Here is a 57,671-nt window from a genome sequence, read left to right on the forward strand (position 1 = left end):
CGTCCGGGTGGGCCGGATCGACGGGGACATAGGCGCCGCCGGCCTTCCACACCGCGAGCAGGGCGGTGAGCAGGTCGGGGCCCCGGTCGAGCCGGACCAGGACCCGGGACTCGACGCCGACGCCGCGCTCGCGCAGATGGTGGGCCAGCCGATTGGCCCGTGCGTCGAGCCCCGCGTACGACAGGGTCCGCCCGTCCAGGGTGACGGCCACGGCGTCCGGGGTGCGGGCGGCCTGCTCCTCGAAACGCCGGAGCACCGTCGCCGTCTCCGCCTCGTACACCGTGTCGTTCCACTCGACCAGCTGGCGCTCGCGCTCGCCCTGCGGCAGGAACGACGCCTGCGCGTCGCCCTCCGGATCCGCCGCCATCGCCTCCAGGACCTGGCGCAGCATGGCCGCGAGGCGGTCCGTGCCCGACCGGCTGAGCGCGCGCGGCGACGCCGTCAGGACGAGGTGGCCGACGCGTGCGGAGACGCCCAGCGGGAACTCCGTGGGGCTGTCGTCGATGCTCGCCAGGTAGTCGACCTGCTCGCGGTCGACCTGGTCGAAGTCGTGGTAGCTGAAACGCATGTCGATCAGCCGCTCGCCGTCGGCGAGCTCCCGCTGGATGACCGGCATCGGGAAGGCCCGGTGCGGCCACAGCTCGATCTCGCGGGCGAACACGGCGGAGACCAGGTCGCGCCAGGTGGCGGCCGTGCGGTCGTGCGCGAACGGCAGCGTGTTGAGGTGCATGCCGTAGACACGGTCGGCGCCGAGCACCTCGGGGCGCGCGTTGCACACCAGTCCGGTGAAGAAGCGCTCCTCCTCGGTGAGCATGCTGAGCGTCTTCAGGTGGGCGGCGTGCAGCACGCTCTTGAGGGAGGCGCCCGACTTCGAGGCCAGCGCCCGCAGGCGGTCCTCCAGGTCGTGGAAGGGCACCGGAACCCGGTAGGGGGCCCCCTGGTCGGCGGGGTCGCCGCGCCAGGGCGCGGGCACGGTGAGCCTGGCGTGGCCGTCGACGACCGACTGCCAGTACCCGCGCGACTCCGCGGAGTCGAGGACGTCCAGCTCGGCACGGACGAAGTCGGCGAACCGGACGGCGGGGCGCTCCGGTGCGGCAGGCTCCTTGCCGTCGACCAGGCGGCCGTAGGCGTCGAGAACCTCCATCAGGAGGGAGTGGTGGCTCCAGCCGTCCAGGATCGCGTGGCACTCGGTGTGCGTGATCCACCAGCTGCCGTCGCCCGCCACGTGCGCGTACAGGCGCAGCAGCGGCGGCGCGGCCAGGTCGAACAGCGCACCACGCTCCTTGAGGGTGAACTCCTCCAGGGAAGCCCGGAGTTCCTCCTCGGTCAGCTGCGAGAGGTCGCGGGCGCCGACCGGCATCTCGGCGGATTCGTGAACCAGTTGCAGCGGCACCGAGTAGCCGGTGAGGGCGACGGAGGTGCGCAGCGCCTCGTGCCGGGAGACGACCGCGGCCGCGGCGGCGCGCAGCGCGTCGAGGGAGAAGGGCCGCTCGTCGCGGATCCGGAAGGATGTCACGTTGTGGTAGGGGTGCTTGCCGTCGTCCGTCAGCATCTCGACGACCATGCCGAGCTGCACCTGGGAGAGCGGATAGGCGTCCACCAGCCCCTCGGGCAGCAGCGCCGCGTCCTCGGCCGTCACCAGTGCGAACGGCTCGACGGTGCGGCCGGCCTCGGCGGGAGCCGGGCGGCCGGTGACGAGTTCGGCGACCCGGGCGACGGTGCGGTGCTCGAAGACGTCGCGGACCGCGAGGTCGTAGCCGATGGCACGCAGCCGGCCCACGAGCGTCACGGCGCGCAGGGAGTGTCCGCCCAGCTCGAAGAAGCCGTCCTCGACGCCGACCCGGTCGAGCCCGAGGACCTCGGCCCACACCTGTGCGATGCGCTCCTCGGCGACGGTGCGGGGCGCGACGTGCCCCTCGGCGCCGAGCGCGTCCTGTCCCGGCTCGGGCAGGGCCCGCTTGTCGAGCTTGCCGTTGGTGGTCAGCGGCAGCCGGTCCAGGGCGACGAAGGCCGCGGGGACCATGTACTCGGGCAGCACCCCGGACAGGTGCGTGCGCAGCTCCGCCGGGGCGGGGGCGGCGTCGGCGGCCGGGGTCACGTAGGCGACGAGGCGCTTGTCGCCGGGGGTGTCCTCACGGGCGAGGACGACGGCGTCGCGCACGGCGGGGTGCGTGGAGAGGGCCGTCTCGATCTCACCGAGCTCGATGCGGAAGCCGCGGATCTTGACCTGGCCGTCGATGCGGCCGAGGAACTCCAGGCTGCCGTCGGGCAGCCGCCGGGCGAGGTCACCGCTGCGGTAGAGGCGGGCGCCCGCGGGCCCGTAGGGGTCGGGCACGAAGCGCTCGGCGGTCAGCGCGGGCCGGCCGAGGTAGCCCCGGGCCACGCCGGGCCCGCCGACGTGGATCTCCCCCGGCACGCCGATCGGCACCAGGGCGCCCTGGGCGTCCAGAAGGTACACGTCCAGGTCGGTCAGCGGATGTCCGACCGGGTTGCCGGCCCCTGGGTCCAGGTCGCGCCCGGTGAGCCGGTGGTAGGTGGTGTGGACCGTCGTCTCGGTGATCCCGTACATGTTGACCAGGGCGGTGCGCTCCAGGCCGAACCGGTCCGTCCACGGGCGCAGTTCGGAGACCTCCAGCTTCTCCCCCGCGAACACCACGGCCCGCAGAGGGAGTTCGGTGTCCGTGTCCACCAGCGAACGGAACGCGGAGGGCGTCTGGTTGAGCACCGTGACGCGCTCGCGCTTCAGCAGTTCGAGGAACTCGTCGGGGGAACGGGTGACGGCGTGCGGGACCACGACGAGCCGGCCGCCGTGCAGCAGCGCGCCCCACATCTCCCACACCGACACGTCGAAGGCGTAGCTGTGGAACAGCGGCCACACGTCGGTCTCGGTGAACGCGTAGTGCTCGTGCCCGCGCTCCAGGAGACGTACGACGTTGCGGTGGGTGAGCGCGACGCCCTTGGGGCGGCCCGTCGAGCCCGAGGTGTAGATCGTGTAGACGAGGTTGTCGGGGCTGCCCGGCACGACCGGGTCCGTGTCCGGCTGGGCCTCGATCAGTTCGGCGTCGGTGTCCAGGAGCAGCAGGTCCACGTCGAACGGCACGGCGTGCGCCGCCGTGGTGACGACGACGGGGGCCTGGGCGTCCTGACGGATGTAGGCCAGGCGGTCGGCGGGATTGGCCGGGTCGAGGGGCAGGTATCCGGCCCCGGACTTGAGGATGCCGAGCAGCGCGGGCAGCAGCTCGATGCCGCGCTCCAGGCTGAGGCCGACCAGGACCTCCGGGCCGGCACCCCGCGCGATCAGGGCGTGCGCGATGCGGTTGGCGCGGGCGTTGAGCTGTGCGTATGTCAGGTCGGTGCCCTCGAAGGTCACGGCGACGCGGTGCGGGGTGCGGGCCGCCTGCTCCTCGAAGACCTCGTGCACACGCCGCGTCACGGGCCGCGTCCTCGCCGGGGTGCCGAGCAGTACGGCCCGCTCCCGCGCGTCGAAGATGTCGTACGAGGACAGTGCCGCGTCCGGCGTGGCGGCGATCCCCTCCAGCAGGCGCAGCAGATGACCGGCGAAGCGCTGCACGGTCCCCTGGTCGAAGAGGGCGGTCGCGTACTCCAGGTGGCCGCCGAGCGAGCCTTCCGCGCCCTCGCGGACCTGCAGGTCGAGGTCGAACTTGGCGACCCGGCCCGAACCCTCGAACGGGGAGGTCTCGACGCCGGGGAACGTGAAGGACGAGCCGCGGTCGCCGTGCATCGTGAACGCCACCTGGAACAGCGGCGTGCGCGACAGGTCCCGCTCGGGGCCGAGCGCGTCGACGACCTGGGTGAAGGCCACGTCCTGGTGGTCGTAGGCGTCGAGGACGGTGGCGCGGGTGCGGGCGAGCAGCTCGGTGAAGGTGGGGTCGCCGCCGATGTCCGCACGCAGCACCAGACTGTTGATGCCGTAGCCGATGAGCTGCTGCAGCTCGGGCCTGCCCCGGCCGGAGACGACCGTACCGACGGCGATGTCCGTGCGGCCGCTCCAACGGGCGAGCAACGACTGGTAGGCGGCGAGGAACAGCATGAACAGAGTGGCGTCGTGCCGGGCGGCCAGGTCGCGCAGCCGGGCGGCGAGCGGGCCGGGCACTTCGAACGCGACGGCGCTGCCCGCGCCGTCCCGCACGGCGGGGCGGGGCCGGTCGGTGGGCAGTTCGAGCGGGGCCAGGTCGGCCAGCTGCCCGCGCCAGTAGTCCAGGTGGTGTCCCACGACGTCGCCGGTCAGCTCACCGCGCTGCCAGGCGGCGTAGTCGGCGTACTGCACAGCGAGCGGCGCGGGCGTGTCTCCCCGGTACAGCTCGCTCAGTTCCTGTCCGAGGACGCCGGTCGACCAGGCGTCGCAGGCGATGTGGTGGAGGACGACCGCCAGGACGTGCTCGTCGGTGGTGAGCCGGATCAGCCGGGCCCGCACCGGCCAGCCGCCGGCGAGGTCGAACGGTTCGGCCAGGTCGGCCTCGATCAGGGCGCGGGCCGCGTCCTCGTCGGCCGCGTCGGTGACGGTGATCGGGAACTCCCGCGGCCGGTCGATGACCTGGACGGGCTCGTCGCCCCGCAGTTCGTAGCGGGTGCGCAGGATCTCGTGCCGGTCGAGCACCGTCTGCCAGGCCCGGCCGAGGGCCTCGGTGTCGAGGTCGCCGCGCAGCCTCAGCACCAGCGGCACCAGGTACTCGGGGCTGTCGGGTTCGAGGCGGCCGAGGAACCACATCTGCTGCTGCCCGTACGAGAGCGGCAGCGGCGCCCCCCGGTCCGCCCGCGGGATCCCGGCGCGGCGGGCGGTGGTGCGGCTGCCCGCGAGGCGGCGGCGCAGCAGCTCGGCGCGGAGTGCTTCGGCGTCGACGCCCGGGACAGCGGGCCTCTCCATTTCCCCGGTGCTCATGCCTGGTGCTCCTTGGGTGTCTGCGGTGCGTTGTCCGTGTCCTCGACGGCCGCGCGGAGGTCGCCGTCGGTCAGTGCGGCTATCTCTGCCGTGACGTGCTCCTCGACCACTTCGGCGAGCCGCCGGACGGTCGGGCCCTCGAAGACCGCGCGGACGGTGAAGTCGATGTCGAACGCGCGCTGGATCTCCGAGATCAGCCGGATCGCGAGGATCGAATTGCCGCCCACGTGGAAGAAGTTGTCGTGCGCGCCGGCCTGGACGCCGAGCAGCTCGGTCCAGATCCCGGCGATGCGCTCCTCGACGGGGCCGCTCGGGGCGACGTGTCCGCCGTCCTGCTCGGGCCGTCCGGGGTCGGGCAGGGCGCGTCGGTCGACCTTGCCATTGGCGTTGACGGGAATCACGTCGAGGGCGGTGTACGTCGCCGGGACCATGTAGTCGGGCAGCCGCTCGGCGCAGTGCGGGGCGAGGTCCGGCAGCGGTGCGTCCGTGTCCGCGGGCACCACGTACGCGGCGAGGCGGGGTTCGGCGCCCTCGGTCCGGTGCACGGTGACGACGGCGTCGCGCACGGCGTCGTGGGCGGCGAGCACGGCCCGGATCTCACCGAGCTCGACGCGGTAGCCCCGGATCTTCACCTGGTCGTCGGCGCGGCCGAGGAACTCGACGGTGCCGTCGGGGAGTCGGCGCGCCAGGTCGCCGGTGCGGTAGAGGCGGGCGCCGGGTTCCTTCGCGTACGGATCGGGCACGAAGCGCTCCGCCGTCAGGTCCGGCCGTCCCGCGTAGCCACGCGCCACACCCGTACCACCGACGTACAGCTCGCCCGCCACCCCGACCGGCACCGGGGCCGACGCCGCGTCCAGGACGTACACCGTCGTGTTCGGCAGCGGACGCCCGATCGGCAGCACGTCGGCGTCGGGCGTCTCACCGTCCGGCGGTACCGGGTGGACGGTCGCGCCGACCGAAGCCTCCGTGGGTCCGTACTCGTTGAGGATCGCCATGTCCGGGGCGAGTTCGCGCCAGCGCTCAAGGCTCGCCCGGGTGAACGCCTCGCCCGCCACGACGAGGACCGGTGTGAGCGCTCCCGCCTGGGTCGCGGTCAGCTGGGTCGCGAGGATGTCGAGGTGTCCGGGCGTCAGCTTCAGGAAGCTGAACGGTTCGGCCTCCGCGAGACGTTTGCCGAGCTCCGAGAGGTCGGTGTCCTGCGGAAGCAGGAACAGCCGCTGCCCGGTGACCAGCGGCGCCCAGAGGTTGGGGACGACCAGGTCGAAGGCGACGGAGGAGAACAGGGCGCCGCCGCCGCAGTCACCCCCGGCCAGCTCCCGGGCCGCCCAGTCGATGTGGTTCGCGAGGCCCCGGTGGTGCACCTCGACCCCCTTGGGCGTGCCGGTGGAACCCGAGGTGAAGACGACGTAGGCCAGCCGGTCCAGGTCCCTGGCGCGGGCCGGTACCGCCGAGGGCCGCTCGGCGACGGCGCCGGCGTCGGTGTCCAGGCACAGCAGGCGCGGCCCGCGCGAGGGGAAGCGACTCGCGTACCCGGCGACGGTCACGGCCGTGCGCACGCGCGCCGTCGCGCACATCTCGGCCACGCGTCCGGCCGGGTGGGACGGGTCGAACGGCACGTACGCGCCGCCCGCCTTCCACACCGCGAGCAGGGCCGCCACGAGGTCGGGCCCCCGGTCGAGCAGCACCGCGACGCGTGACTCGGCGCCCACGCCCAGGGTGCGCAGATGGTGGGCGAGGCGGTTGGCGCGGGCGTCGAGCTCCCCGTACGTGAGCGTCTGCGAGCCGTGCGTCAGCGCGGTGTGCTCCGGCGCGGTGCGGACCTGCTCCTCGAACCGTTCGAGTACGGAGCGTTCGTCGGTGTCGTGCGCCGTGTCGTTCCAGTCCACGAGGATCCGCCTGCGCTCGTCCGGCGACAGCAGCGGCACCTCCCCCAGCGCCGTGTCGGGGTCGTGTGCCACCGCGTCCAGCAGGCTCAGGAAGTGGCCGGCCATCCGCTCGGCCGTGGCCCGTTCGAACAGTGACGTGGCGTACTCCAGGACGCCGTCGAGGCCGCCCTCGGGGGTCTGCCGCATGAACAGCGACAGGTCGGTCTTGGCCACCTGCCAGGCCTCGGTGAACGCCGCGAGGTCCGCGTCGTGCGTGACGACACTGGTCACGCCCTCGCTGTGCAGGTCGAAGGCCACCTGGTAGAGCGGTGTGCGGGACAGGTCGCGTTCGGGCTGCAGCTCGTCGACGAGCCGTTCGAACGGCAGCTCCTGGTGGACGAAGGCCGCGCGGGCGGTGTCCCTGACCCGGCCGAGCGCCTGCACGAAGCTCATCCCCGGCCGCAGTCCGCAGCGCACGACGAGGGAGTTGAGGAAGAAGCCGACCATGCCGTCGGTCTCGGGCCGGGTGCGGCCGGCCACCGGGGTGCCGACCGGGACGTCCCACTGACCGCTGTAGCGGGCCACCAGCGTGGCGTACGCGGTGAGGAGCGTCATGAACGGTGTCGCACCGTGCGCCCGGCCCAACTCGCCCAATCTCGCGGCCAGCTCGCGGGGAATCCGGAACGGTACGACCGCGCCGCGCGGGTCGCGCACCGCCGGGCGCGGCCGGTCGGTGGGCAGGGCGAGCGGGGCGATCTTGTCGAGCGCGGCCCTCCAGTGGGCCAGTTCCCTGTCGATCACCTCGTCGGTGAGCCGGGCGTGCTGCCAGGCACCGTAGTCCGCGTACTGCAGCGGCGGGGCGGGCAGCCGTGGCGTCCCGCCCGCGGCGAACGCCTCGCACAGGGTGCGCAGTTCGCGCTCCAGGATCACCGTCGACCATCCGTCGCAGGTGATGTGGTGCATGGTCAGGAGCAGGAGGTCGTCGTGGCCGTCGACCCGGGCGAGCAGCGCCCGCCACAGCGGTCCCCGTGCCAGGTCGAAACCCCGCCGGAACTGCTCGCCGAACAGGGCCGGCAGGTGGGCCCGGGTGGTGGACTCGACGCGCAGCTCCACGCCCGTGCCGTCCGGCGCGTCGATGATCTGGCGCGGCTCCCCGTCGCTGTCCGCGTAGCGGGTCCGCAGCGGCTCGTGCCGCGCGGCGAGAGCGTCCAGCGCACGCCGGACCGTCGTCGCGTCGAGACCGGCCGGCAACCGCAGGAAGAGCGGGGCGACCCACTCGGGGCTGCCGGGGTGCATCCGGTCCAGGAACCACAGGCGGCGCTGGCCCGAGGACAGCGGCAGCTCGCCGTCGCGCGGCACGGCCACGATGCCGGGCTCCTCGGTCCGCGTGCGCGGTGCCGAGCCGATCAGCCCCGCCTGCGCCTCGACCGTGGTGGCCGCGAACAGGCCGCGCAGCGACACCTTCTCGCCGGAGGCGGCCCGCAGCCGGGCGGCCAGGCGCGTCAGTTGGAGCGAGGTGCCGCCCAGGGCGAAGAAGTCGTCGTGCGCGCCCACCCGCTCCAGGCCCAGCAGCTCCGCCCACACCCCGGCGACCAGTTCCTCGGCCGCGTCGCGCGGCGCGGTGAACGCCGGCTGCTCCGCGGCGAGGATCTCGTCCGGCGTCGGCAGCAGCGCCCGGTCGACCTTGCCGTTCGCCATGAGCGGGAAGGCGTCGAGGGTGTGGAGGAAGGCGGGGACATGGCTGTCGGGGAGCCGCTCGGCGAGGAACCCGCGCAGTTCGGCAGCGCCGACGGGGGCGCTGACGGTGAGGTGTGCGGCGAGCCGCTTGCCGCCGTCGACCGTGTACGGCGTCACGACCGCGCCGGTGACGGCAGGGTGCGCGGCGAGGGCCGCCTCGACCTCGCCGGGTTCGATCCGCACCCCGTTGACCTTGACCTGGTGGTCCAGCCGGCCCAGGTACTCCAGGGTGCCGTCGGCACGCCAGCGCACCTGGTCGCCGGTACGGTACAACCGCCCGCCGGGCTCGGGAGCGTACGGATCGGGCACGAAGCGTTCGGCGGTCAGATCGGGGCGTCCCGCGTAGCCGCGGGCCACACCCGTGCCCCCGGCGCAGAGCTCACCGGGCACGCCCACCGGTACGGGCGCGCCGTTGGCGTCCAGGACCATGACCCGCATGCCGGGCAGCGGCCGGCCGATGGGCACGGGCCCCGCGGTGACGTCCGCGGCGACCTGCTGCGCGGTGACGTCGATGGAGCACTCGGTCGGCCCGTAGGTGTTCCACACCTCCAGGTCGGCGCCCGCCCGTTCACGCACCCGGGCGACGAGCTCGGCGTGCAGGGCCTCGCCGGCCGAGAAGAGCAGCCGCAGCGAGCCGCAGCCGCTCCAGTCGCCCTCCTCGACGAGGAGACGCAGCACGGACGGCACGACCTGGAGCACCGTGACACCGGATTCCGCGACCGTGCGCAGGAGGCCGGCCGGATCGCGCTCGGCGCCGGCCGGGGCGAGTACCACGGTGCCGCCACTGACGAGCGGCGCGAAGATCTCCCAGGCCGCGGCGTCGAAGCCGATGGTGGTCTTCTGGATCACGCGGTCGTCGGCCCCCAGCCGGTGGCGGTCCACGGTCCAGCCGACCCGGTGGGCGATGCCCGCGTGGGTGATCACGACGGCCTTCGGCCTTCCGGTCGAACCGGAGGTGAAGACGGCGTACGCGACGTTGTCGGGGTGTGCGGCGGCGAGCGGCGGCCCTTCGGGCGCCTCGCCGGCCGGGACCTCCTCGGGCCCCACGCGCCGGGCCCCGGCGTCGCGCACCGCGTCCGCCAGTTCGGGCCCCGCCAGCACCAGGCGTGCTCCGCTGTCGCGGACCAGGCCCGACAGACGCGCGGGCGGCTGTGCCGGGTCGAGCGGGACGTAGCCCGCGCCGACGCGCCACGCCCCGAGCAGCGCCACGACCAGATCGACGCCGCGCGGCAGGCCGACCCCGATCAGCGTCTCGGGCCCGGCACCCAGATCCCGCAGGTGGTGGGCCATGCGCAGCGACGCGTGGTCCAGCTCCTCGTACGTCACCGCCCGGTCGCCGTCGACGACGGCGACCGCGTGCGGGGTACGGAACGCCTGCTCGGCGAAGCGTTCCGAAAGCAGTTCGGCGTTCACGGTTACTCCTGTCACAGATCCGGGTGGGCGGGCGTACGGGCTCAGGCCGCGGAGGACTCGTGCATGCGGCGGCGCAGGCTCAGCGGCCGCATGTCCGTCCACACCTCGTTGATCCTGGCCAGGCACTCCTCGCGGGTGCCCTCCGTGCCCTCGGCGTGCCAGCCGGCGGGCAGCTCGCGCCCGGCGGGCCACAGCGAGTACTGCTCCTCGTCGTTGAACACCACGCGCTGGACGGGGCCTTCGGACTGCTCTGCGGTCATGACTGACTCCTTGGTGTGGATGGGGTGGTGGGTACGGGATCCGGTCGGGGCCCGCCGGATCAGGCGGGCAGGAAGTCCTCGACGCGCACGCCGAGGCCGCGCTCCTCGGCCCGCTCGCGCACGTACTCCGCGAGCGCCATGTCGAGCACGCCCAGGCCGAACGGCGAGAACACGACGGGGCGGTGCGGCTCGCGGCGCAGCGTGGCCGTCCCGCGCAGCAGCGCACCGATCGGCGCGGCCACGAAGTCACGGTTTCCCGAAGCCTGTTGGGCCAGGTCGAGGGAGGTGCGCTCACGGCAGACGTGGTCGGCGTCGTCGACGACGTTGACCGCGCCGAGGACCGTGTCGGCCGTCAGGTCACGCAGCGAGACATGCAGCACGGTGGTGTCGGGGCCGCAGGCCGCCAGGTCCATGTGCGGGGCCGCGGCGGTCGTGGCGAGAGAGAGGAGCCGGTGCGCGCCGAGGGCCTCGGTCAGGTCGGTCACCACGGAGGTCGTGACCTTCGGGGCCGCCTCGGCGCACCGCACCGCGAACGCCGCGGCGCGCGCCGGATCGGTGTCGTACAGGGCGGCCTCGCGCAGCCCCGGCAGGGCCGCTGCCAGGAAGCGCAGGACCTCCAGGTTGATCACGCCGCAGCCGATCAACAGCACGGAGTCCGGGGCGTTTCCGGCGGTCAGCTCCCGGGCGGCGAGCGCCGCGCTCGCGGCGGTGCGCTTCGCGGAGATCACCGCGCCCTCGACGAACGCCGTCGGGCGGCCGTCGTCCAGCGAGTTGAGCACGATGGCCGCGCTGGCCCTCTCGGCGCCCGCCCCCACATTGCCGGGGAACGAGGCGATCCACTTCATCCCGGCGACGGGCCGACCGCCGCCCCGGTAGGCCGGCAGGCCGATGATCCGGTCCCGGCCGTGCCGCTCCTCGGGGAAGCGCAGGAACGTCGAGTGCGGCAGGGACGTGAGCCCTTCGTCGTGCAGCCGGTAGGTCTCGCCGACGAGCTCGATGATCTCCGCCTCGCGGTCGGCCAGGACGTCCGCCACATCGGCGCGCCGGAGAATCAGCATGGGGTTCCCTTCCTGCGGGGCTGACGGGGGAGGCCAGAGCCTTGGTGATGCGGAGATGGTGCGAGAGGCCGCTATATACGGCCTATACGGACGGCTCGTGCCCCGGCGGGATGCTCCCCGCCGGGGCACGAGCCGTTCTCGCGGCGCGACGCGTCCGGATCCGGCCCCGCTCGGCGCCCGGCGCCGTTCAGGACCCGTGGCGGTTCAGCGCCCGTGCCGCTCCGCTTCCACGTCGTACAGTCCCGTCCCCTTGAGCAGCGGGTCCTGGCGGGCCGTGACGGTGAAGCCCCGGGAACGCAGCAGGGCCGTGAAGCGGTCGAGGCGCCCGTCCTCGTCGTGGACCTCGGCGACGACCCCGCCGATCAGGGGCCAGTGCTCGTCCTCGACGCCGCGCAGCACATCCATCTCGGCGCGTTCCACGTCCACCTTCAACAGGTCGACCCGGGCGACGCCGTGGCGGCGGACCAGTTCGGAGACGGTGAGCGCGGGGACCGTGAACTCGACACCGTCGTGGAGTCCTTCCACCAGCTCCTCGGCGTCCTCGGCGTCGACGCCGCTGTTGCGCAGGTACGCCAGGGTTATCTCGTCGTCGGCGCGCCGGTCGGCGTAGAGGCCGGAGTTGCCCGGCGCCTGCGGGTAGTAGGTGAAGCGCAGCTCGCCGGGGCGGTCCGCGACGGCCGCGCACTCCGCCTGCCAGCCGGGGGCCGCGTGCTCGGCGAGATTGCGGACCAGACAGGCGTGCAGGTCGGGGGCCGGCTCGGCCGCGACGACGCGGACGTCGGGCCGGACACGGGCGCAGTGCACCGCCATGAGTCCGATGTTCGCGCCGATGTCCAGGACGGTGGCGGCGGCCGGCAGCCTGTGCGCCACCCGGTGGTAGGCGCCGGGCGGCTGCATCTCGCGCCACATCGCCACGGCGGCGGGCCCGTTGGTGCACCAGACGGCGGGTCCGGCGGGAAGCCGCAGCCGGAGCTGCTCGTCCGGGCCGGCCTGGACCGATTCCTCCGTCATGGCGCACCTGCCCCGAGGGCGATCAGACGCGCCAGGTCGTCGACGGCGACGAGGCCGGTATCGGCGACGCGGGCCGCGGGTGTGTCGAGGGACACGTCGATCAGCCGCCGCCAGGTGTCGCGGAACCGCTCGATGGTCTCCCGGTCGAAGAGGTCGGTGTTGTAGCGCAGCACGGTCCTGAACTCCTCGCTGCTCTGGAGGACTTCGACGGCGAGGTCGAGCTGGCCCTCCTGCTGCGGCACGTCGCACAGTTCGGCCCGCAGCCCGCCGAGGCGCACCCGGCCCTCGTAGAGCCCCGGGATCGGCAGCCGGTCCACGGCGATGAGGGTGCAGACGATCCGGAAGAGCGGACCGCGCTCGGCGCCGCCCGGCAGGAGCTCGACCGGGTGGCGGGCGTGCGCGATGCCGGTACGCAGCTGACGCTGCGCCGCCTCGAAGGTCTCCAGGAACGTGGTGGCGGGCACGAACCGGGCAGCCACCGGGAGGGAGTTGACGTAGTAGCCGACGGCTTCGCGGGTCGCGGGCGTGAACCGGGTGGTGACCGGGCAGCCGACCAGGAAGGCGTCCCCGGCGCCACAGCGGTGCAGCGCGGACTGGAAGGTGCCGAGGAGCCAGGCGAACGGTGTCAGCGCGCGTCCGGCGGCGGCCTCGCGCAGCCGACGGGTGGTGGTGGCGGGCAGGACGAGTTCGGCGGTGGCCCCGTTGAGGGTGGGCTGTCGCGGGCGCGGCCGGTCGGTGGGCAGAGCCGCCGCGGGCACGCCCCGGCACAGGTCGCGCCAGTGTGCCGCCGACCGCTCGCCGCGCGGTGAGGCGATGAAGTCGCTCTCCGAGCGGACGTGTTGGTCCCAGCCGGCGGGGACCGGGGGCCGGGGCGAGCCGCCTTGGCCGGTGCGCGCGCCGTACTCGGCGAACAGGTCCCTGACGAGCAGCCACTGCGAGGTGGCGTCGCTGACGATGTGGTGCGTGACGGTGACGAGCACGGCGTCGTCGGGGGCCCCGCGCAGCAGCACCGCCCGGAAGGCGCCCTCGTCGGCGAGGCGGAAGGGCTCCTCGGCCGCTCGCCGGGCCAGCCGGAACAACTCCTCCTCGTCCGCTCCGGGCGCGTCGCGCACGTCGAGCCGTACGGAGTCGGCGGGATCGGTCACCCGCGTCGGTCCCGCGTCCGTACCGGGGAAGCGGGAGCGCAGCAGTTCGTGCCGGAGCACGAGCGCGGTGAGCGCGTCCTGGAGGACGTCGGTGCGGACCGGGTCGTACAGCCGGACCGCGAGAACCACGTTGTACGCGGGGCTGTCCGGGTCGAGGTGATGGGCGAGCCAGAGTCCTTCCTGGCCGTTGGAGATGAGCCCGGTGGACATGCAGGTCAGTCCTTCCACAGGTGTGCCACGTCGCCGAAGTTCCGGCTCACCCAGTTGTCGGAGTAGATGGTGTCGAGGTAACGGTCGCCGCCGTCGGGGAAGACCAGCACGCAGTGGGAACCCCGGGGGACGCGGTCCTTGAACTTCCACAGTGCGGCGACGGTGGCCCCCGACGATCCGCCCGCGAGGACGGCCTCGCGGGCGATGAGCCGACGGCAGGCGACCACGCACTCCAGGTCGGATATGTGCACCACCTCGTCGGCCGCCGACGCGTCCATCAGGGGCGGTACCACCGAGGCGCCGTGCCCGGGGATGAGGCGCTGGGTCGACTCCAGGCCGAAGATCGCGCTGCCCTGGGCGTCCACCGCGACGATCGTGGTGTCCAGGCCCCGGGCCCTGATGTGGTCGCGGCAGCCGCGCAGGGTGCCGAAGGTGGAGACCGAGCAGAAGAGGTAGTCGACCTTGCCGTCGAGAGCTTCCTCGATCTCGCGCATGGTGGTCTCGTGTGCCTTGGGGTTGAGCAGACTCGCGTACTGGTTGGGCCAGTACGCCCCGTCGATGGAGGCCACCAGTTCGCGTACCCGGCGCAGCCGCACGGGCAGGTACTCCCCGGTCAGCTCGTCCCGCTCGGTGACGACCTCCACCTCGGCACTGAAGGCGCGCAGGATCGCGAGGTTCTGCTCGGTGGTCTTCGCGTCGACGACGCAGACGAAGCGCAGTCCGTAGTAGCGGCAGATCTGCGCGAGTCCGACGGCCAGGTTGCCCGAGCTGGACTCGACGATCACCGAGCGGCCGGGCTCGACTTCGCCGCTGCGGACGGCCTCGCGCAGCATGCCGAGGGCTGAGCGGTCCTTGATGCTGCCGCCCGGATTGAAGCGCTCGACCTTCCCGAAGACCCGGGAGCCGAAATCCGGCAGCAGTTTCTCCAATTCCACGAGTGGGGTGTTCCCCACGGTCGACAGAATGCCTGGGAACGGTTTGTCGGGCATGGCTGCCCCTTCCCGGATAGTCACTGCGAAGCGCGTACTTGGGCGCGACCGGGGCCCTGTCCGGCCCCGGTCCGCCGGACCAGGTCGTGTCTGAGGGATCCCGCCTGGCGCACGTCGTCCGGCACGCGCACTCGCCGCTTCGTCGGAATCATCCACGTACGCCCGGTACGGGGATGGTCCTTCGCCTCGCGACTGCACGCACCGGACGGCGCTATCGGTCGGACTCGGCCCGGCCGGCCAGCTCGGCCACCAGGTGGGCGGTGATGGCCTCGACCGTCGGGTGGTCCCACGCCATCGTCGGCTCGACGACCAGGCCGAACCGGTCCTCGATGTCGCCGCAGAGCGTGAAGACGTACACCGAGTCGAGGCCCATCTCGGCGAGCTGGGCGCCCTCGTCGATCTCCGAGGCGGGGCGCTCCAGGTAGTAGGAGACGCGGTCGACGAGCCAGGAGCTGATCGCCTGCGGCGCGCGGATGACGGGGTCGGGGCTGGTTGCGGTGGTCTCGGTCATGCGATGACTCCCTTGGCGGGGACCGGCCCGTGGGCGAGCCGTCCGCGGAACAGGTCGAAGGTGCGGTGGTGTTCGTGTCTGGTGGCGAGTTCCGCCGTCAGGCCCCGGACCAGATGTCCGGGCAGCGGGCCGCGACGCGGCCCGAGCCGGTCGGCGAGCCGGTGCAGCGCGCCGGTGACCCACAGCGGGTCGGCGGCGAAGCCGTCGGCGGGCGTGGCCGCGTGCCAGATGCCGAGGCAGGCGGCGGCCGCGAGCAGGTGGGTGCAGCGCTCGGCGAGCAGGAAGGCGCGACGGCTCGCGAGCGGAGTCCGGTCGCGCGGCGGCAGGGCGGCGGCCCGCTGGGCGAGGCCGGCCAGTTCGTCGGCGAACGTGCCTGCCAAAGCGGCCAGTTCACCGAGCCCGGGTTCGTGGGCGGCGCGCTCGGCGAGGTCGCGGGCGAACGCGGGCAGGCGCGCCGCGAGGCCGTCGGCGCCTCGCGCGGACAGTTCGAGGAGACCGAGGTCGAGGTCGGGCATCGGGTCGTCGGGCCGGAACAGCGCTTCGGTGGAGGAAACCGTCGGCTCGCCGTCGAGGGCGGGCCGCCAGGACCGCTCCGCCAGCCGAGGCAGCTGGGGAACGATGTTCGACAGGCACACCGCACCGCTCGCGTGCGCGAGGGCGACGACCGGCAGGTCCCGGGCGGCCTTCTGGAAGACGGCGTACGGTCCCTCACGCAGATAGCTGCGGGCGCCCAGCGTCACGCCCAGGCGGTAGGAGTTCTCCTGAAGCAGCTTCGGCACCAGGTACTTCACGGCCGCGGCGCGTACGCTCGCCTCCCCGGGCGCCAGATGCAGCGTCCGCGCCCCCACGACCGACAGCGCGTCGCAGATCAGCAGATCGAGGAAGGACTCCGCCAGCACGCTCTGCACCTCGGGGAGTTCGGACATGGGACGTCCGTAGAGGAGGCGCTGCCGGGCGAAGTCGAGCACCGCGCGCAGCTGGGTGTCGCCGACGCCGACGACCATGCCCGGCAGCACGCTGCGGGTGACCTGGAAGACCTTCAGGACGGTCTCCATGGCGCCCCCCTCGGCACCGAGGAGCGCGTCGGCCGGTACCGGGCAGGCGTCGAGATCGATGCCACCGAGGCGGCATCCCCGTACGCCCGATGTGCCGAACCGGGCGGAGCGGTCCGCGCGGTCCGCGGGCAGCGCGTCGAGATCGACCAGGAAGTGCGCATGGGCGCGGCTGCCGGCGTCCTCGCCCGTGCGGGCGAACAGGACGGCGGCCTCGGCGCGGCCGATGTTGTTCACCAGCTGCTTGCCGCCGTCCAGGAGACGGCCGCCCGGGGCCGGCCGGGCGGTCAGCGAGATACGGGCGAAGTCGCTGCCGTGGTCGAGTTCGGTGTACGCGGCGACGATGCGGCCGCCGCCGATGAGCAGTTCGGCGGCCCGGCGGCGCTGTTCGTCGCTGCCGTCGGCCCAGACGGGCAGGCCCGCGATGAAGCTGGTGACGCCGTAGCCGATGCCGAGCGCGCAGTCGCGCCGGAACAGGGAGCGCATGAGCAGCGCGAACCGGTCGGCACGCGCGAACCTGCCGCCCAGGGAGACCGGCACGAACTCGGCACCCAGCCCGAAGTCCGCGAGCGCGCGCTCTCCCTCGGCCGACAGCTCGCCGCGCTCGTCGGCGGCGAGCACCGCTCGCAGACCGAGCGGATTGGCGGCGTCCCGCGGATCGCCCAGCAGGGTCTCCAGGCGGTCGACGCGCGCCAGGTCCGGGTCGGACACCGGACCCCTGCCGGCGAGGTGCGGGGCCTCGCGGGCGCCGGTGGTCAACAGGTCCGTCATGCCAGATCCTTCGTCGAGGTCGGGATGGTGGTCGGGGGCGTCACGCCGCGTCCCTCGCCGGCCCGCCGCCGGGCACCCGGCGCCCCTCGCCCAGCGGGCAGGGCAGCAGCGAGAACAGCAGCCCCTCGTCGTGCTGGGCGTACAGGGCGGGCAGCAGGGCGTCGAGCGCGGGACCGTCCTCGTCCTCCAGGTCGGGGGCGCCGGTCAGGCGGCGCAGCAGACGGGCCAGGACCGCGTCGAGCCAGGCCGCGTCCTGCCAGAGCGGGCCGCTCGCCCGGACGGTGCCGGCGTTCTCCAGCCACAGGTGCACCGCGGCGGCGCCCGCGTACACGAGGGCGTAGCGGCGCGCCGCGGCGAACGCCTCCGGCGGCACCGCGCGAGGGCTGTGCCGCGACGCCTTCAGCTCCTCGTGGAGTCCGGCGGCCAGGGCGAGCAGCCGGGCGGCGCGCTCCGCGACATGGGACGGCGCCGCCGTCCTGATCCGCGCCACCGCGTCGGGCAGGGACTGCACGACGCTGGAGCCCGACCGCGCGTAGAGCGCGAGCAGTCCGTGGTCGAGCTCGGGCGGCGGCCCGTCCGGGCGGGCGGCCGCGGCGACCGCGTCCCGGTCGGCGGTGCCGTCGCGGTAGCCGCGGGCGAGCACCGGGAAGTGATTGATCAGGGAGTTGAGGTTGACGGCGGTGCTGCCGTCGAAGATGCCGACGATGCGGTGGTCGCGCTCCAGCTTCTGGAACGCGCCGTCCGCGAAGTCCTCGACCAGCATCGCCCGCGCGCCGAGCAGGCCGCGCAGCGCCCCGATCGTTTCGTCGCCCAGGGTCGGCACCAGGTACTTGACGACGGCCGAGACCACGGCCAGCTCACCGGTGAGTGTGTGGATCGAGCGGGTCGCGACGAGGCTCATGGCCTCCATCGCGAGCAGGTCGGCACAGGACTCGGCCAAGGTGCGTGCGGCGTGGGGCAGTTCGGCGAGCGGTCGCCGGTAGAGGTGGTGCGTGCGGGCGAAGTCCAGCGCGATGCGCAGCGCGTGGTCGGTCATGCCGAGCGACATCGCCGAGCAGAGGGTCCGGGTGATCTGGAATCCCTTGAGGACGATCTCCAGGCCCTCGCCCTCGGCGCCGATCAGCGCGTCGGCGGGCACCTCGGCGCCGTCGAAGGCGATGCCGCTGATGTCCGCGCCGCGCACGCCGTGCGTGGGCACTCGGGGAAGGGCGCGCAGGCTCCCCGTCCCCAGCCGGGACGTGTCGACCAGGAAGAGGCTGAAACCCCGGCTTCCGCCCTGGTCGGCGGTGCGGGCGAGCACGGTCACGAGATCGGCCCGCGTCGCGTTGTTGATCAGCCACTTCTCACCGTCGAGCCGCCATCCGCGCGCCGTGCGCGTGGCCCGCAGCTCCCCCGCGAGCAGGTCGCTGCCGTGCTCCCGCTCGGTCACCGCGAGCGAGACCACCGCACCCGAGGCGACGCGCGAGGCGAGGGTCCGGGCCTGTTCGGGGGTTCCGGCCACCCACACCGAGACGGCGCCCAGGTAGGTCTTGACGTGTCCGAGGGCGACGGTGAAGTCGCGCCGTCCCAGCGTCCTGATGAGCTGCGACAGCTCTTCGCCGGAGCGGAGTTCGCCCCCGTACCGGGCGGGGGCGAACCAGCGCGGCACCCCGAGGGCGTCCAGCTCCCGGCAGATCGCCGCGGGGAACTCCTCGGCCCGGTCCAACCGTGCGCAGGCCGAGCGGGAGAACACCCCGCTCTCGTCGCCGGGGTCGCCCAGCCTCGCCTCCAGTTCGCGGCTGAGCGCGTACGGGTGCCAGGGCTCGTCGGCCGGAACGGTCAGCGCGCCCACGGGGCGGGCCCGCACTGCCGCGGCCGGCCCCCGGAACGCGGCGGCCACCTCCGGCGCCAGCTCCTCGTGCAGGACCTCCAGCTCACCGCGCTCGAAGAGCTCCCGCATCACCGCGCGCCGCACCTTGCCGCTGGTGGTGCGCCGGACCCGTCCCGGTCTGACCAGGACCAGACCACCGACCCGCACACCGAGCCGCCGGGCGAGGGCACCGCGCGCGCCGCGCGCGAGGGCGGTGAGCTCCTCCCCCGACAGGCCGCGCCCACGGGTCTCCTGCACGGCCACGATCTCCTCCGCCGCGTGGCCGCCGCCCGGACGCACCGCGAAGACGGCCGCGGTCTGCTCGGCGAACCCGGGTACCGCTTCTCGGAGTTCGCGCTCGATGTCGTGCGGATACAGATTGCGTCCGTGCACGATGATCATTTCCTTGATGCGCCCGGTGACGTACAGCTCGCCGAGGCGCAGCCCGCCCAGGTCGCCGGTGCGCAGGAAGCCGGCCTCGCCGGCGGCGGTGCGTGCGCCGAAGACGGTGGCGGTCTCCTCGGGGCGGTTCCAGTAGCCGAGCGCGACGCTGCCGCCGCGGATCCAGATCTCGCCGACGCGCCCGTCCGGCAGTTCGGCGCGCGTGGCGGGGTCGACGACCCGGACGTCGAGTCCGCGCACGACGCCGCTGCTCGCCAGTTCCTGCGCCGGCACGCCGTGCCGGGCCTCGGTCAGCTCGCCGCGGGCCAGCGCGCCGGAATCCGCGCGGAGCACCGTCGGAGGCAGTTCCGCGCGGGTTCCGCTGACGTACAGCGTGGCCTCCGCCAGCCCGTAGCCGGGCAGCAGGGAACGCGCCTCGAAGCCCGCCGCGGCGTACCGCTCCGCGAAGCGGGCGAGGGTCGCGGCGTCGACGGGCTCGGCGCCGTTGCAGGCGTACCGCCAGCGTGACAGGTCGAGCCCGGCGGTCTGCTCCTCGGTGAGGCGACGGGCGCACAGGTCGTAGGCGAAGTTCGGGGCACAGCTGATCTCGGCGCCGTGCCGCGCGATCAACCGCAGCCAGGACACCGGCCGCTTGAGGAAGTCGGTGGGCGACATGAGGACCGCGGTGCCGCCCAGGTACAGGGGGGCGAGCATCATCGCGATGAGGCCCATGTCGTGGTGGGCGGGCAGCCAGCTGCACCACGTCATGCCGCCGTGCCAGCCGTGGCTGTCCCGCATCAGACGCAGGTTGTGCACCAGTGCGCCGTGCGGCACCATCACGCCCTTCGGGTCGCCGGTCGACCCGGAGGTGTACTGCAGGAAGCAGAGCGTGCCGGGTTCGACGGACCGCTCGGTCCACGCGTCCGGATCGCCCGCCCGCTCGGCGGACTCCACCGTGACGGCGTCGAGGCCGGGCAGTGCGGCACGCTCGTCCTCGATCCAGCGGGTGACGGCGGCGGCGCTCGCCTCGTCGGTGAGGACCAGCCGGGCCCCGGTGTCCACGGCGATGAGGTTGGTCCGGGACTCCTGCCGGCCGAACCCTCCGGGGGCGGGGACCGGGACCGGGACCGCACCCGCGTACAGGCAGGCGAGGAAGGCGCGGAGGAAGCCGGTGCCGGGCAGGCAGGAGACCAGCACCCGGTCACCGGGCGCGACCAGCTCCGCGACCGTCACGGCCGCCGCCCGCGCCCCGGCGTCCAGGGACGCGTAGGACAGTTCCTCCTCGCCGGACTCGGCACCGAACACGACGGCGCGGCGCTCGGGCGCCGCCGCCGCCCCGCGGCGCAGCGCGCTGACGAAGCTCTCGAAGCCGGACACCCAACCACCCACCTTCTCGTAGCAGTACGGATCCCCAGGCAACAGCCGTGCGCTATGCGGCACCTATACGCGGACCCGGCCGTCCGGGGACACAAAAGGGCCGCCGCACGACGCGAGGGGAGGCGTCGTGCGGCGGCCCTGGACACGGCCCGCTCCGGGCCGCGCAGGTCCGGGCGGCTCAGCCGCAGCCGCCCGCGTGGCCGTCGTCCACCGAGGCCGCGGGGGCGGGCGGCGGGGGTCCGTCCGCGGGGGGCGGGGCCTCGGAGGACTCGACGGCGAGTGCCGCGGCGAAGGCCGGCAGCCGGTCGACGCCCCAGTACTTGTCGAAGTGGTCGACGAAGAACGGTACGCCGAAGACTCCGTCGCGCTGGATGTCGAGCAGCACCCGCACACCCTCGGCCCGCAGTTCCGGGTCGTCGGCGGCGGACGCCAGTTCTTCGCCGTCCAGGCCCAGTTCGGGGCCGAAGCCGCCGATCACCGAACGGTCGCAGATGTCCTGGCCCCGTTCCCAGCGGGCCCGCGCGGCGAGCGCGATGAACTCGGCCCCCCTGCCGTGCCGGTGCGCCGCGAGGTACCCCAGGTGCGGCACCTCCCACACCGGATCACGGTCCACCGGCCAGGTGAAGGACAGCCCCCGCTCGGCGGCCAGACGCCGCACGTCCTGAAGGATGTAGCGGTGTTTGGCCGGGGACATCGGCGTGTAGGGGAAGGCGCCGCCCGCCTCGGCGAGCAGCTTCCGGCTCAGTTCGTCCGGTTCGAAGAACGGCACCCACTCCACGGCCGCCGCGGTGGCCGGATGGCGATCGAGCAGATCCCGCCACGCCAGCCACGAGTACGGGCTGCGCAGCGAGAAGTAGAACCGCGGGGGACGCCTGCGACGGCGCCGCTCGCGGGCGGCACCGCTCACAGCGCGATCCCGCCGTCCACCTGGAACACCTGCCCGGTGACGTACGACGCCTCGGGCGACACCAGGAACGCCACGAGCGACGCCACGTCCTCGGGTCGCCCGAACCGCTTCAGCGGGATCCGGCCCAGCATCTCCTTGGCCACCTTCGGCGGCAGCTCCGAGGTCATGTCCGTGTCGATGAAGCCCGGCGCCACCGTGTTGGCGCGGATGCCGTGGCGCCCGCCCTCCTTGGCGAGCGACCGGGTGAAGCCGATGATCCCCGCCTTGGACGCCGAGTAGTTGGTCTGGCCCGCGTTGCCCGCGACGCCCGCCACCGACGACAGCGTGACGACGGCGCCGCCGCCGCGCTTGATCATCGGGAAGGCCACCGCGCGGCACAGGTTGTACGTGCCGTCGAGGTTGGTGCGCAGTACGGCGTCCCAGTCCTCGTCCGGCATCAGCACCAGCGGGGAGTCCCGGGTGATGCCGGCCGACGTCACCGCCGCCGACGCGGGGCCCAGCCGGTCCTCGGCGGCGGCGACGAAGTCCCGCACCTGCGTGCGGTCCGTGACGTCCACCCGCCGCGCCAGGACGCGGCGCCCCAGCTCACGAACTTCCTTCTCCACCAGGGCCGCCGCCTGGTCGTCGGATCGGTAGCAGAAGCCGATGTCGTAGCCGTCGCGGGCCAGCCGCCCGACGACCGCGCGGCCGATGCCCCGCGACCCTCCGGTGACGAGTGCGACCTTGTCCCCGTGCGATGCGCCACCGCTCCGTGCGGTGGCCTGGTTCCGTGCAGTGCTGTGCGCACTCATCGCGTCCTCTCCTCACACCTTCAGCAGGGCGCGGTCAGGCGCCGAAAGCAGCTCGGCCATGTCGCGCAGCGCGACCACGAACGCGCCGACCCGCAGCACCTCGCGCCCGCCGACGAGCGTCTCGCCGGCCAGGACCGAGGTCTCCCCGGCGGCCTTGACCAGGCGCACCCGGTGCTCCAGCACGTCGCCGGGCCGGGCGCGCCCGCCGACGACGACCTCGTTGATGGCCCCGGCCAGTTCGACCTTCCCGGCGAGCACGTCGGGGTTGGGCTTCTCCCACACGGAGAGCAGCACCGCGGACTGGGCCCACGACTCGATGACGAGCGAGGTCGGGTAGGCGTAGTCGGACGCCGTGGCGTCCTGGCCGAGCGGCGCGTACACCGGTTCGTTGCCGGAGACGGCCTTGTACGCGGTCAGGCTCTCGCCCGGCACCACGTCAGTGACCCGGTCCACCAGCAGGATCTCGCCGCGGTGCGGGATGGTGCCCTTGATCCGGTCGATGCCGTGGACGGTCATCGGACCTCCTCGTGCCGGTCCTTGTCGCGGTAGCGCAGCCGGATGTCGGCCACCTTGCCGCGGTTGGTGGTGACGGCCGCCTTGAACAGCAGCCCGGCGGCGCTCTCCGTGACGCCGATGTCGGTGTGCACCCGGTCGCCCGGGTGGACGGGCCGGTGAAAGCGGCAGCGGTCCATCGCGACCAGTTCCACCTCGCCGTCGTCGCCGGCGGGGGTGGCGCGATTGCTCCTGGCCCACTGCCGAACCGTGCGGTCGGCGGCCTCGATGAGGAACACGCCAGGCAGCACGGGGAAGCCGGGGTAGTGCCCGTCGACGACCGGGCCGTCGACGGGCGCGTCGAATGCGGTGATCGCGCCCTGCGGGCCGATGCGGATCAGCTCGATGTCGCCCAGGGGCGTGGCGGCGCTCACCGCGCGGCCCGCAGCTTGTCGGCGAGCAGTTCGTAGGTGCCCAGCAGCGAGGTGATCGAGGCCAGTTCGGACTCGGCGAGCCGGACGCCGTACTCCTTCTCCAGGCGCACGACGATCTCCAGGGCCATCAGTGAGTCGACCTCCAGGTCCTCCATGAAGTGGGCGCTGTCGGTGACCTCGGCGACGTCCAGGTCGAGGACGTCGGCGACCAGGTCGCGCAGTTCTTCCTTGTCGAGTGCGGGGGCGGTGGTCTCGGGCATGAGCGGGACACGTCCTTCCGGGTGTGGTTCGGCATGGCGGTGGTCGGGGATCAGGTGCGGTCGGCACGCCGCGCGGTGTGCCGCGGCGGCGGTCAGGACGCGCCGGTGCGCAGGACGACCGCACCTGTCTGGCCGTCCGGGTCGATGGAGGTGACGAGCACGGGCCCGGCCGCGGCGTCGGCGGCGAGCGCGCCGGCGAGCTGCAGCGACGCGGCCGCCGCCCCGGCGTCGCCGAGGAGTTTGCGCAGCCGCAGCCGGGGCGGCAGCCGGTCTCCGAAGAACTCGGCGAGCGCGGCGTCCTCGCGGGCGCCGAGCGGGCCGCCGCTGTCCGAGGGCACGATCAGCGTGATCTCGTCGGGACGTACGTCGGCGTTCTTGAGCGCCTCGGTGACGGCGCGGGACACCGCGTCCTGGGCGCGCTCGGGGTCGGTGAACGCCATGAAGCGGGTACCGAGCAGCGTGGCGAGCGGGGTCCGCCCGTAGGAGCGGGCCCGGTCCGGCGATTCGAGCAGGAACAGGGCGCAGCCCTCGCCGAGCGGCCCCGCGGGCCTGCGGTGCGGGCCGCCGGTGCGGGCCCGGTACTCCAGCCAGGCCCGCTCGGCCGAGAACTCCTCCACGGCTCCGCACAGCACGGCCTCGCAATGCCCCTGACGCAGCAGCCTGGCCGCGTAGTTGAGCGCGAGCAGCCCGGTCGGGGCGCCGCCCGCGACCGTGGTGTTGGGACCGCGCAGGGTGTGCCAGATGGCGCTCTGGCCCGCCGCGCGGTTCATCACGGTGTTCGGGAACAGGGCCGGGTCGACGTGGAAGGGCTTCTCGCCGGTGAGGGAGTCCCGGGTGAAGTCCATGATGCTCTGGACGCTGCCGTGCCCGGTGCCGAGGACCATGCCGACGGCCTCCGGGACGTCCTCGGCGAGACCTGACCCGGCCTCGCCGAGCAGCATCCCGGCCGTCGCGACGGCGATGGCCGTGGCACGGTCCATGGCACGGGTGCCCTTGCGGCCGAGTACCGACCGGGCGTCGAAGTCCGGTATGCGGCCCGCCCGTTCATAGGGTCCGAGGTCCGCGGTGCCGTCGGCGGCCCGCGTTCCGTCCCGGTCGGCGCGGATGCCCTCGGTGAAGGCGGCCGCGCCGAGCCCGTACGGGGAGGACGCCGACCAGCCGGATACGACCAGGGTGTCCGGGTCCGCCCCGGTGGCAAGACTGGCAGTCATCGCGTTCTGCTCCTGTCGGTGAAGGATCCGGGTGAGGACCCGTCGGTCGAATACCTGGCCGGTGCGGTTCTCTGCCCGGTGCCCGCCCCGGCCGGGGCGGGCGGGGCGGACGAGGGGGATCCGGTGGAGGCCCCTGGGGGCCGACGGTCACGGGAAGCCGGTGGTGCTCAGAGCCTGTCGGGTGACCCCGTTTCTCGGAGAGCGGACGCGGTGTGGCGCGTGCGATTCCGAGGCGCCGGGATGCCCTCGGACGGGGCCTCCTCCGCTCCTCGAGAGCTCGGGGAAGGAGCCGGCAGGGCACTTCGGCAACGCCGGAAACGTGCGCACCACACCGTGGCCGCCCGATCCGAGGTCGCCCGGCAGGCTCTCAGCCCCACGCCCCGGCGGCGGCGTGCAGTTCGGCCCCGTCGACGCCGATGGTGTTGCCGGTCAGCCACGAGGAGTCGCTGCGTGAGAGCAGGGCGACCGCCTCGGCGACGTCGTCGGGCCGGGTGAGACGCCCGTGCGGGTTGTTCTCCGCCGCGCGCTCGATGTAACCGGCGTGCTCCGGGATGCGCCGCAGCGCGGGAGTGACGGTGGTGCCGGCGCGCAGGGCGTTCACGGCGATGCCGCTGACGGCCAACTCGCATGCCAGTTGGCGCACATGGGACTCCAGGGCGCTCTTGGCCGCGGAAACCGCCCCGTAACTGGGCAGCGCCTGGGAGGTGCCCGCGCTCGTCATCGCGTACACCTTCGCCCCGCTGCGCAGCAGGCCCGCGGCGAGCAGGTCCTGGGTCCAGTACACGAGACTGTTGGCCATGACGTCGAGCGTCATCTCCAGCTGGCGCGAGCCGACCTGCTTGTCCCAGCCCTCGCGCGGCGTGAACGGGACGAGGGTGCCGAAGGCCAGCGAGTGGACCAGGATCCGGATGCCGCCGCCCGATCCGGTCAGCTCGGCGAGCCGCGGCACGATGTCGGCCCGGGTGGCCCTGGCGGCGGCGTTGGCGTTGAAGAAGTGCGCCTCGACACCCAGCGACCGGATCTCGTCGACGACGGCCTCGACCTCCTCGGTGCGGGAGGCCGTGTCGAAGTGCACCCCGGCGATGTGCACGCCCTCGCGGGCGAGTCCGAGGGCGATGGCCCGGCCGATCCCGCTGGACGCTCCGAGGACCAGGCTCCAGCTCCCCTCAAGCGGTTTCAGCATGCTGCGACTCCTGTGTGTGGTGGGCCGGTGCGGAAGAGATCCGGACCAGGGCGACGTGTCCGGCGCCGTCGGCCGTGACGACGATCCGGTCTTCCTCGCGGACTGTGGTGACGGCGTGCGCGACGGCGAACGCGGGCCCGAGGCAGCCGGCCCCGCGTTGCGGCGACAGCGGCCGCGTACGGCGCGGTTCGGCCGTCGCGCCGCCGGGCGGCGGCACGGTCCGGCCCGCCGCGGCCCGGGCCACGGCGAGCGCCACCGTCTCGGACACCGCGGACCCGTCGAGGTCCAGATGTACGGTGCGGGGGCCCGGCACCGCCGCGACAAGCTCCGCGAGACGGTTCACCGCGCCGTCCCGGCCCGCGGGGCTCGCCAGCGCGCGCGGCGGCAGGAACAGGGAGCGGGCCGCCACCAGGGCGTGCACTCCGGCTCCCCGGGCCCGCGCGGCGGCGAGCGGCTCCAGCGCGAGCGCGGCGGCGCCCTGCTCGCCCCGCCCGCCGGGCGGCGGCTCCTCGGCCGCGGCCATCAGGAGCGTGTCGCAGCGGCCCGCCGCCAGGGCGAGCGCACCGGTGGCCAGCGCGTCGACGGCGGCGGTGCGCTCGTTCGCGACCGTCAGGGCGAAGCCCCTGAAGCCGAGTTCGGCGGCCAGCCGGTTGCCGAGGACATTGACGGCGAAGTAGGGGGCCGTGGCCGGGGAGAGGCGTGCCGCGCCACCGTCCTCGGCCACGGTCGCGTCCATGGTGTCGAAGAGCCCGGCGAGCCCCGCGTTGGTGGCGAGCAGCAGACCGCGCCGGTGGTCGGGCACCGCGTCGGGCCGCCCGCCGTCGGCGAGCGCGGCACGGGCCGCGGCCAGCGCGTACTGGGCGGCGGCGGGCAGGTACTTGTAGCCGCGCGGCCCGAGCCGGTCCCGGTGGTCGAACCAGGCACCGTTCCCGGCCGGGGCCGCTCCCCGGGCGGCGTGGGCGGGTCCGGGCCCGTCGCCCCAGGGTGAGACGACGCCGACGCCGGTGACGGCGAGCTGCTGTCCGTACGGGCCGTTCACCGGTCCTCACCTCCTGCGAGGACGAGCGAGGCGTTGTTGCCGCCGAACCCGTACGCGTTGACGAGTACGCGCCGTCGCGACGGCGGCAGCGGGACGGCCGCTCCCTGCGGGAGCAGCACCTCGCACTCGGGGTCCTGGTCCTTGAGCGGCACGTTCGGCGGGACGGAGCCGTGCCGCAGGATCAGGGCCGCCGCCACCGCGCCGAGCGCCGCGGACGCGCCTCCCGCATGGCCGAGCAGCGCCTTGAGGCTGTAGACCGGGACGCGTGCCGCGCGGGGGCCGAACACCTGGTGCAGCGCACGGCTCTCCAGCACGTCGTTGAGACGGGTGCCGGTGCCGTGCGGGATCACACAGCCGACGGTGTCCGGGACGTCGCCGACGGCCCGCCGCATCGCCCGTACGATCTGCTCGCCGTCCGCCTCGGGGGCCGTCGGGTGGCCCGCGTCGCAGCTCCACGCGGTCCCGCTCAGACGCAGTGCGGGCCGTACCCCCCGGGCCCCGGCGTGCGCGGCCGATTCGACGACGAGGATCCCGGCGCCCTCGGCGAACACCGTGCCGGCCCGGTCGCTCTCGAAGGGGCGGCACCGCTCGGGGTCCACGGCGCCGAGCCGGTTGAAGCAGCCGAGCGCGACGCGTGAGTAGGCGTCGGAGCCGCCCGCGATCACCACGTCGGCCTCCCCCGCGCGGATCAGGTCGGCGGCGAGGCCGAGGGCGTAGCCGCCTGCCGCGCAGGCGTTGGCGATGTCGTGCACCGGCCCGAACACGCCCAGTTCGGAGGCGAGTCGGCCGGCGAGCCGGAACGGTGGCGTCCAGTCGAAGCCGTCGCCGTGGACCCGGCGCCCCCGTCCGCGCTCGTTCGGGGCGGGCTCCCCCATGCAGCTGCCGATCACGACGGCGGTGCGGCAGGCGCGCAGTGACGCGGCGTCGTGACGGGCGTCGGAGAGGGCCTCGGCGGCGGCGTGGGAGGCGAAGCGGGCTGCCCGCTCGACCGCCGGGACGGGCTCGGGGCCGAGGTCGGGCACCAGGTTGATCAGCGGCAGGTCCATCCGGGCGAGCGGGTCCGTCGGCCGCTCGGGCCGACGGGCCCCGGCCGCCGTCATGGCCCGCCACAGGGTGTCGGCGCCCGCACCGTGGCAGGTGACGGCGCCGACCCCGGTGACCACGACCTCGGCCTCGGTGTTCATGCCGCCCGGCCCTCCAGGGCCGCGTTCATACGGTCGTCGAAGGGGACGAGGCTCCAGTCGCGGCGGTTCTCGATCACCGCGTAGCCGTGGGTGATCCGGCCGGTCGCGGTCTGCAGCAGCTTCCCGTCACGGACGACGTAGGTGTCCATGCGGGAGTCGTACGTGAAGCCCTTGAAGACGTTCTCCACGGTGAGGACGACGTACAGGTCCTCCTCCATCCGCGCCTCGTCGAGCACGGTGATCCGCGAGTGCGGCACGACGGGGATCCAGTTCTGCTCGTCGAGCAGCGTCTTGATGGAGACCCCGCGATCGGCGACGAGCCGGTCCTTGGCCTCCTCCATGAGCCGCAGATAGCCGGACATCTGCTGACGCTCGGTGAAGTGGCAGTACCAGTAGGGGATGCGGAACTTCCAGGCGTACGCGTTGCGTCCGGCCGTCAGCTCCTTGACCAGGTCGGCGGCGGCCGGGTCCGCCGCGACGGGCTCCGGCGTCCAGCCGGGCACGGCGCCGAGCCGGTCCACGGCGTAGGGGGCGAGCGCGGCGGGGACGGGCTGCTCGCCGCCGCCGCGCGGGTCGAGGCGCAACTGGACACGGACCGTGGAGGTGACCGCCTTCAGCAGGGACTCGCGCCGCACCTGGAGCGTGACGGCGAGGACGAGCTCACCGTCCTTGGCCCTGCGGTGCGGCCTGACCTCGGCGACGGCCGTGTCGTCGATGTGGAAGGCGTGCAGGATGCGGGTGTCGATGTCGACGATGTCCGTGCACAGGCCGTACGTCTCGTAGATCGCGCCCGGGGCGATCCCGGCCTGCCTGAGATGGTTCAGGACGGCTTCCTCGACGAGGTAGTTGACGTGCTTGAAGCCGATCCAGGTGCAGATGTTGGAGCCCTCGTAGCGAGGGCGGATCTCCAGGGTGCTGGGCTCCTGGAGCGCGAGAGCCGCGGCCTCGATGCCAGCGGTGTTCGTTGTCACGTCAACTCCGGTACGTAGGGATGGACATCGGAAGGGGAAGGGGTGGCGGGAGCGGCGGGGAAGGCCTCGCGGAGCAGTTCGTGCACCGCGTCGGCGAAGCGCTGAGGCTGTTCGACCATCGCGAAGTGGCCGCAGTCGTCGAAGAGCCGGAACCTGCCGTCGGGCAGGGCGGCGGCCAGCGCGCGGGCGTCGTCCGGCGGGGCCGCGAAGTCCCCGCTCCCGGCCACGACGAGCACCGGAAGCCGCAAGGAGGCGACGTCCAGGAAGGGGCTGCGCAGATAGGCGCCGAAGAACTGCTGCCAGCCGTAGGGGCCGACCCGGTCGCGGACCCGCAGGGCCATCGCGGCCCGTACCTCGGCCGGCAGCCGCTCGCCGCCGCCGATCCGCAGGCCCTCCTCCAGGATGCGGTGGAAGCCGCCCAGGTAGTGCGTGGCGTCGTCCCAGGAGAAGTCGTCGGTACGACGCCGGTGGAACGGGGCGACGACCACGGCGGCCCGGGGTTTGCCGGAGTCCGCCCGGCGTACGAGGGCCTCCAGCGCGGGGCCCGCGGTGAAGGAGTGCACGATGAGGAGGTCGACGCCTCCGGGCACCGCGTCGAGCGCGCGCTCCACATGGTCGGCCGGGTCGTCCCGCAGGCTCCAGCCGGGGTCGCCGGCGGAACTCCAGGGCAGCTCCCCGTCCCACAACTCGACCTCGTCGAGGGCGAGTCGCTCGTACGGCGCCCAGCCGGACACGCTGCCGGCGAGGCCGTGCAGCGCGAGCACCCGCACGGCACCCTCCGCTCCGCGGGCCGCACGCCGGAGCCGTACCGAGGCCATGGGTTCCGGGCCGCCCTCCCCGTCGTGGTGGGTCATCGCGCCGCGCCCGTCGGACCGGGTACCGGGGCACCGGGGGCCGCCAGGAGCAGGGCCGCGCTCGCGTCGTCCCCGCCCGCGTCGCCCGTACCCGCACTGGCCAGGACCAGGGTCCCGGAACCCGCCTCCGCGTCGTCGAACCAGAGGGCCGCCGCCGCGCACTGGAGCACGCCGAGCGCGCCCGACGACGGGCCGTACAGCGCGGACAGGTCGTGGACCGGGGCTGTTCCGGCCCCGGCGCCGAGCCCGGGTGCGGGGGCGCGCACCCCGTCCGGGTGCTGCGGCACGCACCACAGGCCGACCGGTCCCGGCAGCCTGCCGCGCACGTCGGCGACGGCGACGGCGTGGTCGCCACGGCGTGCGTACGGTCCGATCGCGGCCAGCGCGTCCACCCCGCGGGCCGTGGCGGAAGCGGCGGACTCGACGACCAGGGCGACCGCGCCGTCGAAGAGCGCGGGCGCACCGGTGCCGTCGTCGTCCGGCACCTCGGTGAGGTGGCGCACGGGGGCGTTGTCCGGTTCGGTGCCGACGACGAGCACCCGTTCCACCCGGCCCGCCCCGATCAGCAGCCGGGCCCAGTGGACGGCGTCGAGCCCGGAGGTCGGCCCGTTGCACAGAGTCAGGTTGGCGCCGCGCAGGCCGTGCGTGATGGCGAGCCACGAGGCGACCACATTGCTGGAAGTGGCGGGGAGCATCATCGGGCTGGTCGCCAGATAGGTGGACTCGGCGATGGTCCGCACGGTCTCGCAGACCGTGTCGGCGTTGCCGTAGTTGGTACTGGTGACCACCCCGACGCTCTCGCCCGGAACGGTCAGCTCCCCCTTGGTGTCCACCAGTCGGGCCTCGGCCAGCGCGTCCCGCGCGGCGGCCATGGCCAGCTTCGTGGCCCGGTCCTTGTAGCGCAGGCCGCGTCCGGTGAGCCTGGACACGGGGTCGGGCGCCGCCCGGTGGTCCTCGGGCAGCGGCCCGAGCAGTCCGGCGGGCTCCGCCAGGCCGCGCACGGCCGTGCCGATGCCGGTGATCACGGCGCGTGCCGTGGGTGCGGTGCTCACTGGCCTGCTCCTTCGTCCGGTTCCCCGAGGCCGGCCGGGTGTCCGTCGACCCGTTCCACGACCGCGACCGCGTTGAGCCCGCCGAATCCGAACGAGTCGATCTGCGCGAGCTCCAGCGACTGTCCGGGCCGCTCGGCGCGGCCCCGGACCAGCCGGAATCCGGCCACGGCGTCCACCGGGTCGTCGAGGTACACCGTCGGCGGGACGGTCCCCGTGCGCATCGCGTCCACGGCGGCGACCAGGCTGTGCAGTCCGGAGGCCCCGGCGGTGTGTCCGGTCATCGACTTGATGGCCGTCATGTACGGGGAGGGGTCGAGGCCGGCGAACACGCTGTTCAGGGCCGTGGACTCGGCCTCGTCGTTGAGCGGTGTGCCGGTGCCGTGCAGCATCACGAGATCGATGTCGGCGGGCCGTACCCCGGCCCGCTCGTGCGCCTCGTGGACGGCCGCGGCGATGCTCTTCGCGTCGGGCGCGGACGGGTGGTGGGCATCGCAGTTGACGGCGACGCCGCGCACCCGCGCGTGGACCCGGGCACCCGGTCCGGGCCCGTCCGCCTCCCTGCGCAGCACCACGGCCACCGCACCCTCGCCCTGCAGCATGCCGCGCCGGGCCCGGTCGAACGGCCTGACCCGGTCGGGGGGTTCGGGGTAGCAGCGGTCGAGCAGGCCGTACGTGCTCTCGGTGATGGTGTCGACCCCGGCGACGACGACGGTGTCCGCGGCGCGCAGGTCGAGCAGGTCGGCGCCGAGGCCGAGCGCGTACAGCGAGGCGGAGCAGGCGTTGGCGACGGTGTGGGTGTCGTCCGCGCCGAAACGTCTGCGCAGGGCCGTTCCGAAGTGCAGGTCCCGTACGTCGAAGGGCACGTCGTCGCGCCAGGACAGTTCCACCGAGCGCAGTTCGCGCAGGGTGGTGCCGATCAGGACCGGCACCCCGGACAGGTCGTCGCCGAGTCCGGCGTCCGCCGCCGCCTGCGCGACGGCCTCCTCCAGCCAGCGGGTGGCGCGCAGCGGCTCGTCGACGCCCGGCGCGGGCCGGTCGTCGATCTCGTAGGCCATCCGCGCACGGAAGTTGGCGGGGTCGTAGCCGCGCAGCGGGGCGAGCCCGCTGCGGCCCGCGACCAGCGAACCGAAGATCTCCTCGACGCTGCCGCCGATGCTGGCGACGGCGCCCATACCGGTCACGATCCAGCTCATGACGCGCTCCGGTGGGCCCCGAGGACCAGGACCGCGTTGTTGCCCCCGAAGGCGAGCGCGTTGTTCTGCACGACGGACAGCTCCGCTTCGACCGCCTGGTTGGGCACGCAGTCGACGCCGCACTCCGGATCGGTCTCCCGGTGATTGACCGTCGGCGGGATGAACCCCTCCGTCAGGGCGAGCGCACACGCGGCGGCGGAGACGGCGCTGGCCGCGCCCATGCTGTGGCCGATCATCGACTTGATGGACACGGTGCGGGGCATGGTGTCCGCGCCGAACACCTGGCGGATGGCGCCGGCCTCGGTGATGTCGTTGGCCTTGGTGCCGGTGCCGTGCGCGGACACGAAATCGACCTGGTCCGGCGTGATGCCCGCGTTACGGTGGGCGATCCGGATGGTCCGCGCGATGCTGTCCCGGTCCGGGGCGACGGGATGCAGGGCGTCGCAGGCGAGCCCGTACCCGAGGACCTCGGCGTAGATGCGGGCACCGCGCGCCAGCGCCGAGTCGAGACTCTCCATGAGGAGGATGCCCGCTCCCTCGCCGGTGAGGATGCCCTCGCGGTCCTTGTCGAAGGGCCGGCACACCTCGGGGGCGATGGTGCCGAGCCGGTAGAACCCGGTGAACGTCTTGCGGCACGCCGCGTCGGCGCCGCCGCACAGGGCGATGTCCACGTCCCCGCTGCGCAGCGCGTCGTAGCCGTATCCGACCGCGTAGTTGCCGGCCGCGCACGCGGTCGGGATCGTCACGGCCTCCACGTCCTCCAGGCGCAGCTCGCGCACGATGCCCGCGGACAGCCGTCCGGCGGAGAAGCGCCGGGCGACGACCGGGTCGTACTCCTCGGGCCCGCCCTCCAGACCCGTGGCGACGAGCTGGTCGAGGTCGCGGGACTCACCGTCCGTGGTACCGACGGACACCAGGGAACGGCGGGCCCGCACGTCCTGCACGCTCAGCCCCGCGTCCTCGACCGCCATGCGGGCGGCCGCCACCGAGAACTGGCCGGCCCGGCCCAGCTCTTCCACGGGCTGCCCGACGATCCAGCGCTCCGGCTCGAAGTCGGTGACCTCGCAGCCGTTGGCATGGGCGAACCCGGTCGTGTCGAACGCGGTGATCGGCTTGACGCCGCTGCGTCCCTCACGAAGGCCGGCGGTGAAGGCCTCGACACCGATCCCGATACTGGTGACCACACCGAGTCCGGTGATGACCACCCGTCGTCCTGCGGTCTCGGAGGGAGGACCGTCGTGTCCGCCGTGACCTCGCGCGTCTGTCTTGATCGAAGCGTTCATCGAAGCTCACCCATCTGCTGGCGATCGGGACGGCAGATCAGTTGCGGGCGGCTTCGGACACCACGACGTACACACCCTCCAGGTTGACCATCCGGCTCAGCTCCGCCTGGTCGATGGTCACCTTCTGGGTGCGCTCGAGAGCGGCGAGGATCTCGATGGCGCGGAGCGAGTCCGCGTCGTGCTCCTCCTTGAAGAGGCTGGTCTCGGTGACCTCGTCCTCGTCGATCTCAAGAATGTCGCAGACGATCTCCTTGATCTCCTGCTTGCGGGCAGCGTCAAGTCCGGTCGTCACGTTCGCGTTGGTCATCTCGACTCCCTCGGGATCGGAACCGGAGTCCGGCGACTCCGCCATCCATGTGATGAGTCGAGAGTGGGATCGGCGGCTATACGCGCCCTATACGGCTTCTGGCCCTTCCAGCCAGCCGAGTTGCACGGCTCGCAGGCCCGCCTGGAAACGGCTGCGCGCACCGAGCCGTCCCATGAGATCGGCGGTGATACGACGCCCGGTGCGCACGGAGATGCCCAGCTTGCGGGCCACGACCTCGTCGGTGAGCCCCTCGCTGAGCAGCCGCAACACGGCCTGTTCCTGCACGGAGAGACTCTCGTTCCCCGGCTCGCGCGACGGCGGCCGGTAGCCGCTGAAGGGGACGGCGCTGTCCCAGATGCGGTCGAAGAGTTCGCACAGGGCCGTGATGATGCCCGCACCGCTCAACACAAGTGCGCCGGAGGCGGAGTCGTCCGGATCGATGGGCAGGACCACATGACTGCGGTCGAACAGGAGCATGCGCGACGGCAGCGAGGGAGTGGTGCGCACCTGATCGCCATGGGTGTGCAACCAGCGCAGGTGCTCCACGGTGGCGGGGTCGTTGTGGACGCTGTCCAGATAGATGCTGCGCATCACGACACCGCGCGCGGCCAGGTCCTCCAGCAAGGGGCGGCTGGCCTGCCGGCTGGCCTCGGCCTGCCGGCCTCCGGCCGCGAAGGTGAGCAGTTCGGAGGAGCAGTCCTGGGTGAGTTCCTCGATACGGGAACGGATTTCCTCGATCCCTGTGAGTCGCTCCACAAGGAAACTCCGCAATTTCTGCTGCACTTCGGTGTACTCGTCGATAAAACGAGCAACTTCGATCCGCGTCTCGGATATTTTCCTCTGCCGCTCCAGGAGTTCACTCTCCTGACGCGCGAGAAGCCCCTGCAGGCCGACTTCGGGACTGACAGGTCTGACCCTCCCGGGCGAGTCCCACGAAGGCTTCACAAGTAAGAGGCGCACACATTCGTCGAGCGCGGAACGGACCTCTTCCACATTCCAGCCCAGCACCTCGGCAAGGCTCTCCACATCGGAATTCGGCCGTCCGAGTACGGCTCGATAGACCTCGGCCGCACGGGGTCCGATCCCCAACGGTTCAAGCATGTACGTCCCCCACCCTTCGCCGATCTCCACGAAGCATGAAGCATCATGAAGAATTCGAAAGGATTTAGCAACGAACACACGTATGAACCGCACGGTAGCACAGAGCAAGCACAGATGCAGGGCTGCACAGTTGCGCAACCCTGCATCTATTCATGTCTCACGATGCGAATGTCATCCCCAGATCGGGTCCTGGGGGTCGTTCGGCTCGGATCCCCAGATCGGGTCCTGCGGAGTTGTCACCGAAACCACCGCGGACAACCCATTCGATCGGTCGGCGGCAGCCGCGCCGACGGTGCCGGCGGCACCGAAAGCCGCAGCGAAGAAGGCCAGTGTGACAACAACAGCACGCACCTGCATCTTGCCCATGAAACGTACGCCCCCCCGGGAGTATGGATTCCTTGTCGATTCCCCTGCCCGACTCGCGTCGGCCGGTGATGAAATCCTCTCCGAAACCCTCCGCCGGAGACCAGCGGATTCACCGGCAGGGAACTGCGCTGACAAGGTACTGACAGCGGAATTGCGACCGCCACTTCTCATCCGGACGACCCCCGCGGGTGAACTCGCCCGCCCCGAGGTGGGAGTTGCGCCCTTTCACGTCCTCCCGCGTCGCCCGGTCGGGGCCGTGCCGCCATGAGCGGTCGGGCGGCGCATCCCGCCCGGCCCCCGCGACGTGCAGGATGATGCCAGCCCCTCCGACGGCCCCGCCCTCCGGGCACGGCGGACACGGCCGGCTCACGCGGGAGCCCATGCGAGCCGGGGAGCGGCACCCGGGCGGGGAACCGTTTGCCGCGCCGCCCCCGGGGCAGGCGCGAGGCAGAGAGTCGGCACGTCCCGGCCGACGCGGATCCACGCCCATACCAGTAGAATTCAGGTGAATAGGGGCGTTTTTCATGGTTTGCCGTTGGTGCAGGACTGCCCGATACGGCGGTCGGCAGCGCTGCCACGGAGGACGCCCGACCGTGGTCCCCGAGCAGGGAAGGTGTCCGATGGGCTTCCTGGACAATCTGAAGGCCAAGCTGAGCCCCGCCAAGGACAAGGTCGGCGATCTCGCGCAGCAGCACGGGGAGAAGATCGACCACGGGCTCGAAAAAGCCGCACGGACGGTCGACGAAAAGACCAAGGGCAAGTACAGCGACAAGATCGAGTCCGGCACGAGGAAGGCCAGGGAAGCGGTCGAGCGCCTGTCCCACAGACACGACGAGGGCGGTACACCCAAACACGAGGAGGGTGGTACGCCGCCGGGTACACCGCCCGCTTCCTGAACAGCGGCCGTTCAACCGGCTCAAGGCCGACCGGCGGCCGTACGGCGACCACGCCGCGCGGCCGCCGTCAGCCGCCCGCTCCGGGGTGCGGCGCGGACTCAGGACCAGGTGGCGACCAGGTAGCCCACGCCGTACGGGGCGTCCTCGTACAGCAGACGGCCACCCAGGCCCGCTCCCTCGGCCGCGCCCGCGAGCACCTGCCACGGCGCACGGCCCGCCGCCTTCAGTTGGTACGCCAGTGACGCGTCCAGCGCCGCCAGCGCCCCCGGATCCGCGGCGGCCAGCGCGCGGGCGGCCGCCGCGTCGAACGCCTCGGCGCGGTCGTCCAGGTAGCCGGGGGCCTTGAGCGTGCGGCAGGCACTGCCGTCACCCATCACCAGCAGCGCCAACCGGTCCGCCCTGGCGGCCAGGTCCCGTCCGGTGCCCGTGCAGCGATCGGTTTCGAGCGGCGCCCCCACAGCGAGCCCCTCGACCGGCGCGGCGGCCCAGCCCGCGCGGGCGAGCAGCCAGGCACCGACCGCCAGGGACGGCGGAAGCGCCCGGTCCGCCACGGGTCCGCGGTCACGCCCGAGCCGTACACCGAGATCCACGCCGAAGCCCCGGAAGGTGCCGGTGGCCCCTTCGGGGTGCGGGCCACGGCCCTCGTGGTCCGCGGTCCCGATCACGATCAGCAGATCCGGCCGGGCGGCGGCCAGCACGCCGAGGGCATCGGCGCAGGCGTCCCGCAGGGTGTCGAGCTCGGGGGCGGCACCGGCCGCCACCTCGGGCACCAGCAGCGGCGGACAGGGGCAGACAGCGGCGGCGACAAGCATGCTGGGCAGCGTACTGCGTGGGAACGACGCCGCCGTCGGCCACCGCCGCCGGTCGCCTCCTCCGGTGTCAGTCGCAGCCGCAGCCGGGGGCGGCCGCGGCCGGCAGCGGCGCCGGGGCACCGATACCCGGAAGCCCCAGCATCACTCCGGCGGGCTTGGCGGCCTCGGTGGCGGTGCGCTTCTCCCAGGCGTCCCCGGCGCGGGTCCGCCGCACGCCCACCGGAGCGCCCTCGGCGAGCAGGTGGTGCGGGGCCGCGTAGGTGATCTCGACGGTCACCACGTCGCCCGGCCGCACGTCCTCGTCCGGCTTGGTGAAGTGGACCAGGCGGTTGTCGGGGGCACGGCCGGAGAGGCGGTGGGTGGCGCCGTCCTTGCGGCCCTCGCCCTCCGCGACCATGATCTCCAGGGTCCGGCCGACCTGCTTCTTGTTCTCCTCCCAGGAGATCTCCTCCTGGAGGGCGGACAGGCGCATGTACCGCTCCTGGACGACCTCCTTGGGGATCTGCCCGTCCATCTCCGCGGCCGGGGTTCCGGGACGCTTGGAGTACTGGAAGGTGAACGCGTTGGCGAAGCGCGCCTCGCGGACCGCGTGCATGGTCTGCTCGAAGTCCTCCTCGGTCTCGCCGGGGAAGCCCACGATGATGTCGGTGGAGATGGCGGCGTCCGGCATCGCGGCGCGCACCTTCTCGATGATGCCGAGGAAACGCTCCTGGCGGTACGAGCGCCGCATCGCCTTGAGGATCGTGTCCGAACCCGACTGCATCGGCATGTGCAGCTGGGGCATCACGTTGGGGGTCTCGGCCATCGCCGCGATCACGTCGTCCGTGAAGTCGCGGGGGTGCGGCGAGGTGAAACGCACCCGCTCCAGGCCTTCGATCCTCCCGCAGGCGCGCAGCAGCTTGGAGAAGGCCTCGCGGTCGCCGATGTCGGAGCCGTAGGCGTTCACGTTCTGGCCGAGCAGGGTGATCTCCGAGACGCCCTCGGCGACCAGTGCCTCGATCTCGGCGAGGATGTCGCCGGTGCGGCGGTCCTTCTCCTTGCCGCGCAGCGCCGGGACGATGCAGAAGGTGCAGGTGTTGTTGCAGCCGACGGAGATGGAGACCCACGCCGCGTAGGCGGACTCGCGGCGGGTGGGGAGTGTGGAGGGGAAGGCCTCCAGGGATTCGGCGATCTCGATCTGCGCCTCCTCCTGGATCCGGGCGCGCTCCAGCAGCACCGGCAGCTTGCCGATGTTGTGCGTGCCGAAGACGACGTCCACCCAGGGGGCCCGCCGGACGATGGTGTCGCGGTCCTTCTGCGCCAGGCAGCCGCCGACGGCGATCTGCATGCCGGGTCGCCTGGTCTTCATCGGGGCCAGCCGGCCGAGGTTGCCGTAGAGCTTGTTGTCGGCGTTCTCCCGGACCGCGCAGGTGTTGAAGACGACGACGTCGGCGTCGCCGTCGGAGCCCTCGGCGGCACGTACGTAACCCGCGTCCTCCAGCAGCCCCGACAGCCGCTCGGAGTCGTGGACGTTCATCTGACACCCGTAGGTGCGCACCTCGTACGTTTTCAAACCGTCCACTACTCCACCAGCCACGTCGTTGCCGCTCACCCGTCCAGGGTAAGGGCTCCGGCCGGACCGGGATGAGGGGCGCCCCACCGGCCGGCGTCCCGGCGCCCGCCCCCGGTGTCCGCCCCTGGTCATCGCCGGGACGGGCTGGCAGGATCGCCGCCATGCTCCAGGCACTGTCCCGTATCGGCCGGCGGCGCACTCTCCAGGCGTGCGCGGCCCTCGTCGTCGTGCTCGGGCTGCTGCTGTGGTGGCTGCTCCCGCTCGGGAAGCCGGCGCCGAGCGGCACGCTCACCTTCAGCACCGGCGTGCGCAGCGGCGTCTACCAGCGCTATGGCGAGAGGCTCAGGGGGGATCTGGCCAAGGATCTGCCGAAGGTGTCGATACAGCTGCAGACCAGCGAGGGTTCGCAGCAGAACATCGCCCGCGTGGCGACCGGCAGGGCCGACTTCACCATCGCCACCACCGACGCCCTCGCCACCTATCTGCGCAACGGCGGGCCCGGAGCCGACCGGCTGCGGGGCTGTGTGCGGTTGTACGACGACTACATCCAGCTGGTCGTGCCCCGGAACTCGGAGGTACGGAAGGTCGCGGACCTGCTCGGCAAGCGCGTCGGGGTGGGCCAGCCGGGGTCCGGCGTGCGGCTGGTCGCCGACCGGCTGATGACGGCCGCCGGTCTCGATCCCACCGACGATGTGAAGCCGGTCCCCAACGGCATCGACACCATGCCGAAGGAGCTGGAGAACGGCCGGATCGATGCCTTCTTCTGGTCCGGCGGACTGCCCACCTCCGCCGTGCAGGAGCTGTCGGACCGGTTCGCGATCCGGCTGGTGCCGCTGGAGGCCCCGCTGATCAAGGAGCTCCAGGCCGCGGGCGGCTCCGCCCGCTACTACCGCTCGGCCGTGATGCCCGCCGACGCCTACCGCAGCGCCCAGCAGGGTCAGGCGGTACCGACGGTGGCGGTCGCCAATGTGCTGGTGACCACGGACCGTACGGATCCGGCGATGACCGAGGCGTTCACCCGGACCGTGATCGACAGCCGGGACCGGATCGGGCGCGAGGTGCACGCCGCCCAGCTGGTCGATCTGCGTACGGCGATCTACACCGATCCGCTGCCGCTGCACGAAGGGGCCAGGCGCTACTACCGGTCGGTCAAGCCCTGATCGCCGGGCCGCTCCCGTTCCCGCCCCGCTCGGAGCCTGTCGGGTGGCCTTCGCCCGCTCGGAGGTCGCCCGACAGACTCTCAGCCCTGCGGGTTGTCGCGCGGCACCGACACCGTCACCCGCAGTCCGTGCGGCTCGTGGGCGGCATAGCGCAGGGAGCCGCCCCCCGCCGCCAGGAGGGCCTGGGCGATCGAGAGCCCGAGGCCGGAACCCTGCACGTTCTGGTGCCGGGTGCTGCGCCAGAAACGGTCGCCGACGCGTTCCATCTCCTGTGCGGTGAGGCCCGGTCCGCGGTCGGCGACGACGACCGTGACGTCGTCGCGGCCGGAGGCGACCGTGACGCGGACCTCCTCGTCGGCCGGGGTGAATTTCAGGGCGTTGTCGATGATGGCGTCGAGGGCGCTCGACAGCGCGATGGGGTCCGCCCAGGCCGTCACGGCGGCTGAGCCGTCCGCTCGGAGCGCCACCCCCCTCTCCTCGGCCACCGGCCGCCAGGAGGCGACGCGTTCCGCGGTGAGGGCGCCTATGTCCGTGAGCTGCAGGTCGGCCCCGGCGTGCTCGGCCAGCGCCAGGTCGAGCAGGTCGTCCAGAACCTGTGCGAGGCGCTTGCCCTCCGTGCGCACGGAGGCGATCTCCTCGTTGCCCTCGGGGAGTTCGAGCGCGAGGAGCTCGATGCGAAGCAGCAGAGCGGCGAGGGGGTTGCGCAACTGGTGCGAGGCGTCGGCGACGAAGGCGCGCTGCTGCTCCAGCACGTTCTCGACATTGTCCGCCATCTCGTTGAACGAGCGGGCCAGGCGCCTGAGTTCCGGCGGCCCTCCGGAGGCCGCGACCCGCGATCGCATCCGGCCGCTGGCGATGTCGTGGGTGGCCGCGTCCAGGGTCCGTACGGGCAGCAGCACCCAGCCGGTGAGCCGGATCGCGGCGCCGACCGCCACCAGCATCGCGACCACTTCGCCGGCCGCGATGAGCAGCCAGCCGCGCAGCGTGCGCGCGCGCATCTCGGTGGTGGGCGAGTCGATGACCACGACGGCGACCACATCGCCGTCCCGCACGACGGGCGAGGCGACGACGACCCTGCCCCGCTGCCAGGGCCAGACCTGCGGCGGATCATGGCTGCGACGCCCGAGGAGCGCCTCCTTGAAGGCCTCCCTCCCCTCCCCCTCGATCGGCAGCTGCCAGTCGGCCGGGGCCTTCGCCATGGCGCCGTCGTCCCGGTAGAAGACACCGGCGCGGATGCCGTACACCGAGGCGTAGGTGTCCAGTTCGCTGCGCAGGATGCGGCGGCGCTCGTCGTAACCGGGGGTCCGTTCGGCGATGAACTGGGCGAGCGCGGCGAAGCGTGCCGTGTCGTCGATGCGGTCGATGACGACGCGCTGCTGCTGGGCAGCGGCCACGCTGACGGCCAGCGGGAAGCCGAGGGCGAGCAGCACGCTCGCCATGAGGATGATGAGCAGGGGTAGCAGCCGGGTGCGCACCTGGGACGTACGCCTCTACGCGGGCGGGGCGACGAGGCGGTAGCCGACCCCGCGCACCGTCTCGATCAGTGCGGGCAGCCGCAGTTTGGAACGCAGGGACGCGACGTGCACTTCGAGGGTGCGCCCCGTTCCCTCCCAGCTCGTGCGCCACACCTCACTGATGATCTGCTCCCGGCGGAAGACCACCCCGGGGCGCTGGGCGAGCAGCGCGAGCAGGTCGAACTCCTTGCGGGTGAGCTGGACTTCGCAGCCGTCGACACTGACCCGCCGGGTCGGCAGCTCGATCCGGACGTGTCCGAGCCGAAGGGCCGCGACGGGTGTGGGCACGGTGTCCTCGCCGGCCGGTTTGCGGCGGCTGACGGCATGGATGCGGGCAAGGAGCTCGCCGGTGTCGTACGGCTTGACCACGTAGTCGTCGGCCCCGAGATTGAGGCCGTGGATCCGCGACCGGACATCGGCGCGCGCCGTCACCATGATCACCGGGGTGGAGGTGCGCTTGCGGATCTTCCCGCACACCTCGTAGCCGTCCTGGTCGGGCAGGCCGAGGTCGAGGAGCACGACACCGAAGGGCTCCGTGTCCGCGGGCAGCAGAGCCTGCAGCGCCTCCTCGCCGCTGCGGGCGTGCACGACCCGGAAGCCGTGCCGGGTGAGGACCGCGGAGAGGGCGGCCGCCACGTGGTTGTCGTCCTCGACGAGCAGCAGTCTCATGCCCCCCCCTTCCGATGGTTCGATGCCGGTTCCCGTGGACGGGGTGCCGGTGCGGTCTCCTGTACGCCTTCGTACACCTCTCGTCACTTCCCCGTACCGAGGTGTTTCACGTCATGGCGTACCAGGGCATCCACTCCGATGACCGGTACGTCAGTCAAGGGCCCGCCCCTCGCATCGAGCCATCCGTTATGCACCCGGTACGCCCGGGGCGCACCGCCTGCCGCCCTGTTCACACGGTGTGTCCGAGTGCCGCCGGATCGTTATCCTCAATTCTCGCTCAGATGTGATGACGCTGATCGCACCGCGTCCTAGGGTCCTTCCCAACCGAGGAGGACGGAGCAAGAAGCCGATGAGCGGAGTTTCAGTGACCAAGGGCGCCGAGGACGCCGCACCCGCGGCGAACGACCTTGTCGTACTGAGCAACGTCAACAAGCACTTCGGCGCGCTGCATGTGCTCCAGGACATCGACCTGACGATCGCCCGTGGCGAGGTCGTGGTCGTCATCGGGCCCTCGGGGTCCGGGAAGTCCACGCTGTGCCGCACGATCAACCGCTTGGAGACGATCGACTCGGGCGCCATATCGATCGACGGCAAGCCGCTGCCCGAGGAGGGCAGGGAGCTGGCCAGGCTGCGCGCCGATGTCGGCATGGTCTTCCAGTCGTTCAATCTCTTCGCGCACAAGACGGTGCTCGAGAACGTGATGCTGGGCCAGATCAAGGTCCGAAAGACGGACAAGAACGCTGCCGAGGACAAGGCCCGTTCGCTGCTGGACCGGGTGGGCGTGGCGACGCAGGCCGACAAGTATCCCGCCCAGCTCTCCGGCGGGCAGCAGCAACGCGTTGCCATCGCACGGGCGTTGGCGATGGACCCGAAGGTGATCCTCTTCGACGAGCCGACCTCCGCGCTCGACCCGGAGATGATCAACGAGGTGCTGGACGTCATGCAGCAGCTCGCCCGGGACGGCATGACGATGGTCGTCGTCACCCATGAGATGGGCTTCGCGCGCTCGGCCGCGAACCGCGTCGTCTTCATGGCCGACGGAAAGATCGTCGAAGAGGCCACGCCCGACCAGTTCTTCAGCAACCCGCGCAGTGACCGGGCCAAGGACTTCCTGTCGAAGATCCTTCACCACTGATTGATCCCGCAGCGCCGGTACCCGGACCGGCCGATCACTCACATCGCGTCAACCATAGGGAATTTCACCATGCAGCTTCGTAAGGTCACCGCCGCCTCGGCCGCCGTGCTCGCCCTCGCCCTGACCGCCACCGCCTGTGGTTCCGACAAGAAGGACGGCGGCTCGGACAGTGCGGGCGGCGGCAAGAAGATCACCATCGGCATCAAGATCGACCAGCCGGGCATCGGCCTGAAGACCCCCGACGGCAAGTACACCGGTTTCGACGTCGACGTCGCCACGTACGTCGCCAAGGAGCTCGGCTACGACGCCAAGGACATCGTCTTCAAGGAGACCAAGAGCGCCGACCGCGAGACGGCGATCGAGCGCGGTGACGTGAAGTTCATCGCCGCCTCCTACTCGATCAACGACGAGCGGCTGCAGAAGGTCGACTTCGCGGGTCCGTACCTGCTGGCGCACCAGGACATCCTCGTGCGTGCCGACGACGACTCGATCAAGTCGCCGGAGGACCTGAACAAGAAGAAGCTGTGTTCGGTCGCCGGCTCGACCTCGGCGCAGAACGTCCATGACAAGCTGGCGCCGAAGGCGCAGCTCCTGGAGTACGGCGGCTACTCGGAGTGTCTGACCGGCCTGGAGAACAAGGCCGTCGACGCGCTGACCACCGACGACTCCATCCTGGCCGGCTACGCGGCGCAGAAGGAGTTCCAGGGCAAGTTCAAGCTGGCCGGCTTCAAGATGACCAACGAGAACTACGGCATCGGCCTGAAGAAGGGCGACGCCGACCTCAAGAAGAAGATCGACGACGCTCTCACCAAGATGGTCTCGGACGGTTCCTGGGACAAGGCCGTGAAGGACAACTTCGGCCCGGCGAACTACAAGAGCGAGCGCGCCCCGAAGATCGGCAACATCGTCAAGTGAAGCAGGGCTGACCGGGCGCGCCGTCCTTGAATCGGCGGCGCGCCGTGCCCTCCTACACGCGGAAGCGCGGGAGATCGTGTTCGACTTTCTTGAAGGTTACGACCTGTTGGGGGCCTTCTGGGTGACGGTGCAGCTCACCGTCTACTCCGCCCTCGGCTCCCTCATATGGGGAACGCTGCTGGCCGGCATGAAGGTCAGCCCGGTCCCCCTGATGCGCGGCTTTTCAACCGCGTATGTGAACGTGGTCCGGAACGTTCCACTGACCGTGATCATGGTGTTCTCGTCGCTGGGACTCTTCCAAACGCTGGACGTCAAGCTCGGCGCCAGTGATTTCACGGACATCAACTTCCGGCTCGCGGTGCTCGCCCTGGTCGCCTACACCGCCGCGTTCGTGTGCGAGGCCCTGCGCTCCGGCATCAACACCGTCCCGGTCGGCCAGGCGGAGGCAGCGCGTGCGCTCGGGCTGAGCTTCACACAGGGACTGCGGCTGATTGTCCTTCCCCAGGCGTTCCGTGCAGTGGTCAACCCGTTGTCCAACGTGCTGATCGCGTTGACGAAGAACACCACGGTCGCCTCCGCGATCGGGGTCGCCGAAGCCTCGTACCTGATGAAGGGCATGATCGAGGCCGAGGCCCAACTGATGCTCATCGCCGCGGTCTTCGCGTTCGGCTTCGTCGTTCTGACCCTCCCGACCGGCCTGATCCTCGGCTGGGTGAGCAAGAAGGTGGCGGTGAAGCGATGAGTTCCGTCCTCTACGACGCCCAAGGACCGCGCGCCAAGCAGCGCAACATCCTGTACACGGTGCTGTTCGTCCTGTGCGCCGCGGCAGTGGTGTGGTGGGTCTATGACGGCCTCGCTTCCAAGCACCAGCTCGACTGGATCAAGTGGAGGCCCTTCTTCACCAGCTCCCAGCCCTGGGAGACGTACATCTGGCCGGGCCTCCAGAACACGCTCAAGGCGGCGTTCTTCGCCCTGATCATCGCGCTGCCGCTCGGCGCCCTCTTCGGGATCGGCAGGCTGTCGGACCACCGGTGGGTGCGGATGCCGGCGGGCATCGTCGTGGAGCTCTTCCGCGCCATTCCCGTGCTGATCCTGATGATCACCGCGAACGCGGTGTACGCGGAGTACACCGCCATCGACACCGACGTGCGTCCGCTGTACGCCGTGGTGACCGGCCTGGTGCTGTACAACTTCTCGGTGCTCGCCGAGATCGTGCGGGCCGGAATCGAGTCCCTGCCGAAGGGCCAGGCGGAGGCGGCCAAGGCGCTCGGCATGCGCAAGGGCCAGACCATGGTGTTCGTGCTGCTGCCGCAGGCGGTGACGGCGATGCTGCCGGCGATCGTCAGCCAGCTCGTCGTCATCGTGAAGGACACCGCGCTCGGTGGCGCCATGATGACCTTCCCCGAGCTGCTGGCCTCGATCCGCCCGATGAGTGCGAACTACGGCGCGAACACGATCGCGTGCTTCACCATCGTGGCGCTCATCTTCCTCGTGGTGAACTTCGCGCTCACGTCGTTCGCGAGCTGGCTGGAGCGGTGGCTCCGGCGCAGCAGGAAGAGCAAGGGCACCGCGCCCGGGGGCACACCGGAGACCATCGGTGAGCCGGCGCTCGTCATAGATGACGGACGCGCCGTCTGACGGCTCGTCGATCTGCGTCCCCGAGGGGCGGTGGCACATCCGCCACCGCCCCTCGCCGCCTTCCGGTGTCGCTTGACGCAGGCACCGGCAGTAGGTTGCATACGTTCTGTGATCGCGCCCCCTGCCCCCGCCGCCACACTTCCTCCGCCGCCTACCCCTCCTTCGAGCCGCGCGCTCGTTACGTCCGCGTCCCCGGCGCCGTTCGCACGGATTCGAGGAGCCGCCCCGTGGACCCGGTGATCGTCGTCGGCGCCGGGCCCGTCGGCCTGACGCTGTCGCTCGCCCTCGCGGCACAGGGAGTTCCCTCCGTCCTTCTCGACGAGGACCCGGCCAAGGACGAGACGCGTCCGGCCCGCACGGTGGTGCTGCGCGAGGACACCGCGGCCCTGGTGGAGCGGCTCGGCTGCAAGGCACTCCACCAAGAGAGCATCCGGTGGTCCGGCTGGCGGTCCGTGCGGCGCAGGCAGTTGGTGCGCGAGCTGCGACTCGGCGAGGACTCCCCCGAGGGCGATCCGTTGTCGGCCCCCATCCATCTGCCGCAGCACGTCCTGACGCGCGGGCTGCGGGACGCGGTGGCCGCACAGGAGCTGGTGCGGGTTGCCCCGTACAGCCGGATCGACACGCTGGAGCAGGACGCGACCGGGGTCACGGTGCGCACCAGGGAGCCGAACGCGACCTGGTGGCGTGGGAGTTACCTGGTGGGCTGCGACGGCGCCAGGTCCACCGTGCGCAAGCTCCTCGACATCCGCTTCCCCGGTAGGACGGCGGTGGAGCGGCATGCCGTCGCGGCGCTGCGCACCGAGCTTCCCTGGCCGGGGCAGGCCGTGCTGCACCGGCTGCCGCCCTGGCGCACCGGGGGCGCCGAGGTGACCGCGCGACCGCTGCCGGACGGTGCCTGGCGGCTGGACTGGCTGCTGCCGCCGCGCGGCGAGCTCGTCACTCCGGATGCTCTGATCACCCGGATCCGGGACACCCTGGCGGGCTGGTGCGACGAGACACCGCCGTACGAACTGCTGGACACGGGCGTGTACACGTTGCACCACCGGCTCGCCCTGCGCTGGCGGGTCGAGCGGGCCTTCCTGGCCGGGGACGCCGCCCATCTGCTGGGCGCGCTGGGAACCCAGGGGCTCGACGAGGGGCTGCGGGACGCCGAGAACCTGGCCTGGAAGCTCGGCCATGCCTGGCACCACGGCGCCCCGGACGTACTGCTGGACAGCTACCAGGCGGAGCGCCGGGCGGCCGTCGCCGCGCGGCTGCGCGCCGCGGACCAGTCGCTGCCGATACTCCGCGGCGGCGGAGGCCTGCGGACCCTGGTCCCGGGGAGCGCACGGGGGCACGACTCACTGCTCACCGACGGACATCTGGGCCGGGGCCCGCTCGGTGCGCCCCCCTCGTACTCGCACTCGCCCCTTGCGCCCCCACGCGCCGAGGCGCACACATCTGTGGATACGCCCCCTGGTGCGCCGGTCGCCGATGTACGGGTGACCGCACCCGACGGCACAAGCGTGCGGCTGCGCGAGCGGCTGGGGCAGGGGCACCTGCTGGTGGTCCTGGTGGCACCCGGTACGGGCGTGTGGGACCGGCGTCACTGGATGAGCGCGGGCGTCATGCCTCGTCTGGTCGCGGCCGTCGACGCGATGCCGGTGAAGGGCGAACTGCTGGTGACCGAGAGCTACCCGGGGGCGGCGGCCCACACCGTGCTGCTGATCAGGCCGGACGGTCACCTCGTGGCGTCGTTCGCCGGGGTCCGGCCCCGGGAGCTCTTCGCGGCGGCGGACACGGTGCGCGGCGGACCGGTGCGCGGCTCCGTACGCCCGGACCAGACTGCGGGCATCAATTGACCGTCGCGGGCGCGCATGGTGTACTCCCGAACGTGACCGACACCGATGTGCGCCTGTGGCGGAGGGTCCATATGGACCTCGTCCGCTATGCGGGCTGCGTGTGTCGCCCGTCCTGCTGAATCGCCTCTCCCTGCCGGGCCGTGCGCTCCTGCGTGCGGCCGGGCATCCGCGCGAACTCCCAGGACGGTCCTTGTGTCTGCCCCTTCGTCACCCTCTGTACGCACGCCCGCACCCGCATCCGTACGCGCTCGTGGTTCCGGTCCGTCGGCCGCGGAGCTGCTCGCATTCGTCCGCCGTGTCGCCGCCGACGCCGAGATCGTCGCCTCGCTCCCGCTCGATCCCGGGGGCCGCACCTGGATCCCGCTCGAAGGGCCCGGCGGCAGCGAGGCCTGGCTGATCGGCTGGCCGCCCGGCAGCGGCACCGGCTGGCACGACCACGCCGACTCGATCGGCGCCTTCACCACCGCGGCCGGCACCCTCAAGGAGCTGTCGCTCGCCGCCCGGCTGCCCACCGACGGCTGGAAGACCCTCGAACTCACCGAAGGCATCGACCGTTCCCGGCAGTTGGCCACCGGGCAGGGCAGGGCGTTCGGCCGCCACCATGTCCACGAGGTGCTGAACGAATCCGGCACCGAGCACGCCGTCTCCGTCCATGCCTACTACCCGCCGCTGCCGCGGATCCGGCGCTACAGCCGTAACGGCGCGGTGCTCCGTCTCGAACAGGTCGAACGACCGGAGGACTGGCAGTGAGCGCCGGCCGTGGAAGTGGTCCGGGACCGGTGGGGATCGACGAACTGCTGGACCGGGTCCGGGCGGGGTTCGTCCGGGTCGGCCCTCAGGAGGCGATCGCCGCCGCCGCGGACGGTGCGCTGCTCGTGGACATACGCTATGCGGCACTGCGCGAACGGGACGGACTCATTCCGGGGGCGCTCGTCGTCGAGCGCAATGAACTGGAGTGGCGGCTCGATCCACAGGGCAGCCATCGGGCCCCGGAGGCGGTGAGCCACGATCTGCGCATCGTGGTGGTCTGCAACGAGGGCTACGCGTCGAGCCTGGCCGTGGCGTCCCTGCGTCAGCTGGGACTGCACCGGGCGACCGATCTGATCGGCGGATTCCAGGCGTGGCGCGCGGCGGGACTTCCCGTCGAGGTGTGAGGCAGGGGTCCGGGGCGAGACATCCCGCCCCGGAGTCGCCGTCTCCGGATAGGTACGCGCCCGGACCAGGACTCCTGCTCCTGATCCGGGGCGCTCGCCCGCTCCGTGGGTGGGCACACCGGCACACCCAGCCGGTCGGCAGGCCCCCCGCTCCGTACTCCCGGTGACTCCGGGCTCCATGCGGTGCAGAACCGCTCCCCGCCGCCCTTCGCACCGCTCGCCGGCCCTCGAATCCGCGGCGACACACCCGTACGCCACGCTCCGGTGGAGCAATCTCCGCAACCGACGGACATTCGGCTCAACGCCAAGGACCGACGTGACGGAGACCTCGCACCCATGCCGACGCCCGCCCTGACTCCCGACCGGCTCGACCAACGGGTCGCCCGCCTCCACGACACCGGCGCATGGCAGCAGATCGTCGCCGGATGGGATCTCACCGCCGCCGAACCCGTACGGCCCGTCCCCCCCGGCACCGCGGATCATCTGCCGGACCGTCAGCCGGCCGACTGGCGCGACCTGCTGTCCGTACCCGTCGAGCAGCTCATCGCCGAATCCGTGCGCGCTCTCCCCGCCGCCGCGCCGCGCGAGCGGCCCCTTCCCGGGCGGCTGGGCGCGATCCTCCCCGACCGGCTCCACTCCTGGCGGCGCGTCGGGCAGCCCGAAGTGCGGCCCTCCGTCCACCTCGCCCACGCACGGCGGATCCTGACCGAGTGGGGCTGGCAGAACACCCCGTACCGACTCCGCAACGCCCGCGGCGCCCGGTGCGTCTGCGGGGCCATGCTGACCGCGCACCGCCTGGGGTACGGCTCCCTCGACACCGTGGACCGGGCCGGCGCCTGGCTCGTCGCCGAGCTCCGCTCACGGGGCTGGACCGGGCTGATCGGGCTGTGGAACCGGCAGCCCGGACGTACGGCCGACGAGGCGCTCGCTCTGATCGACGCCACCATCGAACGCGCCGCCCGCGCCGGGCAGTGACCCGTCCCATGACAGACGTGAACCGCCGGATCCCGCGATCGATGAGGCCGTGCGAGGGCGGCGTCGCGGCCGGCGACCGGATGCGGCGCCCCGTCTCAGTGACGGGTGAGCAGCGCTTCGACCAGATCGCGCAGCGGCCCGGTGAGGTCCTGCTCGGTGGCCGACCCGAGCGGCTCCAGCCCCGGAGAGGCGCGCAGCACCGTGATGCCGAAGGCCACGGACAGCACGAGTTGGGCGCGCAGGAGAAGTTGGTCGTCGGCGGGGTCGTCGGGCCGCCATCCGGCCGCCGCGGCGAGTCGTTCGCTGAAGGTGCGCAACAGACCGGTGCGCATCTGCTCGGTGCGCTCGTCGCCGGAGGAGCGCAGGAGCAGGAGAAGCGCGTCCCTGGGACCGTCCATGGCGAGCACGCCCGCGGTGTGGCTGACGATGATCTCCGGGATCTGGTCGAGGTCGGCCACCGTGCGCGCCGCGTGGACGAGTTCGTCGATGACCGCCTTCAGGCAGGCTTCGAAGAGGCCTTCCTTGGACCGGAAGTAGCGGTTGATGAGCGCGACGTTGACACCGGCGTCATCGGCGATGTCGCGCACGGTGGTGGCCGCGTACCCGTCGTACGCGAAACGACGGCGGGCCGAGTCGAGCAGGAGCCCACGAGTCCTGGCACCGGCACCCCGCCGGGATGGCGGCGGGCTGTTGTCCGTCGGCGTCAGGGGCGCGGGACCCGCCTGGGAACTGCTGGCTTTCATGGCTGTCCTCTCTCTGCTCGAACGGTACCGCCCACGCCGCATGTAAACGGATGTTGACCTCGCTCCCGTGTCTGCCCTAGCGTCTATGTAAGCAGATGTTTACTTATGGCTCCGGGCGAGCGAAAGATGCCCGGCAGCCCCTCACTTTCTGGAGTCCCGAATGGACGCCCCCCAGCCCATGGCCCGCACCGGCGGTGTGGTCGCCACGCTGGCCCTCGCCGGCATCACTGCCGCGATCATGCAGACACTGGTCACACCGCTCATCGCGGAGCTGCCCCAGATCCTGCACACCACCCCGTCGAACGCGGCATGGGTGATCACCGTCACCCTGCTGGCGGGGGCGATCTGCGTACCGATCTCCGGGCGCCTCGGCGACCTGATCGGCAAGCGCCGGATGCTTCTCGCGTGCTCCGTACCGCTCGTGGCCGGCTCACTGGTCTGCGCCCTCGCCTCCTCCGTCGTCCCCATGATCATCGGGCGCGGGCTGCAAGGCATGGGCATGGGGATGGTGCCCCTGGGCATCGCCCTGCTGCGCGACGTGGTCCCGGCGGAGAAGCTCAGCTCCTCCATCGCGCTGGTGAGCGCCTCCATGGGCATTGGTGGCGGGCTCGGCCTGCCGATCGCCGCGGCGGTCGCCCAGTACGCCAACTGGCGCGTGCTCTTCTGGGGCTCCACCGTCCTGGCCGTGCTGATCGCCGGGGCGATCTGGTTCCTCATCCCCGACGTCCCGCCCGGCGCCAAGGGGCAGCGCTTCGACACCCTGGGCGCGGTCGGCCTCGGCGCGGGACTGATCTGCCTGCTGCTCGCCGTGTCGAAGGGAGCCAACTGGGGCTGGGGTTCGGCGACCACCCTCGGGCTGTTCGCCGCCGCCGTCGTGATCCTGCTGGCCTGGGGCGCCTGGGAACTGCGCACCCGGGAGCCGCTGATCGACCTGCGCACCACGGCCCGCCCCCGGGTGCTGCTCACCAATGTCGCCTCGATCTTCGTCGGCTTCGGGATGTACGCGAGCATGCTGGTCGTGCCGCAGCTGCTCCAGTTCCCGGAGGCCACCGGCTACGGCCTGGGCCAGTCGATGCTCGCCGCCGGCCTGTGGATGGCGCCCGGTGGCGTCATGATGATGATCGTCTCACCGTTCGGCGGGAAGCTCACCGACGCCCGCGGCCCGAAGTTCACCCTGATCTGCGGTGTCCTGGTGCTGGCCGTCGGGTACGGCTTGTCACTGATGCTCATGGGCTCCGCATGGGGCCTCATGCTGGCCCTCATGGTCATCAACAGCGGCGTGGGCCTCGCCTACGGTTCGATGCCCGCGCTGATCATGAGCTCGGTACCGCTCTCCGAGACCGCCGCCGCCAACGGGTTCAACACCCTCATGCGTTCGCTGGGCACCTCGGTCGGCGCCGCCGTGATGGGCGTGGTCCTCTCCCAGCTGACGGTCACCATGGGCGGACACACCTTCACCTCCGAGAACGGCTTCCGCACGGGCCTGATCATCGGCTGCGGCATCGCACTGGTCGCCGCGGCCTTCGCGAGTGTCATCCCGGCCGCCCGCGCCGTGTCGAGCACCGACGGCGGGAACCGGACCGCCGCGCCCGAGCAGGCCACCGCCGAGGTCTGACCCGGCCATCACCCCCTCAGCGGCTTCCGCCGGCCCGCACCGCAGGGCCGGCGGAAGCCGCCCGGCGCCACCCGGCACGTCGACCGGTGAACCTCCGGGCGGTGCACCGGGCACGGGAGGCAGGCTCCCGTCCGTCGGCACGGATCCACCCCGCACGGAGACACCCCTGATACATCCTTTGACATAGGTATGTCTTCAGATCAATAATGCGGACCATGTCCGATTCCCGCGCGTCCGTCCAGGATCCCGACCGTGTGGCCTCTGCGCTCGCGGCGTGCCTGCCCGCGCTGAACCGGGCTCTCGACCGACTGGTCGCCCAGGACTTCGATCGGCCCAAGCCCCCCGAGGGACAACTCGCGCTGCTGCGCTTCGTGTCGCAGCAGGAGGGCGCCACCGTGCGCGAGGCCGCCGACGCACTGCTGATGCGACCGAACAACGTCAGCGCGCTCGTCTCCCAGCTCACCGAGCAGGGACTGCTGGAGCGCCGACAGGACACCGGCGACAGGCGGATCGCCCATCTGTATCCGACCCCCAGGGCCCGGCGGGAGCTGGCCGAGGTCCGACGCCTCGAGGGTGCGCACATCGCCCACGCCCTCCGGTCCCTCACCGACGGCGAGATGGACGCTCTCGGTTCGGCCGTCGGTGCGCTGACATCGCTCACGCGCCATCTGCGCCCCGCGCCCGCCGCCGAGTAGACCCCCGCGATTCCCCTTCGGGGCCCCGACGAACCGTGCGCACGGCCTTCTCCGTGCCCGCGGGAATCTCCCGTGCCCGGCGGCGGGTCCGAATCCGACCGCACCGGCGGCCGGGGCCCGGCGCGTTCCGTTCCCGCTCCGATTCCCGTAGCACTCCCGACAGACAAGGCACCTCCATGCCGTCCACCACCGTGGATCACTCATCCCTGCCCGTGGCGTCCCCGCCGGACGCGAGCCCGCCCCGGGGCAGGCGCTCCAACCCCTGGCTCACCCTCCTCGCGGTCGCCTTCGGCCTCTTCATGGTCCAGCTCGACGCGTCCGTCGTGGCGATCGCCAACCCCGAGATCGGCCGTGCGCTCAAGGCGTCGACCGCCGACCTGCAGTGGGTGACCAACGCCTATCTGCTCGCTCTGGCCGCCTCGCTGATCCTGGGCGGCAAGCTCGGAGACCGCTTCGGACGGCGCACCTACTACCTGGTCGGCGTCGTCGGGTTCACCCTCGCGTCGGTCGCCATCGGCCTGTCGGGCTCGGTCGAGGGCGTCATCGCCTTCCGGGCGGCACAGGGCTTCTTCGGAGGCCTGCTGATGCCCAACACACTCGGCCTGCTGCGCGCGGTCTTCCCGCCACGGAGATTCGGCATGGCCGTGGGCGTCTGGGCCATGGTCTCGGCGGTCTCGACGGCGCTCGGCCCGATCGTCGGCGGCCTGCTGATCGAGCACGTCGACTGGGAGTCCGTGTTCTACGTCAACGCCCCCATCGGCGTGATCGCGCTCCTGGTCAGCGCCGCTGTGCTGCCGCAGAGCAAGAACGCGAACGGTCGCCGGCACCGCTTCGACGTCCCCGGCGTCGTGCTGCTGGCACTGGGGCTGCTGTGCGTGGTCTTCGGCGTCGTCAAGGGTGAGACCTGGGGCTGGTCCTCGGCGGGCACGCTGGGGTCCGTCGCGGCGGGCGCGCTGATCCTGGCCGCCTTCGGCTGGTACGAGAACCGGATCGAGCACCCGCTGCTGCCGATGCGGCTGTTCCGCAACCGGGCGCTGACCACCGGTACGGTCGTCACCGCGCTGAACTTCTTCGTGATGCTCGGCCTGATCTTCTTCGTGATGCTGTACCTGCAGAACGTGCGGGGCTTCACCCCCGTCGAGGCCGGCGTACGCACGCTGCCGCTCAGCCTCGCCTCCCTGGTGGCCTCCCCGCTGGGCGCGGCCCTGACCGCCCGCTTCGGGCCCCGGCTCTCCATGCCGCTGGGCATGCTGCTCCAGGCCGCCGCCGCCTTCGGCATGCTCACCTGGGACACCGGCTCCTCCTACGCCACCATGTGGCCGCCGTTCGTCGCGCTCGGCCTCGGCGTCGGCATGGTGCTGTCCGCCTCCTCCGACGCCATCGTCGGCCAGGCACCCGTCGAGGACGGTGGCGTGGCGGGCGGCATCCAGGCCACCGCTCTGCAGATCGGCGGCGCACTGGGCACGTCCGTACTGGTCTCACTGATCAGCAGCCGGGTCGGCTCGACACTGAACGGCGAGCTGACCGGGGCGGGCGTCCCGATGGATGTGGCCGCCGGGATGGCGGAGGCCAAGGACGCGGTGGCGATGGGGGTCGCGCCGGTCTCGCCCGACATGCCGGCCCAGCTCCGGGCGGCCGTCGTGGAAGGCAGTGGCCAGGCGTTCATGAACGGTGTGCACACGGCCGTCGCCGTCACCGGGGTGCTCTGCCTGCTGGGCGCCGTCATCGCGGGGGCCGGCCTCCGGCGCGCCCCGGCGGCCGCGCGGCACTGAACATCGATGGCCCGTGTCCGCCCCGGCCGGAGCGGACACGGCCCGTCTCCCACCGCCTCGCCCGCCTGGCGCTCCCCCGTGCTGAGGCCGGAAAGGTCCACCGGCTCGCGACGCCCGGCACGGCACCTCGCCGCGTCGTCGCATCACGCGAGTGCGGCGCACGAGGGCGAACCTCCGCTCGCGACGCACCGCACCGGACGCCGCGCGCTTCCCGGCAAACCCTTCCGGCCACGGCACCAGCGACGCCGACGGGCCCTGTCGTACGGAGCAGGGGCGGGCTGCGTCCCGCGAGTTGCTTCCGTCGTCGGGCCGCCTCCGCCTCCGCGTCCCCGACCCCGCAGGGTCGGCCGCCGGGACGCCCGCCCCGGGCTCAGCCGTGGATCGGAGAGGGAGCGGATGCACGACGCCGCACTCCGGAGCCGCACGACCGACCTCGATCCCCGTGACGACAGGCTCCGGTGCCTTGGGCCTGGCCCTGATCGCGCACACCACGCTCGAGGTCCCGCGCGACAGGCCCTGATCGCGTACGCCGGTCCCGGGCTCCGGTCCCGCACGACCGGCCTGCCCGGCAACGCACCTTCCACGAACCCCCGCCCGCGCCTCGTCGGCATGAAAGAACCAGACGGGCCCCGTACCCCCGTATCCCTGTCCGCCCCGTGCCCTTGGTTCCCGCGTGTTCATCGCGCGGTACGGGCCGCCGTTCAGAAGGGCTCGTCCAAGCCCTCCGTGTCCTCGCCCTCCTCCTCCAGCGCCTGCCGCACCACACGCAGGGCCATGCCTTCCCCGTATCCCTTGCGGGCGAGCATGCCCGCGAGCCGACGCAGCCGCTTGTCCCGGTCCAGGCCGCGAGTGGAGCGCAGCTTGCGCGCGACCAGCTCACGCGCCGTCTCCTCCTCCTGCTCGGAATCGAGCTGTCCGACCGCCTCGTCGATGACGGCGGAGTCCACCCCCTTGGTACGCAGTTCACGGACGAGCGCGCGGCGCGCCAGCCCTCGTCCGTGATGCCGGGACTCCACCCAGGCGTCCGCGAAAGCGGCATCGTCGATCAGCCCGACATCCTCGAAGCGCGAGAGCACTTCTTCGGCCGCCTCATCCGGGATCTCCCGCTTGCGCAGGGCGTCCGCGAGTTGCTTTCGGGTGCGTGGGGTCCCGGTGAGCAGCCGCAGACAGATGTTGCGCGCCTGCTCCACCGGGTCTCGCGGCTCCCCCTTCTCGGCCCTCGACGAGGAAGGGGAGCCGCTGCTCCTGGAGCGGGAGCGGGCACGACGCCCCGCCCCCTCACCGAATCCGGCGTCCGAGCCGGTGCCACGGCCTGGACCGGCCTCCGACTCGTACCCGCCCTCGGACTCGGCCGTGTGTCTCGTGACGGCGGATTCGGGACCGGTACCGACGCCATGGTCATGGGCGCTGACCGGCCATTCCGTACGACGCGTCACGGTCTAGCTCTTGGCCGCAGCCTTGGCCGGCTTGGTCTTGCCGGCCGGAGCGGGCACCGACTTCGCGCTGTCGGCCGGAGCCGCGGCGCCGCCCGCCGCATCCGCACCGGGTTCGCCGGCATCGGCATCCGGCCTGACACCGACCCCGAGCTTCTCAAGGATCTTCTTCTCGATCTCGTTGGCGAGATCGGGGTTGTCCTTGAGGAAGTTGCGGGCGTTCTCCTTGCCCTGTCCGAGCTGGTCGCCCTCGTACGTGTACCAGGCGCCCGCCTTGCGGACGAAGCCGTGCTCCACGCCCATGTCGATCAGACCGCCCTCGCGGCTGATGCCCTGGCCGTAGAGGATGTCGAACTCGGCCTGCTTGAAGGGCGGCGCGACCTTGTTCTTCACGACCTTGACACGGGTGCGGTTGCCGACGGCGTCGGTGCCGTCCTTCAGCGTCTCGATCCGTCGGATGTCGAGGCGCACCGAGGCGTAGAACTTGAGCGCCCGGCCACCGGTCGTGGTCTCGGGCGAGCCGAACATCACACCGATCTTCTCGCGGAGCTGGTTGATGAAGATCGCGGTGGTCTTGGACTGGTTGAGCGCGCTGGTGATCTTGCGGAGTGCCTGGCTCATCAGGCGGGCCTGCAGACCCACGTGCGAGTCGCCCATCTCGCCCTCGATCTCGGCACGCGGCACGAGCGCCGCGACGGAGTCGATGACGATCAGATCGAGGGCGCCGGAACGAACCAGCATGTCCACGATCTCGAGAGCCTGCTCACCGTTGTCCGGCTGGGACAGGATGAGGCTGTCGATGTCGACGCCGAGCTTCTTCGCGTACTCGGGGTCGAGGGCGTGCTCCGCGTCGATGAAGGCCACCGAGCCGCCGAGCTTCTGCGCGTTCGCCACCGCGTGCAGCGTCAGCGTCGTCTTACCGGAGGACTCCGGTCCGTACACCTCCACCACACGGCCGCGCGGCAGTCCGCCGACGCCGAGGGCCACATCGAGGGCGGTCGACCCGGTGGGGATCACCTCGATCGGCTCGTTCGGCCGCTCACCGAGGCGCATCACCGCGCCCTTGCCGAATTGCCGTTCAATCTGTGCGAGTGCGGCGTCCAGCGCCTTCTCGCGGTCGGTTCCTGCCATGGGTTCCACCCGATTTGCTTGAGTCGATCGCTTCACGTCAAAGACGCTAACCCCTGCCACTGACAATGGGCCTCGACGTCCTCCCGGCCTGTGGACAACTCCACGGTCGGGCCCGGGAAAACCCGGCCGGAATCCCATAAGAATGGATGTTCGATTTTAGTGTCAAGCGCATCGCGCCGGACCGAACCGCCCCTCACGTACCCCTGCCCTGTGCCACCGAACCTCGGTCCTCGCCGTCGAAGGCTGATCATCGTGAGTTCGTGCCATCGAAAGTTCAGCGGCATGGAGTGCTGGGCGTCACCGACGGCGGGTCACCGCCCGGCTACCGTTGCTCCGCATGACCCGTACCGAGATCGAGATCACCGCGGAGTTGGTCCGGGACCTGCTGCGCGACCAGCACCCCGACCTGGCCGATCACCCCGTGAAGCTCGGCGCGCGTGGTTGGGACAACCAGCTGTGGCGGCTCGGCGACGACCTCGCCGTCCGGTTGCCCTGGGCGACGCAGTCCGCGGACGCGCTCCTGCGCAAGGAGTATGCCTGGCTGCCCGCCCTCGCCCCTCGGCTTCCTCTGCCGGTCCCCGTCCCGCAGCGCCTCGGCGAGCCGTCCGAGCGGTTTCCGCGACCATGGATCGTCACCACGTGGGTGCCGGGCGAGCCCGCCGATCGCGCCCCCGCCACGCGTGCTGCGGAGGCGGCCGACACCCTGGCCGCTTTCCTCGGTGCTCTTCACCGGCCTGCCCCCGACGGGGTGCCGACCGGCCGCGGCCGTGGGGGTCCGCTGGCCGACTGCGCCGAGCCGTTCGCCCAGCAGTTGGCCTCAGCCACCGAGCTGGGGCTGATCCCCGACCCTGACGCCGTCCGCGC

49 protein-coding genes (2 of these 49 cut by a window edge) are annotated in these 57,671 nt (G+C 72.3%); 15 read left to right on the forward strand and 34 right to left on the reverse strand.

The features are described 5' to 3' along the window. The 27 genes from ACIRP2_RS16290 to ACIRP2_RS16420 form a co-directional block, all read right to left on the reverse strand. Positions 1-4,900: the beginning of an amino acid adenylation domain-containing protein gene (locus tag ACIRP2_RS16290; protein WP_404250685.1), read on the reverse strand. The gene continues 5,954 nt to the left of window position 1, outside the view; 4,900 of the gene's 10,854 nt are visible here — the first part of the coding sequence; its start codon is at positions 4,898-4,900; its stop codon lies beyond the left edge, outside the window. Beyond that, positions 4,897-9,915 carry an amino acid adenylation domain-containing protein gene (locus ACIRP2_RS16295; RefSeq protein WP_404250687.1) on the reverse strand — a complete coding sequence of 1,673 codons (5,019 nt, stop codon included), beginning with the start codon at positions 9,913-9,915 and terminating at the stop codon, positions 4,897-4,899. The genes ACIRP2_RS16290 and ACIRP2_RS16295 overlap by 4 nt, the downstream gene beginning before the upstream one ends. A gap of 41 nt (positions 9,916-9,956) precedes the next feature. After that, entirely contained in the window at positions 9,957-10,175 is a 219-nt protein-coding gene (locus tag ACIRP2_RS16300; protein WP_351075194.1) for an MbtH family NRPS accessory protein, read from the reverse strand. Positions 10,176-10,234: 59 nt separating this feature from the next. Beyond that, positions 10,235-11,233, reverse strand: coding sequence for a 2,3-diaminopropionate biosynthesis protein SbnB (gene sbnB, locus ACIRP2_RS16305; RefSeq protein WP_404250689.1), 999 nt, complete (start codon positions 11,231-11,233; stop codon positions 10,235-10,237). 204 nt (positions 11,234-11,437) lie between these two features. Continuing rightward, a complete protein-coding gene (locus ACIRP2_RS16310) occupies positions 11,438-12,244 on the reverse strand; it encodes an FkbM family methyltransferase (protein ID WP_404250691.1) in 807 nt (268 codons plus the stop codon). Then, positions 12,241-13,599 carry a condensation domain-containing protein gene (locus tag ACIRP2_RS16315; RefSeq protein WP_404250693.1) on the reverse strand — a complete coding sequence of 453 codons (1,359 nt, stop codon included), beginning with the start codon at positions 13,597-13,599 and terminating at the stop codon, positions 12,241-12,243. Before ACIRP2_RS16315 ends, ACIRP2_RS16310 begins: the two co-directional genes overlap by 4 nt. A 5-nt stretch (positions 13,600-13,604) precedes the next feature. Beyond that, positions 13,605-14,588 (reverse strand): 2,3-diaminopropionate biosynthesis protein SbnA, encoded by a 984-nt coding sequence (gene sbnA, locus ACIRP2_RS16320; RefSeq protein ID WP_404250695.1) that lies wholly within the window; start codon positions 14,586-14,588, stop codon positions 13,605-13,607. A gap of 211 nt (positions 14,589-14,799) precedes the next feature. Beyond that, positions 14,800-15,099, reverse strand: a complete 300-nt coding sequence (locus ACIRP2_RS16325) for an acyl carrier protein (RefSeq protein WP_404250697.1) — start codon at positions 15,097-15,099, stop codon at positions 14,800-14,802. Beyond that, complete coding sequence (locus tag ACIRP2_RS16330) at positions 15,096-16,922, reverse strand: acyl-CoA dehydrogenase family protein (RefSeq protein ID WP_404250699.1); 1,827 nt, start codon at positions 16,920-16,922, stop codon at positions 15,096-15,098. The genes ACIRP2_RS16325 and ACIRP2_RS16330 overlap by 4 nt, the downstream gene beginning before the upstream one ends. A gap of 40 nt (positions 16,923-16,962) precedes the next feature. Continuing rightward, positions 16,963-20,571, reverse strand: a complete 3,609-nt coding sequence (locus ACIRP2_RS16335) for an AMP-binding protein (RefSeq protein WP_404250701.1) — start codon at positions 20,569-20,571, stop codon at positions 16,963-16,965. 136 nt (positions 20,572-20,707) lie between these two features. Beyond that, on the reverse strand, positions 20,708-21,436 hold the full coding sequence (locus ACIRP2_RS16340) for a 2-hydroxychromene-2-carboxylate isomerase (protein WP_404250703.1): 729 nt from the start codon (positions 21,434-21,436) through the stop codon (positions 20,708-20,710). Beyond that, positions 21,433-22,227, reverse strand: a complete 795-nt coding sequence (gene fabG, locus ACIRP2_RS16345) for a 3-oxoacyl-[acyl-carrier-protein] reductase (RefSeq protein ID WP_404250705.1) — start codon at positions 22,225-22,227, stop codon at positions 21,433-21,435. The genes ACIRP2_RS16340 and fabG overlap by 4 nt, the downstream gene beginning before the upstream one ends. A 12-nt stretch (positions 22,228-22,239) precedes the next feature. Further along, entirely contained in the window at positions 22,240-22,743 is a 504-nt protein-coding gene (locus tag ACIRP2_RS16350; protein WP_404250707.1) for a 3-hydroxyacyl-ACP dehydratase FabZ family protein, read from the reverse strand. Beyond that, positions 22,740-23,153: a 3-hydroxyacyl-ACP dehydratase FabZ family protein gene (locus tag ACIRP2_RS16355; RefSeq protein WP_404250709.1), complete on the reverse strand. Its 414-nt coding sequence runs from the start codon at positions 23,151-23,153 to the stop codon at positions 22,740-22,742. Before ACIRP2_RS16355 ends, ACIRP2_RS16350 begins: the two co-directional genes overlap by 4 nt. Next, positions 23,150-23,413 (reverse strand): acyl carrier protein, encoded by a 264-nt coding sequence (locus ACIRP2_RS16360; RefSeq protein WP_404250711.1) that lies wholly within the window; start codon positions 23,411-23,413, stop codon positions 23,150-23,152. Before ACIRP2_RS16360 ends, ACIRP2_RS16355 begins: the two co-directional genes overlap by 4 nt. A gap of 92 nt (positions 23,414-23,505) precedes the next feature. Next, positions 23,506-24,624, reverse strand: a complete 1,119-nt coding sequence (locus ACIRP2_RS16365) for a beta-ketoacyl synthase N-terminal-like domain-containing protein (protein WP_404250713.1) — start codon at positions 24,622-24,624, stop codon at positions 23,506-23,508. Between the two features lie 367 nt (positions 24,625-24,991). Next, entirely contained in the window at positions 24,992-25,807 is an 816-nt protein-coding gene (locus ACIRP2_RS16370) for an SDR family oxidoreductase (protein ID WP_376279788.1), read from the reverse strand. After that, positions 25,791-26,846, reverse strand: coding sequence for a beta-ketoacyl synthase N-terminal-like domain-containing protein (locus ACIRP2_RS16375; protein WP_404250716.1), 1,056 nt, complete (start codon positions 26,844-26,846; stop codon positions 25,791-25,793). Before ACIRP2_RS16375 ends, ACIRP2_RS16370 begins: the two co-directional genes overlap by 17 nt. Next, positions 26,843-28,030: a beta-ketoacyl-[acyl-carrier-protein] synthase family protein gene (locus ACIRP2_RS16380; protein WP_404250718.1), complete on the reverse strand. Its 1,188-nt coding sequence runs from the start codon at positions 28,028-28,030 to the stop codon at positions 26,843-26,845. The genes ACIRP2_RS16375 and ACIRP2_RS16380 overlap by 4 nt, the downstream gene beginning before the upstream one ends. After that, entirely contained in the window at positions 28,027-29,001 is a 975-nt protein-coding gene (locus ACIRP2_RS16385) for an acyl-CoA thioesterase (RefSeq protein ID WP_404250720.1), read from the reverse strand. The genes ACIRP2_RS16380 and ACIRP2_RS16385 overlap by 4 nt, the downstream gene beginning before the upstream one ends. Then, positions 28,998-29,855 carry an alpha/beta fold hydrolase gene (locus ACIRP2_RS16390; protein WP_404250722.1) on the reverse strand — a complete coding sequence of 286 codons (858 nt, stop codon included), beginning with the start codon at positions 29,853-29,855 and terminating at the stop codon, positions 28,998-29,000. The genes ACIRP2_RS16385 and ACIRP2_RS16390 overlap by 4 nt, the downstream gene beginning before the upstream one ends. Then, the gene (locus tag ACIRP2_RS16395) at positions 29,852-30,907 is read right to left on the reverse strand and encodes a beta-ketoacyl synthase N-terminal-like domain-containing protein (RefSeq protein WP_404250724.1); all 1,056 of its coding nucleotides are present in this window, start codon (positions 30,905-30,907) and stop codon (positions 29,852-29,854) included. The genes ACIRP2_RS16390 and ACIRP2_RS16395 overlap by 4 nt, the downstream gene beginning before the upstream one ends. Then, positions 30,904-32,100, reverse strand: coding sequence for a beta-ketoacyl synthase N-terminal-like domain-containing protein (locus ACIRP2_RS16400; protein ID WP_404250726.1), 1,197 nt, complete (start codon positions 32,098-32,100; stop codon positions 30,904-30,906). Before ACIRP2_RS16400 ends, ACIRP2_RS16395 begins: the two co-directional genes overlap by 4 nt. Beyond that, positions 32,097-33,383, reverse strand: coding sequence for a beta-ketoacyl-[acyl-carrier-protein] synthase family protein (locus ACIRP2_RS16405; RefSeq protein WP_404250728.1), 1,287 nt, complete (start codon positions 33,381-33,383; stop codon positions 32,097-32,099). Before ACIRP2_RS16405 ends, ACIRP2_RS16400 begins: the two co-directional genes overlap by 4 nt. Before the next feature lie 37 nt (positions 33,384-33,420). Next, entirely contained in the window at positions 33,421-33,690 is a 270-nt protein-coding gene (locus tag ACIRP2_RS16410) for an acyl carrier protein (RefSeq protein ID WP_351082751.1), read from the reverse strand. Between the two features lie 87 nt (positions 33,691-33,777). After that, positions 33,778-34,884, reverse strand: coding sequence for a DUF6879 family protein (locus ACIRP2_RS16415; RefSeq protein ID WP_404250731.1), 1,107 nt, complete (start codon positions 34,882-34,884; stop codon positions 33,778-33,780). 78 nt (positions 34,885-34,962) lie between these two features. Next, positions 34,963-35,157, reverse strand: coding sequence for a hypothetical protein (locus ACIRP2_RS16420; RefSeq protein ID WP_404250733.1), 195 nt, complete (start codon positions 35,155-35,157; stop codon positions 34,963-34,965). A 620-nt stretch (positions 35,158-35,777) separates the two neighbouring features. Here ACIRP2_RS16420 and ACIRP2_RS16425 point away from each other — a divergent pair. Continuing rightward, the gene (locus tag ACIRP2_RS16425; RefSeq protein WP_404250735.1) at positions 35,778-36,053 is read left to right on the forward strand and encodes an antitoxin; all 276 of its coding nucleotides are present in this window, start codon (positions 35,778-35,780) and stop codon (positions 36,051-36,053) included. Between the two features lie 98 nt (positions 36,054-36,151). Here ACIRP2_RS16425 and ACIRP2_RS16430 read toward each other — a convergent pair whose 3' ends face one another. Both ACIRP2_RS16430 and miaB read right to left on the reverse strand, forming a co-directional pair. Further along, positions 36,152-36,865, reverse strand: a complete 714-nt coding sequence (locus ACIRP2_RS16430; RefSeq protein ID WP_404250737.1) for a hypothetical protein — start codon at positions 36,863-36,865, stop codon at positions 36,152-36,154. Positions 36,866-36,932: 67 nt separating this feature from the next. After that, entirely contained in the window at positions 36,933-38,426 is a 1,494-nt protein-coding gene (gene miaB, locus ACIRP2_RS16435; protein WP_404250858.1) for a tRNA (N6-isopentenyl adenosine(37)-C2)-methylthiotransferase MiaB, read from the reverse strand. Positions 38,427-38,578: 152 nt separating this feature from the next. Here miaB and ACIRP2_RS16440 point away from each other — a divergent pair, with 152 nt between their 5' ends. Then, on the forward strand, positions 38,579-39,577 hold the full coding sequence (locus ACIRP2_RS16440; RefSeq protein ID WP_404250739.1) for a TAXI family TRAP transporter solute-binding subunit: 999 nt from the start codon (positions 38,579-38,581) through the stop codon (positions 39,575-39,577). Between the two features lie 80 nt (positions 39,578-39,657). Here the strand turns inward: ACIRP2_RS16440 and ACIRP2_RS16445 are convergent, their stop codons facing one another. Continuing rightward, positions 39,658-41,052 carry an ATP-binding protein gene (locus ACIRP2_RS16445; RefSeq protein WP_404250741.1) on the reverse strand — a complete coding sequence of 465 codons (1,395 nt, stop codon included), beginning with the start codon at positions 41,050-41,052 and terminating at the stop codon, positions 39,658-39,660. Between the two features lie 15 nt (positions 41,053-41,067). Next, positions 41,068-41,760 carry a response regulator transcription factor gene (locus ACIRP2_RS16450; protein WP_404250743.1) on the reverse strand — a complete coding sequence of 231 codons (693 nt, stop codon included), beginning with the start codon at positions 41,758-41,760 and terminating at the stop codon, positions 41,068-41,070. Between the two features lie 349 nt (positions 41,761-42,109). Between ACIRP2_RS16450 and ACIRP2_RS16455 the strand changes: the two genes are divergently transcribed. From ACIRP2_RS16455 to ACIRP2_RS16495, 9 genes are all read left to right on the forward strand, one after another. Beyond that, positions 42,110-42,895, forward strand: coding sequence for an amino acid ABC transporter ATP-binding protein (locus tag ACIRP2_RS16455; protein WP_404250745.1), 786 nt, complete (start codon positions 42,110-42,112; stop codon positions 42,893-42,895). 69 nt (positions 42,896-42,964) lie between these two features. After that, positions 42,965-43,810 carry a glutamate ABC transporter substrate-binding protein gene (locus ACIRP2_RS16460; RefSeq protein ID WP_404250747.1) on the forward strand — a complete coding sequence of 282 codons (846 nt, stop codon included), beginning with the start codon at positions 42,965-42,967 and terminating at the stop codon, positions 43,808-43,810. A 76-nt stretch (positions 43,811-43,886) separates the two neighbouring features. Then, positions 43,887-44,552 carry an amino acid ABC transporter permease gene (locus ACIRP2_RS16465; protein WP_404250749.1) on the forward strand — a complete coding sequence of 222 codons (666 nt, stop codon included), beginning with the start codon at positions 43,887-43,889 and terminating at the stop codon, positions 44,550-44,552. After that, on the forward strand, positions 44,549-45,448 hold the full coding sequence (locus ACIRP2_RS16470) for an amino acid ABC transporter permease (RefSeq protein WP_404250751.1): 900 nt from the start codon (positions 44,549-44,551) through the stop codon (positions 45,446-45,448). Before ACIRP2_RS16465 ends, ACIRP2_RS16470 begins: the two co-directional genes overlap by 4 nt. Before the next feature lie 227 nt (positions 45,449-45,675). Further along, complete coding sequence (locus ACIRP2_RS16475; protein ID WP_404250753.1) at positions 45,676-47,289, forward strand: FAD-dependent monooxygenase; 1,614 nt, start codon at positions 45,676-45,678, stop codon at positions 47,287-47,289. A gap of 47 nt (positions 47,290-47,336) precedes the next feature. Beyond that, positions 47,337-47,408, forward strand: a complete 72-nt coding sequence (locus ACIRP2_RS16480; RefSeq protein ID WP_309544753.1) for a putative leader peptide — start codon at positions 47,337-47,339, stop codon at positions 47,406-47,408. 73 nt (positions 47,409-47,481) lie between these two features. After that, positions 47,482-48,039: a cysteine dioxygenase gene (locus tag ACIRP2_RS16485; protein ID WP_404250755.1), complete on the forward strand. Its 558-nt coding sequence runs from the start codon at positions 47,482-47,484 to the stop codon at positions 48,037-48,039. Then, positions 48,036-48,443 (forward strand): rhodanese-like domain-containing protein, encoded by a 408-nt coding sequence (locus ACIRP2_RS16490; protein WP_404250757.1) that lies wholly within the window; start codon positions 48,036-48,038, stop codon positions 48,441-48,443. Before ACIRP2_RS16485 ends, ACIRP2_RS16490 begins: the two co-directional genes overlap by 4 nt. 336 nt (positions 48,444-48,779) lie before the next feature. After that, positions 48,780-49,418 (forward strand): hypothetical protein, encoded by a 639-nt coding sequence (locus ACIRP2_RS16495; protein WP_404250759.1) that lies wholly within the window; start codon positions 48,780-48,782, stop codon positions 49,416-49,418. A gap of 95 nt (positions 49,419-49,513) precedes the next feature. On the opposite strand, the gene ACIRP2_RS16500 is transcribed toward ACIRP2_RS16495, so the two are convergent. Continuing rightward, positions 49,514-50,161 (reverse strand): TetR/AcrR family transcriptional regulator, encoded by a 648-nt coding sequence (locus tag ACIRP2_RS16500; protein ID WP_404250761.1) that lies wholly within the window; start codon positions 50,159-50,161, stop codon positions 49,514-49,516. Positions 50,162-50,321: 160 nt separating this feature from the next. Here ACIRP2_RS16500 and ACIRP2_RS16505 point away from each other — a divergent pair, with 160 nt between their 5' ends. From ACIRP2_RS16505 to ACIRP2_RS16515, 3 genes are all read left to right on the forward strand, one after another. Further along, on the forward strand, positions 50,322-51,776 hold the full coding sequence (locus tag ACIRP2_RS16505) for an MFS transporter (protein ID WP_404250763.1): 1,455 nt from the start codon (positions 50,322-50,324) through the stop codon (positions 51,774-51,776). A gap of 215 nt (positions 51,777-51,991) precedes the next feature. Beyond that, complete coding sequence (locus tag ACIRP2_RS16510; protein ID WP_404250765.1) at positions 51,992-52,471, forward strand: MarR family winged helix-turn-helix transcriptional regulator; 480 nt, start codon at positions 51,992-51,994, stop codon at positions 52,469-52,471. A 176-nt stretch (positions 52,472-52,647) separates the two neighbouring features. After that, positions 52,648-54,243 (forward strand): MFS transporter, encoded by a 1,596-nt coding sequence (locus ACIRP2_RS16515; protein WP_404250767.1) that lies wholly within the window; start codon positions 52,648-52,650, stop codon positions 54,241-54,243. 701 nt (positions 54,244-54,944) lie between these two features. On the opposite strand, the gene recX is transcribed toward ACIRP2_RS16515, so the two are convergent. Continuing rightward, positions 54,945-55,679, reverse strand: a complete 735-nt coding sequence (gene recX, locus ACIRP2_RS16520; RefSeq protein WP_404250769.1) for a recombination regulator RecX — start codon at positions 55,677-55,679, stop codon at positions 54,945-54,947. A gap of 3 nt (positions 55,680-55,682) precedes the next feature. Beyond that, positions 55,683-56,807 carry a recombinase RecA gene (recA, locus tag ACIRP2_RS16525; protein ID WP_351082712.1) on the reverse strand — a complete coding sequence of 375 codons (1,125 nt, stop codon included), beginning with the start codon at positions 56,805-56,807 and terminating at the stop codon, positions 55,683-55,685. 337 nt (positions 56,808-57,144) lie between these two features. On the opposite strand from recA, the gene ACIRP2_RS16530 reads away from it, so the two are divergent. Beyond that, on the forward strand, positions 57,145-57,671 hold the 5' portion of the coding sequence (locus ACIRP2_RS16530) for an aminoglycoside phosphotransferase family protein (protein ID WP_404250771.1). 391 nt of this gene lie beyond the right edge of the window; 527 of the gene's 918 nt are visible here — the first part of the coding sequence; its start codon is at positions 57,145-57,147; its stop codon lies beyond the right edge, outside the window.

The sequence above is a fragment of the Streptomyces sp. NPDC101194 genome (assembly GCF_044767885.1).
In the GTDB taxonomy this organism is placed as follows: Bacteria; Actinomycetota; Actinomycetes; order Streptomycetales; family Streptomycetaceae; genus Streptomyces.

Bases quoted from the DNA above. Each gene is read 5' to 3' on its own strand.
- ACIRP2_RS16300 (WP_351075194.1), bottom strand. From the start codon at position 10,175: ATGACCGCAGAGCAGTCCGAAGGCCCCGTCCAGCGCGTGGTGTTCAAC.
- sbnB (WP_404250689.1), bottom strand. From the start codon at position 11,233: ATGCTGATTCTCCGGCGCGCCGATGTGGCGGACGTCCTGGCCGACCGC.
- ACIRP2_RS16310 (WP_404250691.1), bottom strand. From the start codon at position 12,244: ATGACGGAGGAATCGGTCCAGGCCGGCCCGGACGAGCAGCTCCGGCTG.
- ACIRP2_RS16315 (WP_404250693.1), bottom strand. From the start codon at position 13,599: ATGTCCACCGGGCTCATCTCCAACGGCCAGGAAGGACTCTGGCTCGCC.
- sbnA (WP_404250695.1), bottom strand. From the start codon at position 14,588: ATGCCCGACAAACCGTTCCCAGGCATTCTGTCGACCGTGGGGAACACC.
- ACIRP2_RS16325 (WP_404250697.1), bottom strand. From the start codon at position 15,099: ATGACCGAGACCACCGCAACCAGCCCCGACCCCGTCATCCGCGCGCCG.
- ACIRP2_RS16330 (WP_404250699.1), bottom strand. From the start codon at position 16,922: ATGACGGACCTGTTGACCACCGGCGCCCGCGAGGCCCCGCACCTCGCC.
- fabG (WP_404250705.1), bottom strand. From the start codon at position 22,227: ATGAGTGCGCACAGCACTGCACGGAACCAGGCCACCGCACGGAGCGGT.
- ACIRP2_RS16350 (WP_404250707.1), bottom strand. From the start codon at position 22,743: ATGACCGTCCACGGCATCGACCGGATCAAGGGCACCATCCCGCACCGC.
- ACIRP2_RS16360 (WP_404250711.1), bottom strand. From the start codon at position 23,413: ATGCCCGAGACCACCGCCCCCGCACTCGACAAGGAAGAACTGCGCGAC.
- ACIRP2_RS16365 (WP_404250713.1), bottom strand. From the start codon at position 24,624: ATGACTGCCAGTCTTGCCACCGGGGCGGACCCGGACACCCTGGTCGTA.
- ACIRP2_RS16370 (WP_376279788.1), bottom strand. From the start codon at position 25,807: ATGCTGAAACCGCTTGAGGGGAGCTGGAGCCTGGTCCTCGGAGCGTCC.
- ACIRP2_RS16380 (WP_404250718.1), bottom strand. From the start codon at position 28,030: ATGAACACCGAGGCCGAGGTCGTGGTCACCGGGGTCGGCGCCGTCACC.
- ACIRP2_RS16390 (WP_404250722.1), bottom strand. From the start codon at position 29,855: ATGACCCACCACGACGGGGAGGGCGGCCCGGAACCCATGGCCTCGGTA.
- ACIRP2_RS16400 (WP_404250726.1), bottom strand. From the start codon at position 32,100: ATGAGCTGGATCGTGACCGGTATGGGCGCCGTCGCCAGCATCGGCGGC.
- ACIRP2_RS16405 (WP_404250728.1), bottom strand. From the start codon at position 33,383: ATGAACGCTTCGATCAAGACAGACGCGCGAGGTCACGGCGGACACGAC.
- ACIRP2_RS16410 (WP_351082751.1), bottom strand. From the start codon at position 33,690: ATGACCAACGCGAACGTGACGACCGGACTTGACGCTGCCCGCAAGCAG.
- ACIRP2_RS16420 (WP_404250733.1), bottom strand. From the start codon at position 35,157: ATGGGCAAGATGCAGGTGCGTGCTGTTGTTGTCACACTGGCCTTCTTC.
- ACIRP2_RS16425 (WP_404250735.1), top strand. From the start codon at position 35,778: ATGGGCTTCCTGGACAATCTGAAGGCCAAGCTGAGCCCCGCCAAGGAC.
- ACIRP2_RS16430 (WP_404250737.1), bottom strand. From the start codon at position 36,865: ATGCTTGTCGCCGCCGCTGTCTGCCCCTGTCCGCCGCTGCTGGTGCCC.
- ACIRP2_RS16440 (WP_404250739.1), top strand. From the start codon at position 38,579: ATGCTCCAGGCACTGTCCCGTATCGGCCGGCGGCGCACTCTCCAGGCG.
- ACIRP2_RS16450 (WP_404250743.1), bottom strand. From the start codon at position 41,760: ATGAGACTGCTGCTCGTCGAGGACGACAACCACGTGGCGGCCGCCCTC.
- ACIRP2_RS16455 (WP_404250745.1), top strand. From the start codon at position 42,110: ATGAGCGGAGTTTCAGTGACCAAGGGCGCCGAGGACGCCGCACCCGCG.
- ACIRP2_RS16460 (WP_404250747.1), top strand. From the start codon at position 42,965: ATGCAGCTTCGTAAGGTCACCGCCGCCTCGGCCGCCGTGCTCGCCCTC.
- ACIRP2_RS16470 (WP_404250751.1), top strand. From the start codon at position 44,549: ATGAGTTCCGTCCTCTACGACGCCCAAGGACCGCGCGCCAAGCAGCGC.
- ACIRP2_RS16495 (WP_404250759.1), top strand. From the start codon at position 48,780: ATGCCGACGCCCGCCCTGACTCCCGACCGGCTCGACCAACGGGTCGCC.
- ACIRP2_RS16500 (WP_404250761.1), bottom strand. From the start codon at position 50,161: ATGAAAGCCAGCAGTTCCCAGGCGGGTCCCGCGCCCCTGACGCCGACG.
- ACIRP2_RS16505 (WP_404250763.1), top strand. From the start codon at position 50,322: ATGGACGCCCCCCAGCCCATGGCCCGCACCGGCGGTGTGGTCGCCACG.
- ACIRP2_RS16510 (WP_404250765.1), top strand. From the start codon at position 51,992: ATGTCCGATTCCCGCGCGTCCGTCCAGGATCCCGACCGTGTGGCCTCT.
- ACIRP2_RS16515 (WP_404250767.1), top strand. From the start codon at position 52,648: ATGCCGTCCACCACCGTGGATCACTCATCCCTGCCCGTGGCGTCCCCG.
- recA (WP_351082712.1), bottom strand. From the start codon at position 56,807: ATGGCAGGAACCGACCGCGAGAAGGCGCTGGACGCCGCACTCGCACAG.